Source organism: Priestia sp. JSM ZJ58 (assembly GCF_044383985.1).
In the GTDB taxonomy this organism is placed as follows: domain Bacteria; phylum Bacillota; class Bacilli; order Bacillales; family Bacillaceae_H; genus Priestia; species Priestia zanthoxyli.
The window spans coordinates 1,607,063-1,662,103 of sequence record NZ_JBISEM010000001.1 but is presented as its reverse complement, the minus strand read 5'-3'; the positions used below and the strand labels follow the sequence as shown (position 1 = coordinate 1,662,103).

Sequence of the window (55,041 nt, the reverse complement as noted above, 5' to 3'; positions counted from 1 at the left end):
TCTATCAAATAAATTATATTCATTTCGCGTACTTCACCTGTAATTATAGTAACCCAAATTCAATAAATCAAGAGAAAAATTATTCGTTTCGCGTACACTTTTCTCTACGGCAATGATATAATGAATAAAAATGTAAATTAGCTCACGGTTTGATTCCAAAGATCTGCGCGCGAGCTGAATGCCTCGGTTTTTTACATACTACACCTACAAAGGAGCGTCATGAATGTTAAGCAGATTAGCTCAACTCAGGAAAGAAAAAAAATGGTCTCTTCAATATACAGCTGACCAGCTTGAAATTGCTAAAAGCACCTACGCAGGATACGAATCTGGCTATCGTCGTCCTTCTCTTGAAGCACTCGTTACAATCGCAGAACTATTTGATACATCAACAGACTACTTGCTAGGTAAGGAAAAGGAACCTCATTCTCCTTCAGATGCACCCATCGAATTAACATCGCCTCAGACTCATAGAATTACGGTCGACGGTGCGGAACTATCTCAAGAAGAAATTCAGCAGCTGACGGCCTTTATTCGTGCTAAAAGACAAATTGAAAAAGAAACTGCACCTTCTTCAATTTAAAGAAGATTAGAAGCAGGTTGCTTCTAATCTTCTAGCTGCATGTCTAAATAGGCTACTACTTCTTTTGTTATTTCCTCTTCTGTTTCTTCCATCAGCTCTCCGGTTATCTTGCTACCTGGGAGCTTCTTCGAAGAACGAATGCCCAAAAATGTGCGTACACAGTGCCAGATAGGAATAAAAAGACCATCTAAAAACTCATCTTTTTCTAAAATACCCACTTGAATAGTGGCGTGATAACCAGGGTGAAAAGGATTTTCCCCTTCACGGATCACATCTACAGAGATCTCCATCCCCTTTTTTTCAAAAGCTTCTTTATATTGTTCATATATGGATTTAAGAAGTTCTTGCATAGACCTTTCAACCTTATGTATATGCTTTTCTAACTGCGGCGTAAATTGTTTTGCGGTGTATTCCATCTATTTCCCCCTTCTTTCGGTTCCCTATCTATTATTTTATTGTATCATAAGAAAAGCGTTCGTCTGTCTAGCAGAAAACCCCGCTTTTTTGTAGAAAAGCGGGGTTCATACATACCTTTATTAGCAATAGCCTACATTGCTTTATCTTGTTTAGAAGATGATTTTAATTTTTTATTTTTAGTTGGATCTGGCTCATTAGAAGACATGATGATGTTTCCTTCGCCGTTGCACACTTTGCACTTTATCAATCCAAATTTCTTACCGGCTCCTTGGCATTGTGGACAAACATATCGAATTGGCATAAACTGTACCTTCCTTTTTTCTAATTTATACCTGCGCCTTGAAAGCGCCTGTGGTTAGTTTTTAGTTTCATTATAAATTGTACAATCCACCCTATCAAGACGTGCCAAATTGCACATCTTTGATGGCAAGAAATTCTTCCTTTCTAAAATTCACCTAAAAAATGAGTCGATAGGCAGGAGAATTTCTATTGTTGTTAAAAGGCAATACGTCAGAGGAAGTTTCTTATTGGATATAATTAGCGAATCCTCGCGCTAAAAATTTTACTTTTTTTCGTGAATCTAAAGGCTAAACAACCGTTTTATCTCGAATTTCTTTTGAAATGGTTACGTCTTTCCAAAGCTGTTCGTATTTATAGCCCGTTAAACTTTCACAAACCGCTTTCGCTTCAGGAGTAACGGCGGTCGCCGGCCCCCCCTTTTTTCTTCTTTCAATTTCAGCTAATAAAATTTTGTGATTTTTCGGACTTATTTTAAACCATATGGTTGCTATAATTCCCATGAGAATTAAAATAGCAGGTACAATCATGAACAGCTTTTGTAAGCCGGCTAGCGTAGACGCTGACTGCTCGGCATTTGGTACATAGCCAATATTCTTTAAGGCAATACCAACAAGAAAAATCGCAAGCGCCTGAGACGATTTTCGAATAAATGACATCAGCCCTGCATACACGCCTTCTCGTCTTTTTGTCGTAATCATCTCATCTACATCTGATACAAATGGCAGTACATTCCATGGAATCATGATCGCTCCCGAATGACCGCTTCCTAAAAAAAATGCCGCTAAGTAAATAAGAACTAACGAGCTATCTGTTGTTAGGAAACTGAATAAAATAATGCCCGTTCCCCAAATGACCATGCTGAAGTTATAGGTTAATTTATTTCCTAACTTAATGGCTATGTACGTAACAAGAGGAATAAATAGCACTTGTGTAATTTGCACAAAGCTCAGGGTATCTGCATAGATCGCTTCGCGCAGCATGTAATAGGCAATAAAATAAAAGAAAAGAGCATTAAATACATCCATTGCAATGTAAGATGCTAAATACATGGCAAGGTACACGTTAAACGACTTGTTTTTAAATGCACTTCCAAAACTGATAAACAGCTGCTTAAATTCTAACCAAAATCCGTTTTTCTTTTTTCGTTCCACTACTTCTCCGCTATCCCATGTTCCCTTGTAAACAAAAATCCATGGAAGAGCAAAAAGAAGACCAAAGATAATGCCCATGATTAAATATCCTTGTCCACCTGGAAACGCATCAATGATTCGTTTCGGGAAAAAAGCACCTAAAAATGAAGCCCCTTGTGAAAAGACCATGCGTATTCCCGTCATTTTCGAACGAATACTATAATCTGTCGTCATTTCTGCTGCTAGCGTGTTGTAAGGAACCATCACCATACCAAACGCCGTGTTGAATAAAAGATAGGCTAAGATAAAATAGGAGTATTTAAACATATGTGAGCCTTCAATAGGAATCCACAGCATACTGAACGTGATGGCAACTGGAATGATTCCAAAAAGAAAAAAGACTCTTCTTCGTCCTTTTTTTGTCTGAAGATGATCAGATATGTACCCAATGGTTGGATCTAACAAAGCATCCCACACTTTTCCAAGAGCTACAATCGTTCCTGCTTCTACAGGAGAAAGCCCGACTACATCCGTTAAAAAAACCATAAATAATGTGCCGATAATAAAAAAGGATCCTCCGCCAAATAAATCCCCAAATCCATACGCTACCATATTACGAAAGCGCACTTGTTTTGTTTTCCCTTGCATATGCAGCCCTCCCCCTGAGTAAATAGACTAGCTTCTTTTGTTATTCACTTTTTTCTATTTTACTAAACTATCCCTTAAAAAATAAGGGATATGTCATCTGTTCTACTCACAAAAATAAGATACTTTCTACTTATATAAATAGAAAAGCAGCTGGATAAAACGTTCTTCTTTATACCCTATTATAAGTTGACTTTTTGTTCACAGCTGTTATAATTCAACCCATTGCTAGTTATTTAGCTATAAAATGCAAACTTGAACATTTGACATCTGAGCTGTGACGAATAAAATAATAAGTATGAAACCTATTGATATCTTTAAAGCATTATCTAATGAAACTCGATTAAATATATTAGAGTGGTTAAAAGAACCTGAAAAGCATTTTAAAGACAAACAAGCACATTTGCCTAAGGAGGTCAGCAGCAGAGGCGGTGTTTGCGTGGGAGATATTCAAGAAAAAGCTCAGCTGTCTCAGTCAACAGTATCCAGCTATCTTTCCATGATGCAAAAAGCAGGTTTGTTAGAGTCAATTCGGCACGGTCAATGGACATACTATCGCCGAAACGAAGAGACGCTTCAAGAGCTTTCTTCATTCTTACGAAAAAAACTTTAACGAGTTTTTTTCACTCATTATATCTATTTTTCTAGATATACAAATATAAAGAAATATTGGAGTGATAAACGTGAAGTTGTTGGTTTATTTAGTTGCGGTTTTAGGCGGCGCTGCTTTAAGTATGGAAGGCGCCATTGCCGGAGAACTCGGAAAAACAGTTGGAAAACTTGAAAGCAGTTATTATATTTTTATCATGGGAACGCTCATTTTAGGTCTGACCACTTTATTTGCTGGAAAGGGAGATTTACCTTACGTCTTAAAAGCGCCTAAGTGGAATTTAACCGGTGGATTATTAGGTACGGTTTATTTAACGATTCTAGTGATTAGTATCCCCTTTATCGGAATTGGCGTTTCAATGGTTGCGGTTATTGTGGGCCAAATGATTACAAGCATGATCATTGAGCATTTTGGTTGGCTTGGCAGCAGCAAAATTAAAATTAACAAAGAACGCGTAATGGCTATTGTATGTATGGGAATTGCGCTTGTACTTATTTTCTAGGAGGGTTTTACAATGAGTTTATTGATGGTGATACTTACCTTAATAGGAGGATTAACGCTAAGCGCTCAGTCTTCTATTAACGGTACTTTAAGTAAAAAAACAGGTACGTTTGAAACAGCTTTTTTAACCTTTGCAACAGGTGCCATGATTTTAACGATTGTCGTGGTCTTCTTTGGACAAGGAAACATTCTCTCTGTTTTTGATGTCCCTAAATGGCAGCTTACTTGCGCTTTATTCGGAGCATCTTATTTGTTTCTCACCGTTTTAGCCGTTCCTAAAATTGGCGTAACAGCAGCTAATATTTCAACTGTTATCGGTCAGTTATTTGCAAGTATGATTATCGACCATTTTGGCTGGTTTGGAAGCAAAGAAGTACCCTTTGATCTATCCCGCTGGATTGGTGTGGCATTTATGTTATTGGCTCTTTATTTTATTTTCAAAGGCAATAAGAAAACAGCAGCATAAGATGTTCATGAAAATAGCCAAGTGTCCTTATGTAAAGGCGCACTTGGCTATTTTTTGTCCATAAACGCGTTCGAATTTTCAATCAATTATTTAGAACATATTTTATTTAAACTAAATTGATTTTTAATAAGGTAAATTCCACAAAAAAATTGTGCATACCTTCCTGCTTTTGTTCAAAAGATAAAGAGGCAGATCTAGAAAATCAGCTACATAAACGAACAGGTAAGGTGGGTTTTTTCGTGGGAAAATTTTTATTTTTAGCAGCATTTGTCTTTTTTTGTTTTACGCTTTCCATTTCCGCAGAAGAAAATATACCAGAAGAAAATATAGAATCACACGTAAGTCAGCCTGTTGTAAAAGATTTTATTTATCAATCTCTTGAACCTTGGGTACATCAAGATATTACTTCTCATTATGAGAAGGTGTACGGTAAACAGCATAAAAAAGTAAAAGTTCGCCCGATTAAAAAAGATGATATCGGAATACAAATGGGTGAAATACAGCCAGGTAAAGGCGGTAAGTTCACTCATATTGTGCGGGTAAAAATCTTAAACTTGAAAGTAAAACCTGAGGGAGAAGATGAATTCTTTGCAACGGATACGCTTATTTACAAAGTGAATATCAACGACCTTTCTGCTGAAAATGATGTAGAAAACGTCGTAAAATTACTCGAGTATAAACATCAAGAAAGATAAAGGCTCAAAAAGCCAATTCTTACCCCTTTTGAAGGTATTTATTCCGCTATTCAAAAGGGGCTTTATTATGAAGTGTGTTTTCTCTTCACAATTTTAGGGAATATAACTACCACTTATCCCCTAATTTTTTCATATTGCTAGTGCATAAGATACGAACTTGATAACTTTTTGTCGGTTTTTATCTATTTCTGTAGGGTTTCTTGTAGGATGAAAAAGAAAGTAAAGCGCTTTAATTGCTATGACAGAAAGGTTGAGGATAGCTGTCCTGCATAACTGGAAATCAATAGGTATTAAGAACTGCATGTAACGACAAAAGTTGACAGCTAAAGATTTCAGAATAATAATAATAAAGCAACAACGTTTAAACGAAAGACTTATTTTACATGAAAGGTGTTAGTCAGATGAACAATTTACATCGAAGAATGGGAACATTCGCGTTAACCATGACGGGACTTGGATCAATTATTGGTTCCGGCTGGTTATTTGGAGCGTGGCGAGCAGCTCAAATTGCAGGGCCGGCTGCTATTTTATCATGGGTCATTGGAATGGTCGTTATTTTATTTATTGCACTTTCTTACAGTGAATTAGGATCCATGTTTCCCGAAGCCGGCGGGATGGTCAAGTATACGCAGTACTCACACGGTTCGTTTATTGGTTTTATTGCTGCTTGGGCAAACTGGATTGCGATTGTATCCGTTATTCCAGTCGAAGCAGTAGCTTCTGTACAGTATATGAGTTCGTGGCCTTGGAAGTGGGCACAGTGGACAAGCCACCTCGTAGAAAAAGGAACGTTAACTGGCGAAGGATTAGCTATCGCTACTGTGCTATTGATTATTTACTTTTTACTGAATTATTGGACAGTTGGACTATTTTCCAAAGCCAACTCGTTAATTACTATTTTTAAAATTGTTATACCGGGACTTACAATCGGAGCACTTTTATTTGTAGGCTTTCACGGCGAGAACTTCACTTCTGGAAGCAGCATCGCACCAAACGGCTGGGCTAGCGTGCTTACAGCAGTTGCTACGTCTGGGATTGTGTTTGCTTTTAACGGTTTTCAAAGCCCTATTAATATGGCGGGAGAAGCAAAAAATCCGGGCCGTTCTATTCCGATTGCGGTAGTAGGCTCAATTTTAGTTGCTACAGTCATTTATTTGCTTCTACAAATTGCATTTATCGGGGCTGTAAATCCTTCTGATATTGCGAAGGGATGGAGTCATTTAAACTTTAACTCTCCGTTTGCAGATTTAGCCATTGCCCTTAACATTAACTGGCTTGTCATTGTCCTGTATGCAGATGCGTTTGTTTCACCATCTGGAACAGGTATTACGTATACAGCTACTACTGCTCGAATGATTTATGGTATGGAACAAAATAAATATTTGCCAAGTGTCCTAGGACGCCTTCATCCGATTTATGGTGTTCCGCGTCAAGCCATGTTTTTTAACTTAGCTGTTGCTCTTGTCTTTTTGTTTTTATTTCGGGGCTGGGGCGTGCTTGCTGAAATTATTTCAGTCGCTACGCTTATCTCTTACATTACAGGTCCTGTTACGGTTATGACGCTAAGACGAACTGGCAGCGATTTATATCGTCCCCTTCGTTTAAAGGGATTAAGCATCATTGCGCCGCTTGGTTTTATTTTTGCTTCTTTAACGCTATATTGGGCGCGCTGGCCGCTAACTGGACAAGTTTTGTTTATTATTTTAATCGGCCTTCCTATTTATTTTTATTATCAAGCAAAGGCTAAATGGAAAGGCTTTCGACAGAACTTCAAAGGCGGCGTATGGATGGTTGTATACTTACTTTGTATGATGACTATTTCATGGCTTGGAAGCGAAAAGTTTGGCGGTCTTAATGTTATTAAATATGGATGGGATATGGGGATTATTGTTGTTGTTTCTCTTCTCTTCTACACATGGGCTTTAAAAAGCGGCTTCAAAACAGAGTATTTAGAGAATGGAAGAAAAGTAAATGATGACTTAAAAGCAGCAGTGAATGAAACAGCAGCTTCCAAAGAGTCATAACAAAAGCACCTTGCATAAGCAAGGTGCTTCTTAGTGAGCAGTTCTAACTTTTTTCAGCACGTCTTCGATCGTAATTTGATCTAGATGCCTGATTACGCTTTGCTCACTTTCTGTAAAAATGTCGTCCATCACTGTTTGAATGTTTGATTTCACAATACAGTCAGCGTCAGGGTCGCCGCTGCACCAGTGAGGCTTCAACGTTCCTGTCGATATAACTCGGTAAATCAGCCCAAGACTTATTTCAGCAGGGCTGCAGCCTAAAGTATAACCGCCGCCTAGCCCTTCTTTTGTCCGAACCAAGTTGTTTTTTCTGAGTGTACTCATTGTTTTCCGAACCCGTGCAGGATTGGTACAGATATTATAAGCAATCGATTCACTGCTTGCTCGGTGATCTGGTAAATTTGCTAGGAACACTAAGCTGTGCACGGCAATGGTAAATTCACTGTTCATCTTCCATAAACCACCTTTTTTCTTTCTCTACTGTAACGTTAAGTGAGACAGTTCGAAAAGTCAAGAGAGCAAGGAGGGAAAGAAGAACTGTAGCTTTATTTATTCACGGTCTTCTTTTTCTATACTTTCTACTTCGTTAGCTGAGTTGATTTCAAGGTATACCGTCTTTTCTTTTAAACTGCCTTTTTCTTCTTTTTCAAAATCTGTGCTTTTTTGATACGTTTTTTTGCCGTTTGGAACTTTTACCGTTATATGTTTGTTACTTTCTTCTATAAAAATACCCACAACTTTACGTTCGTTTCCATCTTGTTCGTACACGCCATCTTTATCTGCTTTTGCTTTTGGAGTTAATTCAATACTAATTGCTTCTTGTGTAGCTGCGTCAATCTCAGCTTCTACTTCTTTATTAAGCATATTTTTTAGCTGTGAGCCTTCCACTTCCATCCCAGAGCTCTTTGGTACTTTAACAAGTTGATCATCAATACTCAGCGTCATTTCTTTTTTAGCGTCTTTTTTTAACGTACCGATCAAGTCAAAATCTTCTTCTTTCCCCTTTTTAATGTCTGGGTCATTGGAATACTGCTGTAGCTTTATCAATTCTTGACGGTCTTCAATTGGTTTTTCCTCTGCTTTATGATTGTCTGATTTTGTCTTGTTAGCCGGTTCACCTGAACAGGCTGCCGCACTTCCAATCATACAGAGAGTGACTAAGGACAGGATTCCTTTTGTTAGCTGTTTTTGCATATGTATTCTCCTTTTTCTTTTTTATTTCCACCTTTATACATATGTAAAACAAAAAATGAAACATAACGACATCCAGGAAACCTACGTTCACCCTACCAATGAAAAAATCCGAACGGGTTGAATTCTTTATCAAGAATCAAACGCGTTCGGATTTTCTTTCAACTAAAACACTTTGGTCCTAGCTTCTTTTTAAAGCTGCTGTTGCTTCAATATATGATTCGCTTCTTCTAAGTAAGTCACATACGCCTGTACTTGTTTATCACCGTAATTATCTAGTTCAAACAGCGCTTCTTGTATAAAATTAAAATTATCAATAATATGCTGTGTTTTCATGCCTCGGCTTGTGAGTAAATTGTTTAACCATAAGGCATAGTCCGTAAAAATTTGCAGGTTGTCTAACTTATATGTTGTCTCGAGATACTTCATATGATAATGATTATCTTCATGGCATCTTTCTTTGCCGCGCTCTCCGAATTTTTCGAGCAAAGAAGGTTCTAACTCGTAGATTTTCTCCGTTACTCTTTCGACGATCTTATTAACGGGAAGTGAACTCATCGTGCCACCACTTTGTACTGAGAAACTTTTGGGATGACGGCTGCCAGTTCTTGATCAGGGTACTTTTTCTCTAAATCATGAATACGCTTGAAATCTTCGCTTCGTACCCAGCTTAAATAATTCTCTTTCGTATCAAATGTAAGCTGAACGGTGAGCTCCCCTGCTCGCTTATCGTTTTGAAGAAGTAGAAAGTCTACAAATCCTGGAGCCTCGTCGACTGATTTTGAACGATTTTTATAAATTCCAATCACTTCTTCAGCTTTTTCATCCGGTACATTAAATGTTGAAAATACGGTGTACATCTTGGTTCCTCCCTTTATGATACAAAACCTGGGTTCTTTTCTCTTTATTGTACATCATATAGGAGATGAAATGGTGTTACGTTTAGATTTCACTGGGGTTACAGCAGGTCTTTAACCTAAAAGCCCTTTGAAACGCTGTTTCAAAGGGCTTTTTTATCCGTTATTAGTTTTCGATTTTTGTTAATTGTTCTGTATGTGTTTTTACACGTGCTGGATCAATTGTAATACGGGCAACGCCTGAATCCATTGCTGCTTTTGCTACAGACTCCGCTACAGCTGGTGCTACGCGAGGATCAAATGGTCCAGGGATCACGTAATCTGCGTTTAGCTCTTCTTCTGTAATAAGGGCTGCAATTGCTTCAACAGCAGCTTTTTTCATTTCTTCGTTAATATGAGTAGCGCGAACGTCTAACGCACCGCGGAAAATTCCAGGGAATGCAAGAACGTTATTTACTTGGTTAGGGAAGTCTGAACGACCTGTTCCAATAACAGCCGCTCCTGCTTCTTTTGCAGCGTCTGGCTTGATTTCGGGATTAGGATTTGCCATCGCAAAGATAATTGCATCTTCATTCATTGATTTAACCATCTCTTGAGATAATGCATCTGCTGCAGATACGCCGATAAATACATCTGCGCCTTTAATTACATCGCTTAGCGTACCGCTTTCTTTGTTTACATTTGTATAAGAAGCCACTTCAGCTTTCACTTTGTTCATACCTTGAGGGCGGCCTTCATAAATAGCACCTCTTGTATCACACATGATCATGTCACGTACGCCGTAAGAATAAAGAAGTTTTGTAATAGCAATGCCGGCAGCTCCTGCTCCGTTTAAGACGATTTTTAAGTCTTCCATTGATTTGTTTACAATTTTTAATGCATTTACAAGTCCTGCTACCGTTACGATTGCTGTACCGTGCTGATCATCATGGAACACAGGAATATCTACTTCTTTTTTCAGGCGCTCTTCAATTTCAAAGCACTGTGGAGCTGCGATATCTTCTAAGTTAATGCCTCCGAATGTATGAGCCATTAATTTCACAGTTTCAACAATTTTATCTGTATCTGTTGTATCAAGTGCAATTGGGAATGCATCTACGCCTGCAAAGCTTTTAAATAAAATTGCTTTTCCTTCCATAACGGGAAGTGAAGCCGCAGGTCCGATGTTTCCAAGACCAAGAACAGCAGTACCATTTGTCACAACGCCGACCATGTTTCCTTTCATTGTGTAATCATACACCGTTTCTGGATGTTCATGAATTTCTTTACAAGGTTCTGCTACTCCCGGAGAGTAAGCTAAGCTTAAATCTTGAGCGTTTTGAACTTCAACTTTTGATTTAACTTCTAACTTACCTTGTTTTTCTTGATGCATATGTAGTGCTTGATCACGTAGTGACATAATTGTATTCTCTCCTTTTTTTCTATACATTTAAATTTTTTAATGAATTTATTTAACACTTGCTTTTTATCTCCATAATTGTAAGACAACCTGACTGAATAAATTCACAGACAAGTGCCATTATGAAACAAGAAACATAAAAAGTAAACTATCTTGCTTAAACCACTGCTGCGCTTTGTTAATATAAAGTCTAGACGTGTCGGCAACTCTTGTTTGTCTCACTTCAAGTTGTCTGATATACAGACAACTTAGAAAATATACAACCGTTCACTATAGCGCTTTCAAATACGTTTCAGCAAAATCGACGGCTTTAGGCATTGAAAAGAAGTATGCACGTGCTGAACCAATTTTTTCAGCTTTTATTCCTTTTGCTTCAATAAACGCTTCACCTATCTCTTCAAACAGCCCTTCTCGAAACTCTAATTCTTTATACGTCTTCCATACTCGCTTTCCTGAATCTATAACTGGAGATCCTTTTTGAATCACATTTCGATATGGAATCCGATATTCTGCTAGATGAAAAGAAGTATTATTCCCAAACCCGACACCTAATAATAAAACAAAGGCATGTTTTTTGTAAAGCCTTTCAAGAGGAGAATTTTCGCCTAAACTAAATTCAAGGGGATGATCTCTTAAGATGTCTTCGCTGTCCTTTCCCCAAGCGGCGAATGAATACATTGGATGGCTGCTTCTTCTTACGCCAGGATATGTTCGAAAAGTTTCCACGATTTGTCCCATCCCGCTTGTTGGCGTGTGGGCTGGATCATATGCAGGCATCGTTTCCCGAATATTTTCCCACCACTCTTTTGGCACAGCCGGATTGCCCCATTCTGATGGATCCGAAAGATCGACCGACTGTGACGGCATAACGATCGTTCCTTCCTCTGTCACTGTCTCCATTAAAGCTTGAACAACGGCTACTGAACCTCCGTTTACCCACCCTAATGAAGATAGTGAAGAATGAACCATGATAGTCATCCCTTGTGTGATGCCTAACCTGCATAAATCTTCTTTTAACGTCTCTTTCGTTCTAGGATGATCTGTTGCTTGGACAATGTGCTTCATCGTAAGCTCCTTACTTATAGTGCTGCTAGAATGTGTTGCTGAACTCTAGAAATATATGTAAAACTTATGTTTCCATAATAGTAAGAATAACACCAATTGTCAAATTATTTAAAGTAATAGAAAAACTTAGTTTTATTCATATCAGTTATCATACAACTGACTTGTTGGTAAGTTTTATTTCCTTCAACTATCTTACTATAATAACAGCTAATGAATCTTTTTCAGTAAAGTAAAAAGAAGAATATTCCTATAAATAAAAGAAATACTAAGGAAGCTATACATATTTACATATCACTATTTTCAGGAGGAATGTGTACAATGAGCACATCAAAACTTCCGCCGCTCACGTCCTCGGAGCTCGCTAACTTATGGATGACTTATCAGGAAAAAACGATGATTTTGAGGTTCTTAGAATATTTTCTGGAAGATAAACAGGATTACAAAGAACTTTTTGAGCTATATTACAGCCGATCTTTAAAAAGTGTAGCGCAAATAAAAGAAATATTTGAGAACGAAGGCGCTGTTATCCCAATTGGTTTTACGAAAGATGACGTGAATGTAGGAGTTCCTAAGCTATACGACCATATGTTTGAAGTTATGTATATACGCTTAATGTCTCAAATTGAAACAGGACTGTTTGCTTTGCATTCGACCATGTCTTACCGAGAAGATATCCGGAATTTCTTCGTAGAGGCAACAGCAGAAGCACAGAACATATACAATCAATCCACACAAGTATTGTTAGAAACGGGTGTCATCGCAAAACCCCCATACGTTTCTATGCCGAAGGAAGTCCATTTTGTCCATGCGCAAAATTATATAGGCGGATTGAGCTGGTTTAGCGAAAAAAGATCGTTGAATACCATTGAAGTGTCACTTATTCAACATGCTGTTGATACAAATCTTGTAGGAATGCAGCTGATGATTGGTTTTGCTCAAGTAGCCAACAACAAAGAGGCACAGCAGCATTTTGTCAGGGGTATGAAGCTTTCGAAGAAAATTGAAACAGAATTAGGTGATATTTTACGCCATAGCTACATAGAACCTCCGGCTACTCATGCTGGAAAAGCGACGAATTCAACCGTTCCTCCTTTTTCAGATAAGCTGATGATGTACAATACGAGTCTTTTGAGTACGTTCGGTCTGGGGAGTAACGCCTTAGGAGGAGCCTTTAGTTTAAGAAGTGATTTGCCATTAAAGATGCTCCAGCTTGCAAAAGACATTTACAGTTTGGCAAAAGAAGGCGGAAAAATTATGATTCAAAACGGATGGCTTGAAGAGCCTCCTCAAATTGAAGATCGCAATCAGTTAACCAAGAAATAGGTTCTTTGCTACAGGAAAGCTAGCTGCTCTACGTACAGCTAGCTCTTTTTGTTTTTTTAGTATACTGTTTTTAGTGCTAGCACGTAACAAATGTTTGCGTTATTTAGAAGCTGTTCCTATCTTTTTCCTAGTCATTTAGCTCATATCTCTACTTAATTTATAACAGAAAAATAAAATAAAAGGGATTTTTTCCAAGCTGCCGAAATCTTTCTATATAAAATAGAAAGGAGAAAAATATGTTTCCTATTCTTTCTACACCTCGCACTAAACTGCGTGAAATAACAGAAGCGGATGCAGATACTATTTTCGACTGCTTTTCTCAGGAAGAAGTTATCAAATATTACGGGCAAGAAAAATTCACAACTTTCCAAGAAGCTTTGGTGCTGATTGATATTTTTGCTGAAAACTACAGAAATCAAAAAGGTTTGCGCTGGGGAATCGAACGGCTCGATACGGGGGAACTAATCGGGACAGTTGGATTGAATCAGTGGAACCAAAAGCATAAGCGCGCGGAAATTGGCTATGAGCTACACCCTCAGCACTGGAGTCACGACTATGCTTCGGAAGCTGCTTCGGCTGTTATGGCTTATGGATTTGATACCCTTCAGCTAGTGCGGATTGGAGCTGTTGTGTTTCTTGAAAACAAGGCATCTCAGCACGTGCTTGAAAAGCTCGGGTTTCAACAAGAAGGAGTGTTAAAAAACTATATGTATCAAAACGGAAAAGCTTACGATACGCTTGTTTATAGCTCCCTGCCTCCTACATAATAAAAAAAGGATTCTTTTTAAGAAAAGAATCCTTTTTCGTTTTATTTAAACGCCGCATACCCATCATCAGCCATTATGACACTGCCGTTTACAGCTCCCGCTTCTTCTAAGGACAGCAAATAAACCATATCTGCAATTTGTTTTGGATTAGTGAGCTCTCTGCTCATTGTTTTCGCTTTCATTCCTTCAATCATACCGTTGTCTTTATAGCCTTGAATAATAGGCGTATCAACAAATCCTGGCGCAACGGCGACGACGCGAATACCGTATTTAGCGAGATCTAGCGCAGCTGATTTTGTCATCATCACAACAGCTCCTTTTGTTGCATGATAAGCATACGTTCCGGGTGAGGCTAAGAAGCTAAAAATAGAGGCCGTATTGATAATGACACCTTTAATACCTAACTCTCTCATTTTCCTGCCTGCTGCCATAATCCCATATGTAACGCCGTGCTGATTCACATTAATAATACGGTGATATTCTTCTAAGTCTTGATCTAAAATAGATGTAGGACGTCCTATCCCTGCATTGTTAAACATCACATCAATTCGTCCAAATGTATTCACCGTTTTCTCAATCAGTGCTTCCACTTCTTCAAACTTGGTGACGTCCGTTTGCACAAATAAAGCGTGGCCTCCCGCTTCTTCAATTTTTTGAAGAGTCTCTTTGCCTTTCCCTTCATCATAATCACCAATGACCACGGCGTCTCCTTTTTGCGCAAACTTTAAGGCAGTTTCTTTGCCAATTCCGCTTGCTCCCCCTGTAATAACCGCTACTCGTTTTTGCTGCATGTTTCTCCCTCCTTGATAAAAATTCCTTTCTTTTACATTATAGCATTCTTTTTTTCTACCAGCCGTTTCTATTCATCACCTCATTGCTATGAAATTGGTTAAGTTAGGCATAGCCAAACGCCTTTTTTACTAAAAATCAGCGTGTGTACAAGCAGTCTGTGATTTTTTGCATTTACTATAGGGTAAGGAGGTGATGGCTATGCATGAACACACGGGTAATGTATCTATTCCGCGTCCTCCGGATGTGGTGACAATTCTGTGGGAGCGAAATCCTTTGGATAGACAAGCTCCTCGTACCATCGTAGAAGCAACGGTAATTGGCCGCGCAAATCCTTGCGGAGGCTCATTAGCTCAAGGTCAGCGCTACCGCACTGCAGCTCATTGTTTACTTGACAACGGCTTTGAACAAATTACTGCTGAAAGATTAGGGGTATTTGGAGTAGCTGTATTTATTAGAGAATACTAAAATAGAAAAAGGGACTTTTCTGTAAGTTAGAAAAGTCCCGTCATACGTATTATGCGTGGAAATTCGTGCCGTCTGTTACAGCTTCAATTACTCCAGCGCGGATGACAAAGTCACCAAAGTGCTCGCCTTCTTCTCTTTCTTTTGCATAGCGAGGAAGTAAGACGCGCAGTTCATTTAAAATTTCTTCTTCACTGATATTTTCACGATACATTTTGCTTAAGCGGCTGCCATCAAATGCTGCTCCAAGATACATATTGTATTTACCCGGTGCTTTACCAATAAAAGCAATTTCACCTAAAGCAGGACGTGCACAGCCGTTAGGACAGCCCGTCATACGAATCGTGATTTCTTTATCACGAAGACCGTTTTCATCTACAATTGCTTCAATTTTCTCAAGAAGAACTGGAAGATAACGCTCAGCTTCTGCCATCGCAAGCCCGCAAGTCGGAAGCGATACGCAAGCTAATGAGCTGCGGCGAAGAGCCGAATAATGCTTGCCGTCTGTTAATCCATACTGTTCAATCAAGTCACTAATTTGCTTTTTCTTTTGAGTGGATACGTTCGCGATAATTAAATTTTGATTGGCCGTTAAACGGAAATCACCGCTATGAACTTTTGCAATTTCACGAAGACCCGTCATAAGCTTATAGTCTTCAAAGTCAGCAATACGTCCACCTTGAACAAAAAGAGTAAAGTGCCATTTTCCTTTCACACCTTTTTCCCAGCCGTAGCGGTCTCCGTTATGATCAAAGTGATAAGATTTTGCTTCGTCTAAGCTCCAGCCCAGACGGTTTTCAAGCTCTTCTTTTACCGTTTCTAATCCAAGACGATCAACCGTGTATTTAAAACGCGCGTTTTTACGCACAGAGCGGTTTCCGTAATCACGTTGAATCGTAATGATTTTTTCCGCTACTTCTAGAATTTGGTCAGGTCGGCAGAAGCCAATCACTTTTGCAAGCTGAGGGTAAGTTGCTTTATCCCCGTGCGTCATACCCATACCGCCGCCGATTGCTACGTTAAATCCAACAAGTTTTTCGTCTTCTAAAATGGCAATAAAGCCAAGGTCTTGTGAATACACGTCAATATCGTTAGAAGGTGGCACAGCTACGCCAATTTTGAACTTTCTTGGCAAATAGAGCGGACCATACATTGGTTCCACTTCTTCTTCCACTTCCGGTGTGCTAATTACTTTCTCTTCATCTAGCCAAAGTTCGTGGTACGCTCTTGTACGAGGCAATAAATAATCACTTAATTTTTTTGACCATTCGAATACTTCAGCGTGCACTTCTGACTGATATGGATTCGGATTGCACATTACGTTACGGTTTACATCTCCGCAAGCTGCAATTGTGTCTAATAAAGAAGCATGAATTTCTTGAATCGTTTTCTTCATGTTCCACTTTAAAATTCCGTGCATTTGGAACGCCTGACGAGTTGTCAGCTTTAACGTTCCATTTCCGTATTTTTGTGCTAAATCATCCATCACTAGCCACTGTTCTGGTGTTGAAACACCGCCTGGCGTACGAACGCGAAGCATGAATTGGTAAGCTGGCTCTAGCTTTTGTTTTTGACGTTCATTACGAAGATCTCGATCATCTTGTAAGTAGCTTCCGTGGAACTTCATCAAACGATTATCGTCTTCAGAAATACCTGAGCTGATGCGGTCTAGCATTGTTTCTCCTAATGTACCGCGTAAATAATTACTTTCATCTTTTATGCGCTCAACGTCACTTGGAGGACCTTCGGGCGCTTTTAAAATTTTGTTTACCATGTTGAAAATCTCCTTTCAATCCTCAGTATACATCACGCTGATAACGTTTTTGTTTCTTCATTTCAGCAAGGTAAGCTTCCGCCTCTTCGCGGCTCATCTTGCCTTCTGTTTCAACAATTTCAACTAGCGTGTTGTGCACGTCGCGTGCCATATTTGTTTTATCTCCGCACACATAAAAAAATGCGCCTTCTTCTAACCACTGGAATAATTCTTTACTATGTTCAAGCATACGGTTTTGTACGTATACTTTTTCTTCAGTATCGCGTGAAAACGCCACGTCCATTTTCGTTAGCACGCCGTCTTTTAACCACTTTTGCCACTCTGTTTGGTAAAGGAAGTCTGTTACAAAGTGCTGATCTCCAAAGAACATCCATGACTTACCTTTTGCTCCTGTTTCTTCACGCTCTTGCATAAATGAGCGGAACGGAGCCACACCTGTACCAGGTCCCACCATAATAATCGGCGTTTCTTGGTTTTGAGGAAGCTTAAAGTTTTTATTGCTTTGAAGGTATACAGGAATCGTATCACCTGGCTGCAAACGTTCTGAACATAGGACTGAACAAACACCTTTACGCTCGCGTCCATGCGCTTCGTAACGTACTGCTCCAATTGTTAGATGAACTTCGTCAGGATTTGCTGACAAGCTGCTTGCAATTGAATAAAGGCGCGCTGGCATTTTGCGTAAAATAGCTACAAACTCTTGTGCTGATACGTTCCATGGGCCGAAGTCACGAACTAAGTCAATTACATCACGGCCTTGTGTGTATGCTTTTAATTCCTCGCGATTTTCTACAAGCGCTTTTAATTTATCATTTCCAGTAAGCTCAGCTGCTTGCTTTAAAAGCGGTTTTGTTAACACGGTAATTTCAAAATTAGAGGTTAGCGCTTCTCTAAGAGGACGCGTTTCTCCTTCTTTATTAACCGTTACACTTTCACTTGCATCCCACTTGAATTCGTTAAGAAGAAGATCAACAAGCTCAGGATCATTTTCAGGATAAATACCTAAACTGTCTCCTGGTTCATACGTCAAACCTGAACCTTCTAGAGATAGTTCTAAGTGTCGCGTTTCTTTATTTGATCCGCGGCCGTTCAAGTTTAAGTTCTCAAGCACTTCTGCTTTAAAAGGATTTGTTCTTGAGTACGGCGAAGTTCCTGCAGGAGCTTCCGCCGGAACAGCTGCCGAAGCGCTGTGTCCTTTCGCTTCGCTTAATCCGTCAATAACACCTTTAAGCCATTTATTTGCGGGCTCTTCAAAATCTAAATCACAGTCAACGCGCGGATACAGTCTTTCACCGCCAAGTTCTGCTAAGCGCACATCAAATTCTTTCCCTGTTTGACAGAAAAATTCGTATGAGCTGTCTCCAAGCGACAAGACAGAAAAACGGAAATTTTCAAGCTTTGGCGCTCGACGGCCGTGAAGAAATTCGTGGAAAGATAGCGCGTTATCAGGCGGCTCTCCTTCTCCATGTGTACTTACAACAATTAATAAATTTTCAAGTTTCTTTAAAGTATTTGGTTTGAAATCATTCATAGAAGATACAGTTACATTAAAACCTTTTGCTTCAAGCGTTTTGCCTGTATTTTCAGCAAGACCTTGAGCATTTCCTGTCTGTGATCCGTAAAGAATCGTTACGTCTTTTGAAATCGTCTGCTCCGCTTGAGCAGGCGCTGCTGTAGAAACGTCTGGCGTTCCTTCGGCAGACGTAGATTGAGATGCTGTTAAATAACCACTCAACCACATTTTTTGTGCTTCTGTTAATGTCGGCAGAAGGCGATTAAGCAAATCTGCTTGTTCTTGATTAAAAGGGCTGTTTACTACCTTAAGTTGCAACACTGTCCACCTCACAAAAATATATAATTTAAATATGTATGCTTTTACGAATCATCTTCAACAACATGTAATACCTGTGTCTAATTAATCAATGATGTTTCCCTTCATACATTATTATTCCTATAGATTATATCAAATTTAATTATATAAATCATTAGAAAATTCTTATCAAATTCGTCTACCTGCATTTTATCGGAGAAGAATAAATTAGTAAAATACATATAATTGATAGATAGTATTAAGATCATTAATAATTGAAGCTGTCGTTACGTCTTTTTGTAAATGCAGTTACTTCCATATCTGCTCATTCTACATCCTTCACACGAATATGAATATTTTGTAATTTTTAGAGAAGTTTTGTAGAAAAGGTTTTCTTTCTCATCAGAATGTTACATAATAAATGTAACATTAATCCTTTTAAAAAACACTATACGTAAAAGACAGTATATTCTGAAATTTAGGACAGTTTATAGGTGAGCTAGCAACCTTTTATTCGATCTATTCATACACATTGAAGAATATAAAGGGAAGCCTGCAGTACATACCGTTCCCTTTTGCTCATCTCAAATGAAAGGACTGGCTTTTAATCAGGTAATCTTTTTTAAGGAGGCTTCTTGAATGTTTTTACGAGAATTAACGAAAAGTGGGACGATAACTGTTTCTTACTATAAAGATGGAACGTTGCAAACGTGCAAAGGCCGCGTGCACAATTTAAATCTCCATCAGCAAATTCTATCCGTAAAAGACGAAAATGAAGCCGTTGTTTCCCTTTTGCTTTCTGATATTAAATCCATTCATTAGTATGTAAAATTAAGGAGGAATTACTATGTGGAAAGATAATAAGCAAGCGCTTACAGATTTTGTGACGGAAGATCGGTTTGAACTGAACTTATATTTATCGTATTTGCTTGATCAAATTTCGTATGACACGTCTAAACAATCCCCTTTTCTTCGCAAGCCTAATGAAACAACTAGTTAATATAGAAAAAAAGCGCACAAATTTGTGCGCTTTTTTTAATGTGATGGCTCTACTTCAGCAATGCCTTCTTCTGGTTTTTCTTCGGCTTTTTTATTTGAAAGCTTGATCTGTCTTAAGAACAATGTGCATACCGCTCCTAAAATAATAAAAGCTAAGCCCATGAAAAAGACGCTGTGCAATGCGCTCATTAGCGAGGTCTTCAAAATAGGCACAATGCTGTCTGAAAGCGCAGCTGGAATACTCTTTAGCGCCTCAGGACTAAACAGCATCTGCAGCACACTTTCAGGATTCGTATCAATCGCTTTTTTGAACCCGTCGGCAAAAGCGCTTGCTTGAGCAGGCAATGAGTTTAAATATGGAACGAGTTTGTCAGTAAGAAGCGTACCTGATTTGGCGTTCATTATCGCTCCTAAAATGGTAATACCGAACGTTCCTCCAATTGAACGGAAAAATTGACTTGATGATGTAACAACACCGAGCTCTTCTTTTGAAAAGCTTTCTTGAAGAGCAAGCGTTAAAATTGGCATCACAAGCCCCATTCCTAAACCGATTATGGCCATATAAGAAGTGGCAACAAGCTTGCTAGTATGAAGGTCTAATGTTGTTAACAAGAAGAACCCTCCTGCCATAATGAGCATACCCGTAACGATTTGAGGTTTGATTCCAACTTTATAAACAAGCTGTCCTCCAATAATACTTGTTACAATCATTGAAATCATCATCGGTGTCATAATGGTACCTGATTCTGAGGCGCTTACTCCAACGATTCCTTGCATAAAGAACGGAACAAATGTAATAGCTCCGAACATGCCAATGCTCATAAAAAAGCCTATGATGTTTAAAAGCGTAAACGTTCGGTTCTTAAATAAATACATCGGAAGAATTGGTTCTTTAGCTTTCGTTTCCACAATAATAAAGCTTATAATCCCAGCAATAGCAAGTGCAAACAAACTAATAATCTGCCAAGAGTTCCAGTCGTAGTCTTTTCCTCCAAAACTCAGGGCAAGAAGCAAGCTTACTACTCCGATAACCATTGTGAACATACCAGCTACATCGAATTTAACAGGTCCTGTATGTTTTTTTCCTTGAAGTCCGAGCGCAATAAAAACGGTAGCGAGTATCCCTACCGGCAAGTTAATGTAAAACACCCATTTCCAGTTCAGTGAATCAACAATCCATCCGCCAATTTGCGGACCGATGACAGAAGCAAGACCGTAAATTCCTCCGAATACTCCTTGAAACTTTGCTCGTGCTTTTCCTGTAAATAAATCGCCGATTACAATCATTGCCATCGGCATCATAACGCCGCCGCCAATTCCTTGTAATGCACGGAATAAAATAAGCTCTGTCATGTTATTTGCCATCCCGCATAAAGCAGAAGCCACCATAAAAATAATAAGTCCTGTAACATAAATTACTCTGCGTCCTACTAAATCAGCGAGCTTTCCTGCAATCGGAACAACCGTTGTTGACGTTAATAAATAGGCTGTTGTCAGCCATGTCATCATGCTTAAACCACCAAGATCTCCTACGATTCTTGGCATAGCTGTTCCGACAATGGTTCCATCAAGTGCAGAAAAGAACATCGCAATAATTAACCCAATTAATAAAAGCGTGCGCTTTGAATTTTTTTGATTTTCCATCGTGTGTCTCTCCTCTTTTTTGTTACTGCTGCTTATCTTTATAAGAAGCAGCTGATGTTGCAAGCTTTTTCGTAATAGAAGCCATCATGGAAAGCTCTTCTTCTGTTAGATGCAAAAGGTAGCGGTCCATAATGGCTTTTCGACCATTTAGCACGTCTTCAAGTTTGCGATGCCCAAACTCCGTTAAGGTAATGTCAACAACTCTTCTGTCTTCTTTATTGTGTTCTCTTACAACAAAATTGTGCTGTTCAAGACGATCCACTAAAAGAGTCACGGCGCTCGGTTTTACATCCATTAGCTCTGCAATTTGAGAAACCTTACTGCTCCCTACTTTCTTTAAATAAGAAAGAACAAATAATTGCGTAGGAGTCATCTCATGCTCATTAAGGCTCTCCATCATTTCGGGCTGCATTTTTTCAAATAGCACTTGAAGCGATGAACGAATCTCCCCAAGATACTGATTGCTTTTTGTCACATCTATTCCTCCAGGCTTGCTTATTTATTTCATGTTATAAATAGTTAATGCTAATTAACTATAAATGCATATAAACTAAAAGTCAATTATTTCTTTTTTAGTGTTGACCCTTACGCTGCGTTATATTTTATAGTAGATTTCAGAAGGGAGATGAAAGAATGAACAGAAAAGTAAAAGAAGTGGCTGACTTAGTAGGAATCAGCGTCCGCACGCTGCATCACTATGATGAAATCGGGCTATTAAAACCTGATGCTGTCAGTGAATCCGGCTACCGGCTTTATTCACCGGCTAATCTTGATATGCTTCAGCAAATATTATTTTTTAAAGAACTTGGCTTCCCTTTAAAACAAATTCAGGAGATTATAACAGACCCAACATTTAATCGCACAGAAGCGTTGATACTGCAAAAAAACATGCTGATTGAAAAACGCAGTCGGCTCGATCAAATGATTGCAACCATTAATAAAACGATTCAATATGAAAAAGGAGCGATTGAAATGAACGAAAAAGAGCGGTTTAAAGGGCTGGATTTTTCGCATAACCCATACGAAGAAGAAGCCCGGAAGCGCTGGGGAAATCAGCGCGTAGATGAAGCGAATGAAAAAGTACAAAGCTTTTCACATGAAGAACAGCAGCGCATGTCAAACGAATGGGAAAGTATCTACACTCACTTAGCTTCTCTGCGTGATCTGTCACCATCCTCTACAGAAGCTCAAAAAGCCATTGACCAATGGTATCAATTTTTAAATAAGAACTTTGGAACGTATTCGTTAGAAGCCTTTAAAGGTCTTGGAGAGATGTATGTACAAGATGAGCGGTTTACAGCCAACATCGATCGCTACGGAAAAGGATTAGCGAAATTCATGAACGAGGCGATGAGTACATTTGCTGATGCTAAAAAACAATAAATCAAAAGAGATTGAGATATAACTACATCCATTATATGAAGCCTACGTTCATCACCACAATGGAAAAATCCGAACGATTCATCGTTCGGATTTGCATTCACTTAACATACTTTTGTCTCAGCCTCTTTTTATAAGTGAAGACCCATAAGCATTGTATTATAGTAGACGCCATTTATATAGGTGTCTTTTTCTTTTAATCCTTCTGTTTGAAACCCTAGCTGTTTGTATAAAGAAATAGCTCTTTGATTATCTTCTCGCGTTACAAGTTCGATTTTTTTTGTTTGTTTATTCATACGTGCCCATTCAATCAGCTCAATCATTAGCTGTCTTCCTAGCCCTAGCCCGCTATAAGCATTCTCTACCACGATACCAAGGGTACCCACATGCTTATTACGCGGGTTTTGAGACGAGGTGATGGATGCAATACTAATGATTTCTTCTTCTTTTTCAGTCACGACTATAAGAGAGTTTTGCTCTTGTTTTACAGAAGCTAAAAACACTTCATACTCTGAAACTGGTCTAAGAAACTCCCCTTCTCCAAATGAAAGAAAATCACTTTCTCCTCCCACTCGATTGTAAAAAGCAATCATTTTCTCTGCGTCTTTTGATTCTGCTTCTCGAATGGTGACGCCTATACCATTCTTTAATGTACGTAAACTCATATATCTATCTTCCTTTTAGTTATTCTTGTTTGCCTATATGGGTTTTAGCGCTGTTTTTCTCTCCACTGACCTAACCACATGCGATTCCCTAAAGCCGTAAAATCATTTTCGTCGGCGTAGCGTTCAATGACGGAAAGCGCGTTGTCCTCAAGCATTGGTGAATAGCTCATAATTTCTAAAATATGATGTGCAGCCCATAGGTCAATTCGATAAGTAGGATTCGTCAGCAGTGTTGAAAATTCAAAGAGCATGCCTGGATAGTATAAATGAATGAGCTGCGCAATTTTTTTCATATCTTCTGCAGCTCGGTTTCCTTTTTTTACAGATTGTTTATCTCGATAATCGATTTCATAATGAATTTTTGCGCTTTTTTGATAAAGATCAACTAGCGTTTCGTACGTACGATGTTTCTGCATTTCTCATCTTCCTTTGCTTCTAGATTTCCTCGTTTGAAGATGCTATAGTTCATTTTTAGGTTTCATATATTCAACTAAATGCAGCAAAAATATGATGCTTCCGCCAATGCACATCACAAAACTTAACGTAGCAGGATACTGAATAAAGAAACCGACAACACCAAAAATCAGCATAGCAAGCGCTCCTATCATCATAAACAGATGATAAGCCGGTGTATTTTCTTCATTATTCATACATAACTCCTTTTCACTATTTTTTAAGTTATTAAAAAGATATGACACTTCTTTTGGACTATGATCTTTTATTTTGCTGCCGCTTTATTTCTTTAGCTTAGCACGAAGTAACGTGAGAAGGCCTCCTCCAAACATCACGCCACCCACAATTTGATACAGGTGTATGTAGCTTTTTACCGTTTCAACATACAGATCTGTGTCTACATTCCCTTTACTTTCTAGCCATTTTTGGCCCATTGCCTGACCCGTTGCAACGCTTTTTAACAAAACGACCAGGCCTCCGAGCATGACAACGGCGGCGATCATAAGCTGTACCTTTTCTTTGTCATCTAGCATTTTTTTGAATTCGTCTGCCATCTATCTCTCTCCCACCCTTACCTTGTTATGTATCTACTTGTTTGTAATCATGCTGTTTTTTCTCTATTATAACGCTCAACTTGGTCATTATAACACGGTTTTGCACTGCCTTTAGTCTTACTTTTCATAAATGAAGCCATTTTGGGTGATACTATTTTTGAAACACAGGCGTCTTTAACATCCCTTCATTATTTTTGAAGGGTTACTAATTGAGGTTGATACATGCTTATATTTTTAGGGATTTTTTTACTTTGTGCAGCTGTTTGTTTAGTAGAAATACCTTATTTAAAAAAAGTGAACAGTCAAAGAGAAAAGCGAATTTTTTGGAGTTTGTTCACAGTAAGTATTTTAATTGTTAGTTTAAAATATGGCGGTGTGGAAATCCCTAACCCTGGAGACGGCATTGCTTTTTTATTAAAACCTTTTAGTGATTTTTTGTTCAGTCTGTTGAAGTAAAAGGAAGTGAACAACGTGCATAGTCAGATAAAATTATCCGCAGCACAGTTTCGAATACTCGTGATTTTTTATAGTTTAGGCGACACTATTTTAGTCGTACCTGGAAGCTTAACGGCTGATTCTAAACAAGAGGCATGGATTCCAGCCATTTTAGGCGTAGGTGTAGGCGTTTTTCTTGTATGGATGTATATCAAACTTTCTAGCCTTTATCCGAATAAAACCCTTGTAGAACTAAACGAAGCCATTTTAGGCAAGTGGCTAGGAAAGTTTGTCTCTCTTTTATTTGTCGCTTCTACTCTTCTTTTTTGCAGTCAAGTTTTGTTTTACGTGGGCTCATTTCTAACAACTCGCATTATTATTCAAACGCCTATGCTTGCTGTTCATATTTTGTTTATGGGAATTGTGATTGTCGGCGTTCGTCTTGGCATTGAAACGATTGCCCGCTGTGCTGAAATTCTCTTTCCTTGGTTTGTTATTCCGTTTTTAATCTTAGTTTTTTCGATCTTCCCTCAAATTCATTATGAGAATTTACAGCCTTTGTTAGAGGTAGGCGTTAAGCCTATTATTAGATCTATTCTGGTCTTTACAAGTATTACGTCTCTCACTTTTATTGTATTGCTGACCGTTTTCCCTGCTCACGTAGGGGAACCTGATCAGCGGAACCGCGCTTTTTTTACAGGAAGCTTAATCGGCGGAGGCATTATGATTATTATTTTATTACTTGGCATTCTTGTACTTGGAAATACGTATACACGTATCGCTTTATATCCAAGCTATGAGCTTGCAAGGCGTATCGAAGTTGCCGATTTTCTGAAAAATATTGAAGTAATCATGGCCATTATGTGGTTTTTATCTCTTTATTTCAAAACGTCTCTCTACTATTATGCGACCGTTTCCGGACTCGCTCAAATTCTTGAATTAAAAAACTACCGAATTTTAACTCTTCCGCTAGGCATTATTGCCGTTACATTTTCACTTATCGTGTATCCAAGCATTCCCTATGAACAAACGTGGGACAGAGATACGTGGATTCCATACAGTCTGTTATTTGGACTATTTTACCCTCTTGGATTATTAATAGTTGGGAAAATTCGCGTAAAGCATTCGGCGTCTTTATCGAAATAAAAAGAAATTGAGACATAACGAAATCCATCCAATCAACAGCTAGAAGGAAGCTACATGCATGAAACTTAGATTCATCCTATCAATAAAAAAATCCGAACGATGAATTGTTCGGATTTTCCCTCAACGAAACTACTTTGTTTTACCCTCTTTTAAAAGAACACGGTTATACTCACTAATCCATTCCACAGCATATGTAAAATCATAGATGGGAAAATAGATTTTGTTCGATAATAAATAATGGCGAAAACAAGTCCCATGACGGTAGCTGTAATCGGAAAGCCAATATGTAAAAGACCGAATACAAGAGCGGAAACGAAAATGCCCACAAGCACGTGATGGCGTTTGGTTAAGAAACCACATAAAACACCTCTATAAAGCAGCTCTTCTTTAATAGGCGTGATAACTGCTACACTTATAAAAAATATCCAGCTTGAAAGCAGCGTTTGATTAAAACTGCCTTGATTTAAATCTTTTTGCTGCTGATCTGCGCTTTCTACGTTTAAAAATGAAAGCATCACGTACTGCACCGCGGCTACAATTAAAAAGCCTACCACAATATATACATACGTTTTCCCTTCTTTTAATACCGAGACGTTCCACATAGGTTTTAAAAATCTGCGCACAGGTCTATAAAGCACCGCAACCCCTAGAAAAAATGCCGCGTCTACAAGCAGAGCATATGGGCCTTCTAATAAAATTCCTGTCATATTTGAACCCATAACTTCATCGTAAATAGCTACTCCAATTCCGGCTATGATTTGCAGTCCAAAGCCCAACACGATAAATAGAAGCAATGTGAAGTAAGTAAACTCTTTTTTCTTTTTAGGCTTTAAAACCGGTTCTGAATTTGTTGATAACGTACTCAAAATAGCAACCTCCAAAAATGATTCTTTCTCTCTAGTGCTCTCAAAATTCTATCATAAACTCAGTTTAATTATGTTATTTTTTAGGAAAAAAGTTATATTTTTTCACATTTTATACACAAAGACAGGGCTTCAAAAAATAAATGCGCTAACCAAATTAGTTGTCAACTTTCTTATATTTGATTACGCTTGAAGAAATCTTACCGAAAGTGAAGTGAAAAAATGGCAAACATTTTAATGATCAACTTTCCCGCTGAAGGTCACGTAAACCCAACGCTTGGAATGGTAAAAGCTTTTTCAGACCGAGGTGATACAGTTCATTACATTACGGCCGAGCGTTTTAAAGAGCGCCTTGAAAACGCCGGGGCTATCGTACACATTCACCCAGACTTATTAAGCGGTGTATCCATCAAGCCTGAAACTCCTCAAGGAATCAACGCTTTTTTAAACATCCACATCCAAACGTCTTTAGATACGCTGAAGCTTGTTCATATATTATCAAAAAAAATTGAATTTGATTTTGTGTTTTACGACAAGTTTGGAGCAGGCGAATTAGTGCGTGATTATTTGCGGATTCCTGGCATTGTATCATCTGCTTCTTTTTTAATGCCGAAAGACCGCTTAGCAATGATGCCTCTTCATCCTGATTCAGACGTTCCATTTCAGCCGGATGAACAAGCTCAGTACGGGCTCAGCCTGCTTAAAAATCAGTTTGGCATAGAGCCTAAAAATCTGCTTCAATTTATGAACAATGAAGGCGAATTAACGGTCGTGTACACAAGCCGCTTTTTCCAGCCGCTTCATGAACATTTTGATGACTCGTGTTTATTTATTGGGCCAAGCTTTCCAAAGCGTCACCGCTCTCATGATTTTCCGTTAGAAAAGCTGAAAGACGAAAAAGTTCTTTATATTTCAATGGGAACGGTACTTCATGACGTAGAAGGCTTTTTCAACCTTTGCATCGACGCATTTAGCGATTTTGATGGAAAAGTTGTGATTGCAGCAGGAGATCGGGCCGATTTTAAAAGAATTAGAAAAGCGCCAGAGCATTTTATTATTTTGCCCTATGTTCCTCAGCTTGACGTGTTAAAAGAAGCGGACGTTTTTATCACGCACGGAGGCATGAACAGCGTAAACGAAGCTATTCATTTTAACGTACCGTTAGTCGTTTTACCTCATGGCAAAGATCAGCCGATCGTTGCTCAAAGGCTCGTGGAACTAAACGCTGGTTATCGCTTAGCAAAAGAAACGGTAAATGCCTCTCTTTTAAGAAGTGCCGTTGACGAAGTTGTCCGCGACGATTCCTATAAAAAAGGAATTAAAGAAATCAACGCAAGTTTCCAGCAGGCATCTGGCCCTGCCGCTGCAGCCGAACAAATTGTCAATTACGTAGTGAAGCAACATTCATAAAGAAAAGGTGCACTGATGTGCACCTTTTCTTTATAAAAACAGCCATGTACAAACTGTATATATGCCGATGATTAGTAAACTGACGACTGTAAGGAAAATCAATGCACATCCAGCTACAATAAGTTTATCAGCTCATTTGGATACGTAACGAGCAAAGCGTGCAGGTTGTCTCTCACTTCCCCAAGTTCTCTTCTTTGATATCTCGTTGAGTATTTTGCCTTGTTTTTTTGATACTACATAGCTCATAAGCCTCTCCTTTTTAGGTGTTTATGCTCATTTTAACAAGGGTACAATGAACTATAATTGATTTTCGAAGGGGCTCGTTTATGAACAATGATCTTTTACTCATTCAAGAGATAAAAAACCGAAAGAAAGAAGCACTTCATCAGCTTTACAATCGATATGAAACGCTTTTGTATCGTCTTGTCTATTCAGCAGTAAAAGATCCACATGCTTGCGAAAGCATCTTAACAGAGCTATTCAAAGAAATTTGGCATTCCCCTGATCTTTTGGTCAAAGAACGTACTCTTTCTCTTTCCTTGTGCAAGCAGTGTGTAAAAAATATAAAAAAGCACAGCCAGAACTCAGAGAAGATTTCGTCGTAAATCATTTTTTTGCTGTACATACTATGAATACAAATCCATATGACTGAAATAATCGAAAATATGATGTAAATCTGTAATCTTTATGCTATGAGTGCTGTAAGCAACGATTATTTCAGCCAGCATAAGAACAAATAAAATGGCCAATAGCACCTTAACAAGCGGAAATTGTCGGAACTGAGGAGAAAAAAGCAGCTTACTGACTGTATACAAAAACAGCAGGATAAAGTAAATCATCATGGCATTGGTCGCCTGAAGGGGCACATTCCAGACAAATATGTACACGCTGAATGTCAAAATTAAAATAAACGACATTTCTTTCCCGCTAAAAAAATCACTCATTGCGTAACACCTTTTCTTGTTCATGAATGAATAAGAAATTATAAACTCACGAAACATTAACGTTATTTTTACAACAGTATACACGATTTTCCTGTTAATTTCTATATACCGGTGTATATATGGAGCTGCTTTTAGCGGATTGGCGTCATGTTTTTGAATGCAATGGGTTATAGTAACAGGGAAAGCTCATAAAGGAGGTATGGATAATGGAAAACACAAATCAATTTGTTCAAAAGCTGAACGACAATCAAGAAAAGCAGCGTAAAAATAAGCAGGGTCAAGCTACTGGCCACCCAGAGAAAAAACTTCCTAACAAACAGCATTAATATTGTAAAAGCTGGCTGTCAAAACAGCCGGCTTTTTTTGTGATCATTTTTCGGAAGTCGAAATGTTTGAAGATAAAACAAATCCCCTGTTACAATAAACTGAACCCGCTGCAAAAACGTTCGCAGCTATACTTTCCTCTTAAGGAGCTGAATATAAAATGAGTAAATTTGAAAAATTATTCCAACCAACAAACATTGAAGCATTTGATCTACACACTCGTACAGCAATGGCACCGATGACAAGATGCTTTGCTGATCCAGAGACAGGCGTAGTCGGTCAGGACGTTGTAGACTACTACCGTCGCCGCGCAAAGGATGGTATTGGCTTAATTATTAGTGAAGGAATTGTTATCAGCGAACGCGCAAAAGGAAATCCTGGCGTTCCGGGTATCTATACACAGGAACAAATTGATTCATGGAAGCCTGTAACAGAAGCTGTTCATGAAGAAGGCGGCACGATTATTGCTCAAATTTGGCACGTTGGCCGCTTGAGTCATCCTGAGTTAATCAATGGACATAAACCTCAGGCACCTTCTGCTATTGCAGCACAAGGTCAAGTGCCTCGTTTCCGCAAGCCCTACGAAGAGCCTGAAGAAATGTCAAAAGAAGATATTAAAGAAGTTGTAGGACAGTACGCTCAAACAGCTAAAAATGCCATTGAAGCAGGTTTTGACGGCGTTGAAATTCACGGTGCTCACGGATATTTAATCGATCAGTTTAATTCAGACTGGTCTAACAAACGCACGGATGAATACGGAGGCGACCTTGCACAGCGATTAACGTTTATGAAAGAAGTGATTTCTGCTGTTATTGACGCCATTGGAAAAGAGCGCGTTGTGATTCGCTTCTCTCCTCATAAGCTTGATAAACCAGACTACCGCTGGGATGATACTGAAAAAGCCATTCAAACGTATACAGAAGCATTTAAAGAAACAGGAATTGAGATTATTCACCCGTCTATGCTTGATTTTTACGAAGATGTCCAAAATGGCCAAAACCTTTATGAAATTACGCGTAAGTACTGGGACGGACCGATTATCGGTGTAGGTGATTTAACGCCTGAATCAGCTGAAAAAGCGCTTCAAGCCGGCTGGATTGACGTAGCTGCTATTGGCCGCCCGCTTATTTCAAATCCTGATTATTTACAGCGTATTAAAAACGATGATGCTCTTGTCGAATACGATGCTAAAAAACATTTACCAGAGCTTATCTAAAAAAAGCTGAAACAAAAATATTTTAGCTCAAATGAAAAACGAACCACTGATCAGCATGTTTAATCAGTGGTTCGTTTTTTTGTTATGGTGAATGTAGTTTCATCTGTTTCGTTACGCTACGTCTCAACCTCTTTTTTATTCATTAACGTATGACTGAACTTCTTGTTTCCAAACAGCATAGCCTTGGCCTTTTAAATGAAGACCATCCACCGTGAAACTACTTTTTAACTGATTGTTTTTGGATACTTTCGAATACAGGTCAATGTAATAATCATTATGTTTCTTAGCGAGACGCTCTACATAGTTGTTTAATGCGATAACATCTTTATTGTCCACTGCGTCGCCGCATTTTTTATTGTTCACAGGCAGTACACTTTGAATATAGACTTTTGTATCCGGTGATTCTTTATGAATACGCTCAAGAATTTCAGCGTAATTGGCTTTGGTTTTTTTTACAGATTTTTGCTCATTTAAATCGTTAATGCCAATCATTAAGAAAATCTTTTTTGGTTTAGCATCTGTAATGCTTTTTAAACGATGCAATACCCCTTCAGTTGTATCATCGGCTACGCCTCGATTGACAATCTGCTTATTATGAAAAAGTTCGCTCCACTCAGAGCGCTGGGTAATGCTATCACCGAGAAATACGATGGACTCTTTAGGAATACTTAATTGCTTGAACAAAGTAGTCCGTTCAATGTAATAAGGATTGTCTCTATAGCTTTGCTTAGACAAACCCTTAGATGACAGCGGATTTTTCATCGCGCTGCTGCTTGTTGCATAAAAAACAAAAACACCTATGAAAAGGACATTTAAAATAATGGAACTGATAAATACAACTTTCTTTGTTGAACTCACGAAAACGACACTCCTGTACTTTGTATGGTTTTTAGATAACTCTACGATGATATAGTAAAGCTTCCTGTTAACACTCTTTCCCTCCATACAAGACATTTAATCATTTTTTGTAAATAATGATTTTACATAAAAAAGAAGCGGCGCTCGAAAGCGCCGCTTCTTTTTCTATAATATAAGGGGTTAAAACGTACTTTTATTATAACATATAGTCTATGGTCATATTTTCCTCTATTAGAAAATAGTTCTTATGTCGTTTCTTTTTCCAGCTGTTTTTCTCTTTTTACTTGTCTTGCGAAGAAGAGTTCGTATACAACTGGAATAATAATTAAAGTAAGAAGAGTAGATGACGTAAGTCCTCCAATTACCGTGATGGCTAAGCCTTTTGAAATCAGCGTTCCGCTTGACGTAGTAAGCGCCAGCGGGATTAAAGCAGCAATGGTAGCAAACGCCGTCATTAAAATTGGACGCAATCGCGTTTTCCCAGCTTCAATAAGGGCTTCGCGGATTGTCATGCCTTTTTGTTCACGATTTTGGGTAATTCGATCTACAAGCACAATCGCGTTTGTTGTAACGATTCCAATCAGCATTAAGAATCCAATCATGACGCTGACAGACAGCGGTTCTTTTGCAATGACAAGACCAACTAACGAACCGATTGGCACAAAAATGAGTGACGATAAAATGATAAATGGAATACGCGCTTTTCCAAACGTAACGAGCATTGTTAAATACACAAGGCCGATTGCTGTTAAAATGGCTAGACCTAGAGATTGGAAGACTTCTACTGTCTCGTCGCTTCCGCCTCCTCCGTCCAAGCTCACATCTTTCGGCAAGTCTAGCTTTTTCACTCCATCTACAACATCTTTGGTCACAGCTTGAACATCATCGCCTTTGATGTCTGCTTCTACTCGCGCAAATACTTTACCGTCGAGCTTTTGAATAGAAGTGAACGTATCAATTGTACGAACGTCAGCGATATCTTTTACTAACACAGGCCCTCTCTCTGTAAACACTTGCAGGTCTTTAATTTCTTTTACTGAGGCAAGGTCTTTATCGTACGAAAGCTGAACCGCTCGTTTTGTATTATCCAATTTTAAGTCTCCAACCGATACCGGTTTGGTTTGATCAGAGATTGTACCGAGCAGCTGAAATCCAGATACCCCGTACTCTGCGGCTTTATCAGGATCTACTTCTACTACAAGCTGCTTTTGCTTATCTGAGAAGTTATTTGTTACATATTTAAGACGTTTGTCTTTGTTTAAGTGGTTTTCCACTTGCTTAGCTGCCTTTTGCAAGTCATCTAAATTAGAAGAATATAAATCAACCGTCACGTTATTATTTGTAGGCGGCCCTCCTGTTGATGCTTCTTGCACATTAACTGTTGCTTTCGGTGATTCTTCTTTCGTGATGCTTTCCATTTTCTTTTGAACTTTATCAATAAACGTATCGACATTCACGCCTTCTTTTACATTCAAGAAATAGCCAACTTGGTTCGGACGTTTTACACCTGTTGAAAAGTCACGTGATCCAACTTCCGTTGTCACGTCTGAAATTTCGTTTTGGTCCGCAAACATCTTTTCAATTTTTAAGGATACATCGTTTGTTTTTTCAAGGGACGTAGATGCCGGTAATTGAACGTTGGCTTGAAGCATTTTTTGTTCTTCATTTGGAATAAACGTAAAGCCAAGTGAAGGAACAAGCGCAAATGATCCAAACAGTAAAATAAAGGATAAAATCAAAATTTTGATTTTATGATTAAGCGACCATGCAATCGCTTTTGCATACCCGCGCTGCAGCTTTCCTTCTTTTTCTTCAGGCGGTACTTTTTTAAATGCAAACTTTGCGAGAATCGGCACGATTGTAATCGCCACAAGAAGAGATGCTAACAGTGAAAAAACAACTGTTAAGGCAAACGGCAAGAAGAACTCTCCTGTAATTCCTCCTACAAAGCCGATTGGCAAGAATACGACAACCGTTGTAATCGTAGACGAGGTAATCGCTTTTAAAATCTCTTTTGTGGACGATTCGACAAGCTCGTTGCTCATGCCTTCTTCTGAACGGCGAACGCGTCTGAAAATGTTCTCAATCACAACAATACTGTCATCTACTACGCGCCCAACGGCTACAGCCATTCCACCTAGTGTCATAATATTAAGCGAAATATCAAGCTGGTTTAAGAAAATAGCTGATACTAACAGCGATAATGGAATCGATATAATCGCAATGATTGTCGCACGGAAGTTACGCAAGAAAATCAGCACGGCGAGTGACGCAAATAATGCCCCGAGCAATCCTTCGCGTACTAATGTTTCAACAGACTTTTCAATGCCGTCAGCTGAGTCAAAGCCAATTGCGTAGTCTAACTGATCGTCATATTTTTTCAAAATCTTCATCGTTTCGTTGGCCACTTCAACCGTATTAGCGTCTTGCTTTTTTGTGATGGCCATCGACAGCGCATCTTTGCCGTCATAGCGTGTATATTCGCCTTGTTCTGTTACGGCTTCGACTTTGGCAATATCGCCAAGTTTCACAGGCTGTGCTTCAGGGTTCATCGTGGATTTCAGCTGGATTTTCTTTAATGCATCGATCGTGGCAACTTTTTCTTCTACTCGCACTGGAATTTGAAGCTCTTTTCCGTTTAATGTTCCTGCTGGGAAGGAAACGGCTTTTTGATTAATTTGTTCTTTCATCCCATCAAGCGTTAAACCAGCTTGAGCTGCTTTTTCTTTATCGACCGTAATTTGTAAAAGGTCCTCTTTCACACCGCCAACTGAGACGGAGTTAATACCTTGAATTTTATTCAATTCAGGAATCACTTCATCGTTTAATACTTTTTCAAGATTTGCATCATCTTTTGCAAACAGTGAAATGTTGAAAATAGGGAAGGAACCAAATGAAAAACGGTTTACGTCTACATTTGATGACTCTGGCAAATCTAATTCTTTTATCGACGAGTTAATTTGTTGTTCAACTTTATCTAAATCCGTATTAAACGGGAATTCTAAATTAATAATACCGACGTTTTCATATGATACGCTTTGTACGCTTTTAACGCCTTCAATTCCTTTTACTTGGTCTTCGATTTTCGACGTGACACTTTCATTTACGTCATCAGGAGAAGCCCCAGGATACGTTGCTTCAATGGACAGCTGCGGAAATTCGATATTCGGCAGTAAATCAATTTTTAGTTTTGAAAATGAATATAGCCCCGCTAAAATAAGTAAAAATGAAACGATAAACACAGCTACCGCATTTTTTAAACTAAATCTCGTCAAAAAATTCATCTTTTTCCTCCGTTACGTAACTAAGTTATTTGAGAAGCCTTCATCCTTTAATAGCTGCAGACCCGTTTTATTTTTTTAAACAATTTTAGAGTACCCATGGGTCAGTTTTTCGTAAAAAAAACTCACCTCCTTTCATGTGCTGATGAACTGTCTATACAAACTGAAATTTGATGGTCGCACGCTCCCCCTGGAAGCGAGATAAAGGAAAAGCCGTCTTGACCATATAAATCCCAGCCTTCAAAAAACGAGCTGTCATGAAACATATCTAGCGCATACCCGTTAGAAAACGCAATTCGAAGTATACCGATATCTTCATACCACTGTATAGAGAGAATGCGCTGGCCAAGCAGCAGCGCTTCGACTTGCTGACGCTGCTCAGCGGAATGTAGCGATTTCCAGTCTGCTTGACCAAGCAAGATGCTGCGTTTGTTTTTTAGTCTCCATGGACATTCTGCCACAAGTCCGCCTTTACTAAATCCAAGAGAAAACGGCAGGGTGTTGTCTGTGTTTACCTTGGTAACGGTTTGTTCTTGAAAATATGAAAAATTAATTACTGTGCTGCTGTTATTCATCATATCCCTCCATTATCAACCAGTACCGACGAGTCATTTTTGGGTCTCAAAATAGCAACCTTCAATGTATAAGTTCACAATGAACTCCGCATAGTTCATGATATCTTCTTCTGTTATATCATCATCGGAAACGATATCCATCCTATACCCATTTAACATGCTGCAAAACGCTTTTGAGTGTAAAAAAGCGTTTTTTATTTTTTGCTCTTCAATCAATTTAGCAACAAGCCCGTGATAATCCTCAAAAAATTGATGAAGACGACCCATCATTTCTGGCATTTGGTGAGGGGCTTGCCAAAAAGAGTCCGGATATTTTTTAGTTTCGTAAAAAAAGAGCAGGTGATGTTTCGCAACTGAATAGAGCTTTTCGTGAAACGTTTGGCATTTATCTGTTCTTCGCTTTGCATGATACAAAAACTCATCAAACGAACGATTATTAACAGCGATATAAAGCGACTCTTTAGACGAAAAGTACAAGTAAAGCGTTCCTTTAGATACACCCGCTAGTTTAGCAATATCAATCATTTTTGCTTCATAGTAACCTTTGGATCCGAACACTTCAAAAGCAGCATCTAAAATTTTCTCCCGCTGCTGTTTTCGGTTTGTCATGATAAAAATCCTCTCATACGTTTTCGATACTATACATATAAAATAATTAAAATAACTTGTCAACACGTAGTGTGCTTCTTTATACATTGCATCACAAGAGTATGTCAGTTTTTTAAACACAACACTTCTATAGCGCAAATTAAAGCGTTTTCGACTTTTTTGTGACAGATACAAATGATGCTTGTATATGAAGAGCTTGCTATGGTACATTTTTGTCATCGATACAGAAATTTATTCCGTCGTTACGGGAGGAGAAAACATGGTTCTTACATCACCAATCGGTCGCCTGCGCTTAGTAGGAATTTTAGAAGGAATTTCATTTTTACTGCTGCTTGGCATTGCTATGCCGCTAAAATATGCAGCAGGCATACCCGAAGCTGTATCAGTTGTAGGCGCAGCACACGGTGCACTTTTTGTGCTGTATGCCCTTGCAGTCGTTCATGTAAAATTCGCTCATAAATGGTCAATCGGCCGATCTTTATTTGCATTTCTTATGTCGGTTATTCCGTTTGGTCCTTTCATTTTAGAGCGCCAGCTGAAAAAAGAACAGTAAAAGAAAAGAACGTCACGGACATCATGTTTCCATGACGTTCTTTTTTCTTACTGTTCCGCACTATTTTCGCTAAAGTGGTCAATCGTTTTCCACCACTTCAGTGAGTGAGGTTTTAATAGCATTCCAATTTCTTCTGGACTAATTTGCTGATCTATAATCATTTCATGCATTGCTTGAAAGAGTCCCGTTGTAACAGCTTCTTTCACATCAGATTCACCTTCTATATACAGCTGTTCAATCGCTTCAAACACATCCGGTTCACGTTCGAGCTGGCCGTTATATTCAAGAGAGATCAAATGACCCGCTACTCGGCTTAATTCATGCTGCAGCTCTTCTTTATCGTTGAAGTTGATTTCTTCGCTTGGCTCAAAAGATGGGCAAGCTTCTTTTAGTAATGGAATAACCTTTTGTTTTGTAATCATATCTAAATTCCCTGCCTTTGCATGTGTGACAAATTCTCTATTCTTTACCCTTTTCTCTTTTTCTATAAACTTGTTTTACAAAACTTTACCGTTTTCTACAACTACTTCTCCTTTTTTCACTACGCTATCAATATGATTCAAACCATACTGATATTGAAGGGTTCGATAACTAGAGACATTAAAAATCGCTAAGTCAGCTTGTTTTCCGGCTTCAATACTCCCAATCTTATCTCCTTGGTTAATAGCATGAGCTGCGTTAATAGTTGTGGCTACAAGCACTTCTTCAGGACTCATGTTCATATTCATACATGCCAGGTTCATCACAAATTGCTGTGAAGTCGTTGGAGATGAACCTGGATTGCAGTCTGTAGAAAGAGTAACCGGAACGCCTAAATCGATCATTTTTCTAGCATCTGGCCATTTCATTCCAACAAATAAGGAGTTTCCCGGTAAAAGTGTGGCTACGATCCGTTTTTCAGCCAGTTTCTTTAATCCTTCATCAGAAGCATACAAAAGATAATCTGCTGATATCGCTCCTACCTCTGCTGCGAGCTCTGCTCCTCTGCAGTATTCAAAGGGGTCGGCATGTATTTTAGGAAGCATGCCATGGCTTTTCCCGGCTTCGAGTATTTCTTGACATTGTTGGAATGAAAAAGCATTTGGAAGACATACAGCATCATTAAATGCTGCGAGCTTATAAGAAGAAATTTGAGGAATCATTTCGTGAATAAGTAAATTGACGTATTTCTGCGTATCTCTTTTATATGCTAAAGGTACGACGTGTGCTCCTAAGAAGGTGCTTATGACATCAACTGTGTGTGTATCATTCAGCATTTTAGCGATTTGCAGCTGCTTTAGTTCTGTTTTTAGTTCTAAGCCATATCCGCTTTTCACTTCTACAGTTGTGACTCCGTGAGCTAGAAAAGACGTAAGACGCTCATAGCTCTGCTGATAAATCCGGTACGCATATTCTTCCTGTGTTTGAACGACAGTGGAGTGAATACCTCCACCTTCTTCTAATAAATCCAAGTAAGAAGTTGGTCTTTCAAATCGCCTATAAAATTCTTCTTCACGCGATCCAGCGTACACAGCGTGTGTATGGGGATCAATCAGACCCGGAGTTACAATTTTGTGAGAAGCATCAATAATCGTTGCGTCATTCCTGTCTCTTTCATATTTTTGTTCTAGCTCTTGTGTTGTACCTACGGTCACAATTTGATCTCCTTCTATCCAGACTGAGCCATTTTCAATCACCGTCAAGTTTCTCATTTCTTTTCCAGCTAAAGGACCTTTATTTTCTTTGGCCGTTACAACTTGCGAAGCATTTTTAATCCATAGCGCTTTTTTGGACATCGTTGAATTTCCCCCTTTTCTAGCGTGTACCACGTTTTGGGGCTCCATGTTTACCGTAAACTCATTTAGATTCACCTACACATTTCGCACCTCTGCCTTCTTTCTTGTAGGTAGAAATTCGAAAAAGCATGTCCATGGTCTGAAAAGCGTGTTTTTAAGTCTTTAAAGCTAGATAACTTATATTTTTTTCAATTATATACGCTTTTAGACCCTTTTTTTCTCCGTTTTCTTACTTATTGACTCTTGTTTTATACAGATATATCCTTATATACTAAATCTTTTATCACATGTATTTTATAAACATCACGGCGAGGTCCCCTCAATAGGATAAATAATAGATTTCTAGGAAGAGAACGTTTATAATATTCTTTGAAGTTTTACTTTTAGAAAGATTCACTAATGGAGGAAGAAATATGATTGTCAACTATAAAAACCAAGCAACCGGCCATCGCATGAATAACGGCTGGAATCTTTTCTATGCGTCAAACTTAACGATGTGGCGCAAAGATGAAAAGTATTTGCTTTTAGATGAAAACCAAGATGTAGTGATGATCTTTGGCTTTAAAAAAGACGAAATCATTCTAGATAAATTGCAAACGTGGGGCTATACATTTGGTGTCCATCCAGAGAAAAAACAAATTTCCTGCTTGCAGCGTCAAGAAGAAATTGGTGAATAAAAAGAGGGCTGAAAAAATTCAGCCCTCTTTTTTATTAATGGGTTTGTTGAAACATAGCGCTCAGCTGCTTTTTTTCAGATGGTTTTACAACATAATACCATGTACCATCTACCATTTGTCCTTCTCCTTTTACCGTTACCGTTTCGAAATCAGGCCGTCCATTCTTAATGACGTTATACATCGTAAATGCATCGCTGACATCAATATTCGTTTGGATATGCTTTTTTGCGAGCGTGAGAAGACTTGGGATATTTTTCACCGTTGACATGTTCATTCCTTTATCTAATAGAGCTTCCACCACTTGACGCTGGCGATTGTTTCTTCCTAAATCACCTTTTGGGTCTTCATGTCTCATCCGTACATAGGCAAGAGCTTTTTCACCGTTCAACGCATTTTCTCCTTCAGGAAAGATAAATGAATCAAAGACAAAAGGAAACGGGTTATTCACGTTCACGCCGCCAAGTTCATCGACTACATCTTTGAACCCCTCCATATTTACTTTCACATAGTAGTCAACGTCAATATTTAAAAAATTCTCAACCGTGCGCACGGTTAAAGGAATGCCTCCGTATCGATAAGCATGGTTAATTTTCTCATCCGTCCCTTTTCCATCAATGTGCACGCGCGTATCTCTAGGGATCGGCATAACCTTTGCTTTATTATGGCTTTTATCTAAATTGACCACCATTAATACATCTGAGCGGCCCGTATCGCCTGGCCTTTCATCTACGCCCATAACGAGTACATTAAACGAATGAGGCTGCTCTTTAGCAGATGTTTGATGCTGATAGACAATTCCAAACCCAGCGGTTCCTAAAAGCAACATACATGCCGCTAAGACGCCTACTTTGTATTTTTTCATTCATACGGCCTCCTTTACACATCACTTACTCTCTATATGCCTTAATGAATGAAAATTTATACCTTTTTGAGGAAATTTAAGCACACGTCAAAAAAGCCCGCTTGTTGGGAAGCTGGCTTTTCACTAGTAGATGTTAGCTTGATTTTTGATGCACATCACGCTGTGCCCATTCACTTTCTAGCATACTCATTTCAATTAAGCTCCAGTACTGTCCATCTACAAGCCGGACATCTCGAAGAAGGCCTTCGCGTGTAAAGCCAATTCGTTCATAAGACTGAATCGCCCGCTCGTTAAAATCAAAGACGCCGAGCGAAATTCGGTGAAGGCCCAGTTCTTCAAAACCGAAAGCTAACACTTTTTCAAACATGTGCGCGCAAAACCCTTTTCCTCTATACTTTTCACCAAGCAGCACTCGGCCAATTCTTCCTGTTTTATGATAATAATCAATATGAGCCAGGGAAATATGCCCAATAAGCTGTTCATTGTCATCTATTACAGAAAAAGCATAGGTAGAGGCACCATCTTCATTTGCATATCGAATGTAGTGTTTTAACTGTCTAGGAGTAAGCGGAAAAGAAAAGCTAGAGCCGCTCCATTGCACCATAAATGACTCGGAGGGAATCCAATCCATTAGCTGTTTAAAGTCTTTTTTGGAGAACGGTCGTAGAGCTATCACATAATTCTCCCCCTTATTATTTCTGACTTTTCTAAATATATTACATTTATCATAATAAACTGTCAACTGTCTATGTAAAAAAAAGCCATCATTTCGATGACTTATAGCTGTAATGCTTTTCTGAGAAGAGTTAAATCATGAGTAAATTCAAAAAAATAGGTTCTATTTTCATTGTCAAATACCATCATGATCGGTTTTTGGTTCGGTTCAAGAACAAAAATAACTTCACTTGCCAGCGTGTTGACCGCACTATTTTCAATTTTCACGGCTGGATCAAGAGGTACTTTAACAAGATAGCCTTTTTTAGGAAGCGGACTTGCCTTTTTATATAAACCAGTAATGGACGCAATACTTTTTTCGGCTTCTTTTTGAACATTTGGAGGTTTGGGCGTTGAACGAACGACTCTGCCCGTTTCAATTTGAAACACCTCTACTTTTGGCTGTTCAGCACTTACTGCTTGTGGAAAAATAAAAGCAGCGAATACGACGCATACAGCAACCCATTTTCGTATCATTTTAAGCACCTCTTTCCATAGTGGATGAGATGGAGATAAGAATGGTCGTCTCTTCTTATACTATGACCTATTTTTACGTATTTATTTCACTAAATGAATGCCTATACTTCCATGTTTTTGTCATGTTCTCAGAACTTCCTCTATACACTACTAATAAGGACACGCTGTATGAGGTGATAAGATGTCGTGGTTTGAAGCATTTATTTTGGGAATCATTCAGGGGCTTACAGAGTTTTTACCGATAAGCAGCACGGGGCATTTGTATTTAGGGCGCCACTTATTTGGCTTAGACGATGCAGGATTGTATTTAGATACGATGCTGCACATGGGCACTCTGCTTGCTGTGTTTGTCTTTTATAAGCGTGAGCTATGGCATATTATTCGGCATCCGTTTAGCAAGCTTACAGGGCTTTTAGTGATAGGAACGATCCCTGCAGTTGCGATTGGTCTTTTGTTTAAAGACTATTTTGACAGCATTTCTAAATCAGGCTTAACGATCGGCTGGGAATTTCTTGCGACGGGACTGCTGTTATGGTTTGGTGATTCCGTAAAAAATGGCTATAAAAAAATGGATCATATTTCATACGGAGATGCTTTTTTTATCGGCTCGTTTCAAGCAGCTGCGATATTCCCTGCTGTATCCAGGTCTGGCTTAACGATGGTAGCTGCGTTAATGCGAAAATTAGACCGTGAAACAGCCGCTTATTTTTCCTTTTTATTGTCGACTCCGGCCATTTGCGGAGCAGTGTTACTTCAGTTAAAAGATGTAGTCACAGGTGAAGTCGAGCAGCTCTCCGTTTTCTTTTTATTCGTCGCTACCCTTTCATCTGCTTTATTCGGTTATGTAGCGGTAAAATGGATGATCAATTATTTAAAGCATCATTCGTTAAAAACGTTTGCGATTTACGTTTGGATATTAGGTGCAGTCGTGCTTGTTTGTCAGTTTACGGGGGTGTTTTAAGATGAAGATAAAAGTCCGGACGCTTTTTTTAGTATTGTTTTTTGCCGGCATTTTAGTCGTGACAAGCTATGTTGATAACAATTCCCAGCAGTCGTTTGACAGCTTATCTCACCTTTCACTTGATGGAGGAGCTGTTGAAACTTCTGCTGATGAAGACGCTGCGGAACAATTAAATATGTCGGTCAAAGAAGTTCATGTTAAAACAGAAAAAAGAGGCGGATACCGAATTGAAGTATACGAACAAGTAAATGTTTATAGAGATGATAAAGGAAAAGTAGTAAAAAAAGTGGCTACGGGAGAATATCAAACGTTGAAATATAAACTGAATGAAAAAAAATAAACCACTTACCGAAGTAAGTGGTTTTATTTTTAATGGTTAAAGTGAGCTGCAAGAATCCACAGTGTACCAACAACGATACAAAGTGCAATAAAGAAACTGTAAAGAATATTTGCAACCTGTACTTTACCATTTTCACTTTCAGTCATGTGCATGAACATTACTAGCTGCATTGCTGCTTGTAATAACGCTAGGATCATGATAAGAGTCATCGTAATGCTTCTTGATAGATCAGCTAGCACTACTAAACCAAGCGCTGCGAATGTTAAGGCTAGTGAAAGGATAAGCCCAAATACATGACTAAGCGGAAAACCTGCTTTTTGGCCTTGTTTATTTTCCATGTCTTATCCCACCAATCCGTTCAAGTATACAAGCGTGAAGATGAAGATCCATACAACATCAAGGAAATGCCAGTATAAACCGATAATAAATACTTTACGAGCAGTAACTGGTGTTAATCCTCGTCTTACTAATTGAATAATAATACTGATTGCCCAGAATACACCGACTGTTACGTGAAGACCGTGCGTTCCAAGTAGTGTAAAGAACCCTGATAAGAAGGCACTTGTTTGCATTGTTGCACCTTCGTGAACTGCGTACATGTAAAACTCACGAATTTCGTAGAAAAGGAATCCTCCACCAAGAACAAGTGTAATAACAAACCAAACTAAAAGTCCTTTTAAATCATTATTACGCATTTTAAAGATGGCAATTCCCATCGTGAAACTACTGAATAGTAGTAACAGCGTTTCGATCATAAAATCTTTAACAACGAACAGTTCTTCTGCAGTAGGGCCACCCGCTGTACGTGTATGGTACGTTAAGTACGTTACGAACAGCGTAGAGAACAACGCGATCTCGGCACCTAAGAAAATCCAGAATCCAAGGATATTCAGGCGACTTTGTTCTTCTTGGTATTCTAACGGCAATGATTTATCTAAATGTCCTGCCATTATTTGTCACCCCCTGTAATTCCTTCAACCTTCTTGATTTCATCTACTTTTACATAGAAGCCCGGATCATAATCAAATGAACGAGCAAGCATACAAGCAAAAATACCTGCTAATCCAACGATTGCCATTGGAATCCATTCAAATACTAAGCCAAATCCACCGATAAACCAGAAAATACCTGAGATAAACGGCACACCAGAGTTGCTTGGTAAGTGAATTGGTTTTAAGTCTTCTGCTTTAATTTCTGTTTCATTACGTTTTTTCATGTGCCAGAATGCATCCATTTCTTTCACATGAGGAATTACTGCAAAGTTGTAAGCTTGAACTGGTGATTTAGTCCACCACTCAAGTGTACGACCATCCCAAGGATCGTTTGCAGTGTCGCGTTTGTTTTTCCATGCACTGTATAATAAGTTAACTACTAATACGAAGAAGCCAAGACCCATTAAGAATGCACCGATTGTTGAAACTAAGTTTAATCCGTTCCAGCCAAGGTTGTCTGCATAAGTTTGCATACGACGAGTCATACCGTCTAAACCTAGGAAGAATTGTGGGAAGAAACATACGTTAAATCCAACAACAAAAATCCAGAATGAAATTTTTCCTAATTTTTCGTTCAACGTGTGACCGAAAATTTTCGGATACCAGAAGTATAAACCTGCGAAACAGCCAAACACTGTACCAGAGATTAATACATAGTGGAAGTGAGCGATTAGGAAGTAACTGTTATGATATTGATAATCGGCTGATGCCATCGCAAGCATAACCCCTGTTACCCCACCGATTACGAAGTTTGGAATAAACGCTAATGACCAAAGCATCGCAGTCGTAAATTTGATACGCCCTTTATACATTGTAAAGAGCCAGTTAAAGATTTTAACTCCGGTTGGTACTGCAATTAACATCGTTGTGATTGAGAAGAACGAGTTAACTGACGGTGAGTTACCCATTGTAAAGAAGTGATGCACCCATACAAGGTAACTTAAGAATGCGATACCGACCATTGATACTACCATTGCTTTATAACCGAATAAGTTCTTACGAGAATGTGTACTGATAACTTCTGAGAAGACACCGAATACCGGTAAAATAACGATATATACTTCAGGGTGACCCCAAATCCAGAATAAGTTAGCCCACATCATTGGAAGACCGCCGTTAGCCATTGTAAAGAAGGCTGTTCCGAATACACGGTCAAGTGTCATAAGTGCAAGCGCTACTGTTAATACAGGGAACGCGAAAATGATAATAATTGATGTGATGAAGATTGACCAAGTAAACATTGGCATTTTCATCATTGTCATGCCAGGGGCACGCATTTTTAAAATTGTTACAAAGAAGTTGATACCAGTCATTAATGTACCAGCACCAGCAATCTGTAGTGAAACGGCATAGAAGTTATTTCCGATACCCTCACTGAATTCTTTACCTGCAAGCGGGAAGTAACTTGTCCAACCTGCATCAGGAGCTCCTCCGATTACGAAAGAAAGGTTAAATAGCATTGCTCCCATAAAGAATGTCCAGAAACTGATTGCGTTTAAGAACGGATATGCTACGTCACGCGCACCAATTTGTAATGGAACGATTACGTTCATTAGTCCGATAATAAATGGCATTGCCATGAATAAGATCATGATAACACCGTGAGCCGTGAAGACTCCGTTGTAGTGATGTTCATCTAAAATGTTCATACCCGGGAATGCAAGCTGCATACGCATCATGATTCCATCAATTCCGCCGCGGAAAAGCATTAATACAGCTGAAAGGATGTACATGACACCGAGTCTTTTATGGTCAACTGTTGTTAACCATTCTGTCCATAACCATTTCCATTTCTTGAAATATGTTAAGACAAAAACGATACCGATGACCGTCATAGCGATTGCTGCGTCAGCAGCGTAAATCATAGGTTCGCCAGTGACGAAAAATTCATCTAGCTTCATTATGTCTTCCCCCAATCATTACGTTATTTAGTGTAATAAATGAATGTTATTCATGATTTGAGTGATCCATGTTTTCCATTTCTTCATTACTCGTTTTTTCGTCTTCTTTCATCTTGCTGTGATCATGTCCTGTACCACGTTCTAGCTCTTTGCCAGGAATGTATACATCTTTTGCATGGTCAATCCATTTTAAATGTGTACCGTTGTAAGTTTGACGACCAACAACGCCTGGGCTTAGGATTTGATCATATTTCTTTTCAGTCAATTTACCAGCTGTACCTTTTACGTCACTAACCCACTCTTTGAAGTCTTTGTCCGTTTGAGCTTGAACTTCGAACTGCATTTGAGTGAAATGTTCACCCGAGAAGTTAGCACTACGTCCCATATAAGAACCAGGCTTATCAGCTTCTAAGTATAATGGCATTGACATATTGTTCATCGAATATTTTTGTCCGCCAAGTTCTGGTACCCAGAATGAGTTCATAGGTCCTTGAGCCGTTAACTCAAATTTCACTGGCGTATCTGCTGGAATGTTTACGTAGTTAACCGTCTCGATATTTTGTTCCGGATAACTGAAAATCCATTTCCAGTTTGCAGATGTAACGTGAATCACGATTGGATCTTTATCCTTTGATTCTGCCGGTACTTCTTCTGCAGAGTAGATCGCTTTAACAGTTGGCACTGCTAATAGAATTAAGATGATGATTGGGAATGCTGTCCAAATAACCTCCATCTTTAAGTTACCTTCTTGCTCAGGTGGCTCATAGTCCATGTTTTCAGGTTTTTCACGATATTTGACAAGAACAAATATAAAAATAGCAAATACGACAACAACCACGATCAACATCATCCACATAGACCAAATGATTAAATCAGATTGCGTTTTTGCAACAGGACCTTGCGGGTTCAATACAGCAAGTTTTGAACAACCGCTCAAAAATACTAGTGAAAGCGCAGATAGTAAACCTACTAGCTTCCAAAATCCTTTTTTTGGTTTCACTTAAAACTCTCCTTTCTAACAACACATGATGCGAAGCCTATATTGATGAACATTCAAAATGCGCTATCTTTCGCTAGATAACGACATTTTTATACAGACTCTCTTCCCCCTTATTTGTAGGCCACTACTATTGTAATACAAAATGACATTTTTTTCGTCCCTTTTGCTTTATTTTTTTATATTAAAAATATTCTAATATAGTGACTGTACCAATGGGGTTAGAGTGCTTCAACCTTGCGATATTCTATCACATAATTTGGTATGAATAAATGTAAATAAAAGGATTCAGCTCCCATTTCTTAACTATTTCTTTAGGAATAACTGCAAAATTAGCTTTGCATGTTTGCTTCAACATTGATATATCAATACACATCGACATAATTGAATATTTTGTGACAAATTTTCAAAGAAAATGTGACGCCCTGTATGAAACTTATTTTGCCCGTTAATTCCCCTTTGTTTTGTAGCAAATATTTGATTTTTTTGCTTAAAATTCTTTCTTTCGAAAATATGAACAAAACGTGAATTTTTTTAAAAAGCTTTTTATTATAGAAAAAAGCCACGTGTTATTCACGCAGCTCTTGGTCCATAAATTCTTTAACCGTGATATCATCCCCTGCTTTATCTAGCAGCGTTGTCGTTGCTGGAAACGGATGTTTAATATGACTCGGTATTTTTTCATACAGCACAAAATAATCACTTTTTGGAACCGCGGCATCAATTGTATATGTATCGTGCACCAAAGCCGCCTTTACGCGCTCAATTTGTTTACTTCTATTTGTTCCTGTAAACAGCGCATATGTACCTTTATTTGTATGGATATCATCATAATCCACTAAATTGCTCATTTTGGTACTGACTTCAATACGCAGGCGTTTGTTCCATCCTTGCTTCAATACGGCCATTCCTTCTTTATCACCAGGTATGGAGAATAAGGCTATGTATGTATTAGAGTGATCAACCCGTTTAAAATCTTGCAGCGTAATCCTTGCAGAACCATCAATACTTTCTTTATGCTCCCAATTTCGCAAATGCTGCTGCACACTTGCAGCATTGTTTTCAATCGGATATCGAATCATCTCATACGCAACAATTACAACCGCTATACAAATGAACAGAAATAGCAACCGCTTTATCTTTCGCACATCTATTCACCTTCCTTAGCTTACTCCCCTTTTATGTAATTGCCTAAATTATAACTTCCTATTAAACCTCTGTCTATGCACTAGTAGAACTACGTTTTTTTTTACCACAAAAGGAATTTTTCAAACCTTTTGTCATAAAAATACGCTAAAAGACTCAGTAGCTGTTGAACCAAAAGAAACCGATCTCCACTCCCCTTCTTAATCCTTAAAGCAAAAAAAGATACCCATTTTGAAATGAGTATCGCTTAGCTTATCTATTATATCCTTCTATATCAAAGTCGTTTAAGGCTTATTTGCCGTTTTTTTATTATACACATCTTTCCGCACACATGTATCCTTTGACCTGATATCCATGTTTTTTTAGCTGCCGAATGCTTAAATTTCGGGAAATGCTGTCAGGAACAATTACGACCACTTCTTTATATGGAATTTCCTCATGCTGTCTCTCTAAATAAGGAAGCGGAATATGGATTGCTTTTTGACAGGGGTTTTGTTTCATTTCATGAAAATGACGAACATCTACATACGAAATCGTTGTAGAAGCACAGTCGGCGGTCGTCACTTTCTTTATTCCTTGCACCGGCACATAGCGTTTATAAAAACTGTAACAAATTAATAAAAGTAAAATACCTATGCTCATATATAATATCGCCATGTTTTCCTCCCAATTAATTTCTATACCCCTGTATGTATACTATATTCAAAAGAAAGAATCAACACAGAAGTACTCTATCTCATTTCTCTCTGAAAGAAAAATGGTCTTTTTACACTTTATTATGAAACCACAATAAAGTGACGAAATCAATCATTATTTATTTTGATTTTTCGAAAGATTTAAATACTAGTAAACAGATCGTTTTTTCTTATTATAATGAAGAAACGCAGAATTTTTATCTTCATTTCCCCTTTTCTTTCCCGTTAAGGCTGAGGTTCGCTTATGAGTAATATAGTAGACCCAGTGTTGCAAGAACGTCAGAAAAATGATTCTAAAAACGAAGGATGCGAGATAGGATAGTATGAACACGTGAAGCGAAAGACTATATTGTGATTGGCTCAGGAAAATACGAGTTAACTTAGAAATGCGATATACACAAAAAAAGGAAAGCTTCGGAGACGAAAGCTTTCCTTTTCTAGATTAATCTCCGTCAAGGTTTGCACGACAATTATTATGAGACAAAGAGGTACTTTGTGCTTCATGCTGTTTTTTCTCACCCTGCATTGTCATATTTTCTCCGTCCTTGCTCCCTTTAGCAATATGTTTAGTTTTCTTTCCTTGGTTTAATGTCATGTTCATTCCCCTTTCTGGTGGATATAGTGTATGAAAATAACTCACACGCCATAAGAGGAAATGATATGAAAAAGCCCCTCTTAAATTGAGTGAGCTTTCTGCCTAAAACTGCTTTTCCTTTTATTGCTGAATCCGCATGAAAAGATATTCTCTATTTTAAACGTTCGTTTCTCGTTCCTTAGTAAGCACCAAGCTTTTACGCTCTGAGGATCAATTTTATACACAATGATAAATCGCTGTGTCAAACATCCTTTATCATCCATATAAATAATTTCAACAGGTCGTTTCGAAGAGTAGCTTTCTTGAAGTAGCCGTTCCATAGAATTCGCTCCTTTAATTTTTAATTTACGAACACACGTTCCTTTTTCAAGTGTTGTAAACTGAATAATTCGGTAGCTTTTACAGCTTAAAATGGAGAAAAGAGTGGGAAAAATGATAAAAATCATACAAATATTAGGTAATTGTGATATGGTAAAAGAGATTACTTAAGTTGGGAGAGGTGCATGATGGAAAGTAACATACTTAAATGGATCCCCGTTCCTTACTTTCAATTAAATCAAGAAGGTAAAATCCTGCATTTTTCTAGTCAAGCACATTCTTATTTTTCTTCAGTCTCCAGTCTGTGGAGCATTATTCATAAAGACGACCGGAAACAAGCAATGTGGATGCTGTCACAGCACTCTTCATCTAACCCCATCATCAGGCATTTGCGTTTGAGAACGAGCGATGATACATTTGTGAATTTTAAATGCACGATTCATTGGAAAAATAATGTAGGTCATTTAGTATGCACCGAAAAGAAAAATGTCAAGGATCCATTAGATGTTGTATTATCTGCTCAATCCTATTTAGAAAACTCAGACAAGCGATTAAAAGAATCGGACAAGGTGTTAAATAATGCAGCAGATTTATTATTTAATCGATTAAAACGATAACCAAATGAACATAATTTGCGCTGTATTCGGTTATTTCTCTCATTTTTAAAAGTCATTGAAAGGCTACCTATAGGGGTGGCTTTTTGTTTTGTTCTACACGTAAAGTCATTCTCTTTTTGTCCGCACCATTTAGTCCACAGTACATACACTAATAGGCATACTTTTCATATTTATTCTTTCTATATTTATGTTTTGCTCAGAAAAAAAATCCGAATAATCAATAAATGTTTGAACATTTTTTAAAATTGACATATATTATAAACAAACAATCATTTGAATGTTTGAATGAAGGAGGAAATCATGCCAAAAGACCGCTGTGATATTTATTGTTTTAACGAAGAAAAGGTGAATCGTATTAAGCCTTCTATCGATGTTGAAGCTGTTCAGGATATTTCTACGATGTTCAAAGCGTTGGGAGATGAAACGCGGCTGAAAATCGTATTAGCCCTTTATAAAGGTGAGGAATTATGTGTATGTGACGTAGCCAACATTGTAGGCTCTACGGTTGCTACTGCTTCTCATCACTTAAGACTGCTGCGAAATATAGGAATTGCCAATTATCGCAAAGAAGGAAAGTTAGCTTTTTATTCTTTAAGGGATGCACATATTAAACAAGTAATTGATATTATGTTTGCTAAAAAAGAAGATGTAACCATTTAAGTTTTTCTTACCGTATAGGGAGTGGGACACAATGAAACACGAAGATAAAAAACATCATCACCATACCGGAAGCTGCTGCAGCGGCCCTTCTTCATCAGAAATTGAGAACAGCCCCTGCTGCTCCTCTTCTTCAGAAGCCGCACCTACTGAAGAACCTTCTTCCTGTAGTACAAAGAGTCACGCACACAGTCACAGCTGCTGTTCAGATACAAGTGCGTTAACGACCGATAAAAGCCAGCATTCTTGCTGCAGTGATCACGATATAGCAACAGGCAGTGACATAGAAGAAACGGCTGAATACCGCGTGTATGGAATGGATTGTCCTTCTTGTGCTGCTACGATTGAAAAAAGTTTAAAAACGTTAAACGATATTCAACACGTAGCAATCAACTACAATACAGGAAAGCTTCAAGTGGCGGCGGCAAGTGAATCAGCTCTGTCACTCATTCCAAACTCAGTGGAAAGACTGGGCTTTAGTATTGAGCCTATTCAATCAAATAAGAAAATGAAAACGTATTTGATTGAAGGAATGGACTGTGCAGCTTGTGCAAACACGATTGTGAATCATTTAAAAACAGTTCCTGCTGTCAAAGACGTACGCGTTAACTTTTCAACGGGAAAAGCACAAATTGAACATGATAATGAAGCTGATGACATTATTAAAGAAGTATCTAAAGCTGGGTATACCGCTACTTTAGTGACCAGCAGCAGGCAGCCCGCTGAATCTCGGCACCATAAAGGCAAAAATGGTCCGATTATTTTTTCAGGTATTCTCATCGCACTAGGTTTTATCGGTTCTCATACAGGAATTGCTTCTTATATGACAACTGTACTGTACGCTATTGCTATGATTGTTAGTGGATATAAGCCGGCTAAAAGTGCTTATTACGGAATCAAAAGCCGTTCTTTAGACATGAATGTTTTAATGACCGTTGCAGCACTTGGAGCAGCTGTTATTGGTGAATGGCTTGAAGGCGCTACGGTCGTTTGGCTGTTTGCTTTAGGTGTAGCTCTGCAAACAAGATCAATTGAACAAACAAGAAACTCGATACGAGGTTTGATGGATTTAGCTCCTTCTGAAGCATGGGTAAAGGAAAACGGGCAGCTGATTAAAAAAGCTGCGGAAGATATTTCAATTGGCAGCACGATTGTCGTAAAGCCAGGAGACCGAATTCCGCTCGATGGTGAAATTATAAACGGGGAATCCAGTATCAACCAAGCTCCTATTACAGGTGAATCTATTCCCGTTGATAAAGTAATGGGCGATGCTGTCTATGCCGGCACGATTAACGAAAGCGGATCTTTAGAAATTAAAGTAACAAAGCTAGTCGAAGATACGACCATTTCTAAAATCATTCATTTAGTGGAAGAAGCACAGGAGAAAAAAGCGCCGACTCAAGCATTTGTTGATAAATTTGCAACCATTTACACACCTATTGTCTTTATTTTAGCTTTATTCATTATGGTCATCCCTCCCCTGTTTGATGGTGCATGGAGCGAGTGGTTTTACAAAGGGCTTGAATTATTAGTTGTCGCTTGTCCATGCGCGCTAGTCATTTCGACTCCCGTCGCCATTGTATCTGCGATTGGAAACGCGGCGAAAAATGGCGTGCTCATTAAAGGCGGGACGTTTTTAGAAAAAGCCGGTGCAATCAATGCGATTGCTTTTGATAAAACAGGAACGCTAACAGAAGGCAAACCAGCCGTTTCAGAAGTTGTTTCCCTTGCTGCTGAAGAAAATCAGCTTTTAGCGATAACCAAAACGCTTGAAGATTATTCAAATCACCCTATTGCCCGCGCTATCGTGGATTATACAGCGGAGAAAAAAGTTGTTTCTTTACAAGGATCAAATTTTAAAATCCTTACAGGAAAAGGCGTGCAAGCAACAATTCAAGACACGGTTTATTACGCAGGTAACGCAAAATTATTCTCAGATTTAGGAACACCTCTAACACACTGCTGGTCTCAGATTGAAAAGCTTCAAAACGAAGGTAAAACGATTATTATTGTCGGAACAGCTAAAAGTGTTCTAGGCATTATTAGCGTAGCTGATACCATCAGACATACAACCGTATCTGCTTTAGAAAGCCTTAAGCAAAACGGAATGCAGCAAATTGTGATGTTAACCGGTGATAACGAAGGAACAGCTAAAATGATTGCTTCTCAGTCTCGGGTAGACCGCTATTTCGCTGATTTGCTGCCTGAAGACAAAGTAAAGGCCATACAGCAGCTTCAACATGAAGGGTATCAAACGGCTATGGTTGGAGATGGAATTAACGATGCCCCTGCCCTTGCTACTGCTGATCTTGGCATTGCAATGGGCGGTGCTGGTACTGATACAGCCATGGAAACAGCTGATATTGTCCTGATGGCAGACAATTTAGAAAAGCTTCCTCATACAATGAAGCTAAGTCGCAAAGCGTTAGCTGTTATCAAACAAAACATTTGGTTTTCTATTATTGTTAAAGTCATTGCCTTAGCCTTTATCTTCCCAGGGTGGCTTACTCTGTGGATTGCCGTCTTAAGCGATACAGGAGCAGCGCTACTTGTTATTTTAAACAGCCTTCGCTTACTCAAAATGAAAAAATAAATGGAATCTATAAGCTTTCCAGCATGCGTTGGAAAGCTTATTTTTTAGGAGGGTTTACGTGAATAACCGCTGGAACCAATTTATTTATAAGTGCTGGGCCCCTTTTTATGATGTCTTTTTTAATAACGGGATGTTTTATCGAGCCAGAAAAAAAGTCTTTCAAGATGTCCCCTTTTCGTCTGAGCAGCGCATTTTATTTGTAGGTGTTGGAACGGGTGCCGATTTAGCTTTTATTCCTCATCAAGTAAATGTAACAGCCATCGACTATTCCAGTGAAATGCTTCAAAAAGCAAAAGATAAATACAAAAACCCGTCTATAACTTTCCACCAAATGGACGCTCAGCAGCTAACATTCGACTCTTTTTCGTTTGATGTTGTTGTAGCAAGCTTGATTCTTAGCGTAGTGCCTGATGCAAAGCAAGCTTTAAAAGAAATGACAAGAGTAGTAAAGCCTAAGGGAACGATCCTGATTTTTGATAAATTTGAAACCAAAAAGAAATCCGCGGCTTTTCCTAAAAAAATATTCCGCCTCTTCGTAAAATTACTAGGAACAGATATTGGCCTCTCTTTTGAACATATGCTTGAAGCAAGCCGGGATCAGCTTATCTTGAAGGAAAATTCAAGCGTCATGTTGAAAGGTATGTATCGGAAAATTATTTTGCAAAAAGTTGATGAATGACTTCAAAGACGAATGATGTCTTTTTAACGTGATGGATGTACATATCATTGTCTAGCTTTAATTGAAGAAAGGATGAACATTTTGATGATGAAATCAAAGGTCATACCAGTTGTCCTTGCAGCAGGCATGGTGTCCGGCTGTGGAAACGAAAGTAAAGAAAGTTCAGCTAACAAACAGACAGAAACAACACAACATGAAGAACATCAGCCGCACACATTAGGGGATAAACGAGAAGAAACAAAAAATAGTGAAACTCTCCCTTCCTTTCTGAGTGACAAGCCCGAAGATATGCAGCTTATTTATGCAGCCGCTGCTAAGCATCAAACCTTACTAGAAAACATTCCTTGCTACTGCGGATGTGGAGAAGAAGCTAATCATCAAAACAACTACGACTGTTTTATCTTTGAAAACAAAGAAAACGGCGCAGTAACGTGGGATGATCACGGAACAAAATGCGGTGTCTGCTTAGAAATAGCGGCTCAAGCTGTAGTAGACTACAGCAAAGGCAAAAGCATCGAAGACATTCGTCAAGAAATTGATCATAAATATAAGGAAGGCTATGCCAAGCCTACTCCTACGCCCGAGGTATGATGCTTCAGCATAAAAATTAGTAAAAGACTTTGGTCTCTTCATCCAAAGTCTTTTTGTCATTTTATTATTTGTTGGTAAAATCTCGTTTGACCTCACCTTTTCAAGTCCTTGTAAAACGCCATAATGTAAAAATAACACATTTGGACGTTTATTTACTGAATGCTCGGGGAATATGCTTTCTAACACCCAAATATAACCATGAGAGGAGAAAAAAACTATGAGTAATTCTGTAGAAACAAATCATTCAGCAAAAGTTGAAGGAGCCATTAATTCTATGAGCGAGGAGAAAAAAGAGGATATTCTCTCTAGCTTCGAAGGATTTAAAAGTTATCTAGGGGACAAGGTCTCAAAAGGTGAAAAGTTAGGGATGAATGAGGAACAGCTTGCTAAAACAGCTCAGAAAGTAGCTGATTATCTCGCTAAGCATGAAGAGCCGCGCAACCGAGAGGAAAACCTGCTTCACGAACTGTGGAAGGTTGGAAACGAAGAGCAACAGCATCACCTTGCCCATATGCTTGTAAGATTAGTTCAATAATAAAAAAGATGACACGGAAGCGTGTCATCTTTTTTATTTACAGATATTAAACAGCGGGAATGATGATTTGCTGCCCAATTTGCAGTTTGGTAGGATCTACGCTGGGATTTGCATCCTGCAGCTGCTGAACAGTCATATTATACTTCTTTGCAATGCTATAGAACGTATCTCCTGCTTGTACAGTATACGTAGTGACAGGAAG

General features: G+C 38.6%; 65 protein-coding genes and 1 pseudogene (1 of these 66 running past the window's edge). 28 read left to right on the top strand and 38 right to left on the bottom strand.

The features are described from left to right. Positions 1-223 precede the first annotated feature (223 nt). The gene (locus ACH6EI_RS08895) at positions 224-580 is read left to right on the top strand and encodes a helix-turn-helix domain-containing protein (RefSeq protein WP_028414387.1); all 357 of its coding nucleotides are present in this window, start codon (positions 224-226) and stop codon (positions 578-580) included. 23 nt (positions 581-603) lie between these two features. Here ACH6EI_RS08895 and ACH6EI_RS08890 read toward each other — a convergent pair whose 3' ends face one another. The 3 genes from ACH6EI_RS08890 to ACH6EI_RS08880 all read right to left on the bottom strand — a co-directional run bounded on the left by ACH6EI_RS08890 (position 604) and on the right by ACH6EI_RS08880 (position 3,075). Next, positions 604-996 carry a hypothetical protein gene (locus tag ACH6EI_RS08890; RefSeq protein WP_028414388.1) on the bottom strand — a complete coding sequence of 131 codons (393 nt, stop codon included), beginning with the start codon at positions 994-996 and terminating at the stop codon, positions 604-606. Between the two features lie 131 nt (positions 997-1,127). Further along, on the bottom strand, positions 1,128-1,298 hold the full coding sequence (locus ACH6EI_RS08885; RefSeq protein WP_013083852.1) for a hypothetical protein: 171 nt from the start codon (positions 1,296-1,298) through the stop codon (positions 1,128-1,130). 286 nt (positions 1,299-1,584) lie between these two features. After that, entirely contained in the window at positions 1,585-3,075 is a 1,491-nt protein-coding gene (locus ACH6EI_RS08880; RefSeq protein ID WP_028414389.1) for an MFS transporter, read from the bottom strand. Between the two features lie 295 nt (positions 3,076-3,370). Here ACH6EI_RS08880 and ACH6EI_RS08875 point away from each other — a divergent pair, with 295 nt between their 5' ends. From ACH6EI_RS08875 to ACH6EI_RS08855, 5 genes are all read left to right on the top strand, one after another. Then, on the top strand, positions 3,371-3,685 hold the full coding sequence (locus ACH6EI_RS08875; RefSeq protein ID WP_013083854.1) for an ArsR/SmtB family transcription factor: 315 nt from the start codon (positions 3,371-3,373) through the stop codon (positions 3,683-3,685). 70 nt (positions 3,686-3,755) lie between these two features. Continuing rightward, entirely contained in the window at positions 3,756-4,184 is a 429-nt protein-coding gene (locus ACH6EI_RS08870; protein ID WP_028409192.1) for a DMT family transporter, read from the top strand. Between the two features lie 12 nt (positions 4,185-4,196). Beyond that, positions 4,197-4,649: a DMT family transporter gene (locus ACH6EI_RS08865; protein WP_013057779.1), complete on the top strand. Its 453-nt coding sequence runs from the start codon at positions 4,197-4,199 to the stop codon at positions 4,647-4,649. A 239-nt stretch (positions 4,650-4,888) separates the two neighbouring features. Next, positions 4,889-5,344, top strand: coding sequence for a hypothetical protein (locus ACH6EI_RS08860; RefSeq protein WP_028414391.1), 456 nt, complete (start codon positions 4,889-4,891; stop codon positions 5,342-5,344). Positions 5,345-5,745: 401 nt separating this feature from the next. Beyond that, positions 5,746-7,368 carry a glutamate/serine transporter AimA gene (locus ACH6EI_RS08855; RefSeq protein ID WP_028414392.1) on the top strand — a complete coding sequence of 541 codons (1,623 nt, stop codon included), beginning with the start codon at positions 5,746-5,748 and terminating at the stop codon, positions 7,366-7,368. A 30-nt stretch (positions 7,369-7,398) separates the two neighbouring features. Here ACH6EI_RS08855 and ACH6EI_RS08850 read toward each other — a convergent pair whose 3' ends face one another. The 6 genes from ACH6EI_RS08850 to ACH6EI_RS08825 all read right to left on the bottom strand — a co-directional run bounded on the left by ACH6EI_RS08850 (position 7,399) and on the right by ACH6EI_RS08825 (position 11,880). Next, a complete protein-coding gene (locus tag ACH6EI_RS08850) occupies positions 7,399-7,818 on the bottom strand; it encodes an Rrf2 family transcriptional regulator (RefSeq protein WP_028414393.1) in 420 nt (139 codons plus the stop codon). 99 nt (positions 7,819-7,917) lie between these two features. Next, positions 7,918-8,562, bottom strand: coding sequence for a hypothetical protein (locus ACH6EI_RS08845; RefSeq protein ID WP_028414394.1), 645 nt, complete (start codon positions 8,560-8,562; stop codon positions 7,918-7,920). Between the two features lie 189 nt (positions 8,563-8,751). Next, positions 8,752-9,117 carry a hypothetical protein gene (locus ACH6EI_RS08840; RefSeq protein ID WP_025751140.1) on the bottom strand — a complete coding sequence of 122 codons (366 nt, stop codon included), beginning with the start codon at positions 9,115-9,117 and terminating at the stop codon, positions 8,752-8,754. After that, on the bottom strand, positions 9,114-9,419 hold the full coding sequence (locus ACH6EI_RS08835) for an antibiotic biosynthesis monooxygenase family protein (RefSeq protein ID WP_013057785.1): 306 nt from the start codon (positions 9,417-9,419) through the stop codon (positions 9,114-9,116). The genes ACH6EI_RS08840 and ACH6EI_RS08835 overlap by 4 nt, the downstream gene beginning before the upstream one ends. Before the next feature lie 163 nt (positions 9,420-9,582). Further along, on the bottom strand, positions 9,583-10,815 hold the full coding sequence (gene ystJ, locus ACH6EI_RS08830) for an NADP-dependent malic enzyme (RefSeq protein ID WP_014459372.1): 1,233 nt from the start codon (positions 10,813-10,815) through the stop codon (positions 9,583-9,585). Between the two features lie 270 nt (positions 10,816-11,085). Next, complete coding sequence (locus ACH6EI_RS08825; RefSeq protein WP_028414395.1) at positions 11,086-11,880, bottom strand: AAC(3) family N-acetyltransferase; 795 nt, start codon at positions 11,878-11,880, stop codon at positions 11,086-11,088. Between the two features lie 318 nt (positions 11,881-12,198). Here ACH6EI_RS08825 and ACH6EI_RS08820 point away from each other — a divergent pair, with 318 nt between their 5' ends. Then, positions 12,199-13,203 (top strand): DUF3231 family protein, encoded by a 1,005-nt coding sequence (locus tag ACH6EI_RS08820; RefSeq protein WP_028414396.1) that lies wholly within the window; start codon positions 12,199-12,201, stop codon positions 13,201-13,203. Positions 13,204-13,439: 236 nt separating this feature from the next. After that, positions 13,440-13,970, top strand: a complete 531-nt coding sequence (locus ACH6EI_RS08815) for a GNAT family N-acetyltransferase (protein ID WP_108674787.1) — start codon at positions 13,440-13,442, stop codon at positions 13,968-13,970. 41 nt (positions 13,971-14,011) lie between these two features. Here the strand turns inward: ACH6EI_RS08815 and ACH6EI_RS08810 are convergent, their stop codons facing one another. Beyond that, positions 14,012-14,761 carry an SDR family NAD(P)-dependent oxidoreductase gene (locus ACH6EI_RS08810; RefSeq protein WP_028414398.1) on the bottom strand — a complete coding sequence of 250 codons (750 nt, stop codon included), beginning with the start codon at positions 14,759-14,761 and terminating at the stop codon, positions 14,012-14,014. Positions 14,762-14,960: 199 nt separating this feature from the next. Here ACH6EI_RS08810 and ACH6EI_RS08805 point away from each other — a divergent pair, with 199 nt between their 5' ends. Next, positions 14,961-15,227, top strand: a complete 267-nt coding sequence (locus tag ACH6EI_RS08805; RefSeq protein ID WP_028414399.1) for a hypothetical protein — start codon at positions 14,961-14,963, stop codon at positions 15,225-15,227. Positions 15,228-15,276: 49 nt separating this feature from the next. Here the strand turns inward: ACH6EI_RS08805 and cysI are convergent, their stop codons facing one another. Together cysI and ACH6EI_RS08795 are read right to left on the bottom strand one after the other, a co-directional pair. Further along, a complete protein-coding gene (cysI, locus tag ACH6EI_RS08800) occupies positions 15,277-16,998 on the bottom strand; it encodes an assimilatory sulfite reductase (NADPH) hemoprotein subunit (protein ID WP_099000333.1) in 1,722 nt (573 codons plus the stop codon). A 22-nt stretch (positions 16,999-17,020) separates the two neighbouring features. Further along, positions 17,021-18,829, bottom strand: coding sequence for an assimilatory sulfite reductase (NADPH) flavoprotein subunit (locus ACH6EI_RS08795; RefSeq protein ID WP_099331124.1), 1,809 nt, complete (start codon positions 18,827-18,829; stop codon positions 17,021-17,023). 618 nt (positions 18,830-19,447) lie between these two features. Here ACH6EI_RS08795 and ACH6EI_RS08790 point away from each other — a divergent pair. Both ACH6EI_RS08790 and ACH6EI_RS08785 read left to right on the top strand, forming a co-directional pair. Continuing rightward, positions 19,448-19,630: a YolD-like family protein gene (locus ACH6EI_RS08790; RefSeq protein WP_013083869.1), complete on the top strand. Its 183-nt coding sequence runs from the start codon at positions 19,448-19,450 to the stop codon at positions 19,628-19,630. Positions 19,631-19,655: 25 nt separating this feature from the next. Further along, on the top strand, positions 19,656-19,808 hold the full coding sequence (locus tag ACH6EI_RS08785) for a hypothetical protein (protein ID WP_165573525.1): 153 nt from the start codon (positions 19,656-19,658) through the stop codon (positions 19,806-19,808). A gap of 35 nt (positions 19,809-19,843) precedes the next feature. Here ACH6EI_RS08785 and ACH6EI_RS08780 read toward each other — a convergent pair whose 3' ends face one another. Both ACH6EI_RS08780 and ACH6EI_RS08775 read right to left on the bottom strand, forming a co-directional pair. Further along, the gene (locus tag ACH6EI_RS08780) at positions 19,844-21,451 is read right to left on the bottom strand and encodes an MDR family MFS transporter (RefSeq protein WP_028414403.1); all 1,608 of its coding nucleotides are present in this window, start codon (positions 21,449-21,451) and stop codon (positions 19,844-19,846) included. A 22-nt stretch (positions 21,452-21,473) separates the two neighbouring features. Further along, positions 21,474-21,926 (bottom strand): MarR family winged helix-turn-helix transcriptional regulator, encoded by a 453-nt coding sequence (locus ACH6EI_RS08775; protein WP_013057798.1) that lies wholly within the window; start codon positions 21,924-21,926, stop codon positions 21,474-21,476. 158 nt (positions 21,927-22,084) lie between these two features. Between ACH6EI_RS08775 and ACH6EI_RS08770 the strand changes: the two genes are divergently transcribed. Continuing rightward, on the top strand, positions 22,085-22,834 hold the full coding sequence (locus ACH6EI_RS08770) for a MerR family transcriptional regulator (RefSeq protein ID WP_028414404.1): 750 nt from the start codon (positions 22,085-22,087) through the stop codon (positions 22,832-22,834). A gap of 128 nt (positions 22,835-22,962) precedes the next feature. On the opposite strand, the gene ACH6EI_RS08765 is transcribed toward ACH6EI_RS08770, so the two are convergent. From ACH6EI_RS08765 to ACH6EI_RS08750, 4 genes are all read right to left on the bottom strand, one after another. Further along, a complete protein-coding gene (locus ACH6EI_RS08765) occupies positions 22,963-23,496 on the bottom strand; it encodes a GNAT family N-acetyltransferase (RefSeq protein WP_033580571.1) in 534 nt (177 codons plus the stop codon). A gap of 44 nt (positions 23,497-23,540) precedes the next feature. Next, complete coding sequence (locus ACH6EI_RS08760) at positions 23,541-23,912, bottom strand: hypothetical protein (RefSeq protein WP_028414406.1); 372 nt, start codon at positions 23,910-23,912, stop codon at positions 23,541-23,543. Positions 23,913-23,954: 42 nt separating this feature from the next. Further along, on the bottom strand, positions 23,955-24,146 hold the full coding sequence (locus ACH6EI_RS08755) for a hypothetical protein (RefSeq protein ID WP_099000336.1): 192 nt from the start codon (positions 24,144-24,146) through the stop codon (positions 23,955-23,957). An 84-nt stretch (positions 24,147-24,230) separates the two neighbouring features. After that, positions 24,231-24,503 (bottom strand): hypothetical protein, encoded by a 273-nt coding sequence (locus ACH6EI_RS08750; RefSeq protein ID WP_028414407.1) that lies wholly within the window; start codon positions 24,501-24,503, stop codon positions 24,231-24,233. A gap of 222 nt (positions 24,504-24,725) precedes the next feature. Between ACH6EI_RS08750 and ACH6EI_RS08745 the strand changes: the two genes are divergently transcribed. Beyond that, positions 24,726-24,959, top strand: coding sequence for a hypothetical protein (locus tag ACH6EI_RS08745; RefSeq protein ID WP_028414408.1), 234 nt, complete (start codon positions 24,726-24,728; stop codon positions 24,957-24,959). Between the two features lie 15 nt (positions 24,960-24,974). Next, a complete protein-coding gene (locus ACH6EI_RS08740; protein WP_028414409.1) occupies positions 24,975-26,084 on the top strand; it encodes a GerAB/ArcD/ProY family transporter in 1,110 nt (369 codons plus the stop codon). 149 nt (positions 26,085-26,233) lie between these two features. Here the strand turns inward: ACH6EI_RS08740 and ACH6EI_RS08735 are convergent, their stop codons facing one another. Beyond that, complete coding sequence (locus ACH6EI_RS08735; protein ID WP_047750514.1) at positions 26,234-26,950, bottom strand: CPBP family intramembrane glutamic endopeptidase; 717 nt, start codon at positions 26,948-26,950, stop codon at positions 26,234-26,236. 219 nt (positions 26,951-27,169) lie between these two features. Here ACH6EI_RS08735 and ACH6EI_RS08730 point away from each other — a divergent pair, with 219 nt between their 5' ends. After that, complete coding sequence (locus tag ACH6EI_RS08730) at positions 27,170-28,357, top strand: macrolide family glycosyltransferase (protein WP_099000337.1); 1,188 nt, start codon at positions 27,170-27,172, stop codon at positions 28,355-28,357. Positions 28,358-28,683: 326 nt separating this feature from the next. Next, positions 28,684-28,962, top strand: a complete 279-nt coding sequence (locus tag ACH6EI_RS08725; protein ID WP_028414412.1) for an RNA polymerase sigma factor — start codon at positions 28,684-28,686, stop codon at positions 28,960-28,962. 21 nt (positions 28,963-28,983) lie between these two features. Here the strand turns inward: ACH6EI_RS08725 and ACH6EI_RS08720 are convergent, their stop codons facing one another. Next, on the bottom strand, positions 28,984-29,301 hold the full coding sequence (locus ACH6EI_RS08720; protein WP_028414413.1) for a hypothetical protein: 318 nt from the start codon (positions 29,299-29,301) through the stop codon (positions 28,984-28,986). A 206-nt stretch (positions 29,302-29,507) separates the two neighbouring features. Between ACH6EI_RS08720 and ACH6EI_RS08715 the strand changes: the two genes are divergently transcribed. Next, positions 29,508-29,627 carry a DUF4023 domain-containing protein gene (locus ACH6EI_RS08715; RefSeq protein WP_080754499.1) on the top strand — a complete coding sequence of 40 codons (120 nt, stop codon included), beginning with the start codon at positions 29,508-29,510 and terminating at the stop codon, positions 29,625-29,627. A gap of 173 nt (positions 29,628-29,800) precedes the next feature. Next, positions 29,801-30,841: pseudogene (locus tag ACH6EI_RS08710) on the top strand (alkene reductase); the annotation flags it as partial. Between the two features lie 135 nt (positions 30,842-30,976). Here ACH6EI_RS08710 and ACH6EI_RS08705 read toward each other — a convergent pair. The 4 genes from ACH6EI_RS08705 to ACH6EI_RS08690 all read right to left on the bottom strand — a co-directional run bounded on the left by ACH6EI_RS08705 (position 30,977) and on the right by ACH6EI_RS08690 (position 36,164). After that, positions 30,977-31,699, bottom strand: coding sequence for a GDSL-type esterase/lipase family protein (locus tag ACH6EI_RS08705; protein ID WP_099331126.1), 723 nt, complete (start codon positions 31,697-31,699; stop codon positions 30,977-30,979). Positions 31,700-31,944: 245 nt separating this feature from the next. Then, positions 31,945-34,983 (bottom strand): efflux RND transporter permease subunit, encoded by a 3,039-nt coding sequence (locus ACH6EI_RS08700; protein WP_028414416.1) that lies wholly within the window; start codon positions 34,981-34,983, stop codon positions 31,945-31,947. Between the two features lie 122 nt (positions 34,984-35,105). Further along, entirely contained in the window at positions 35,106-35,555 is a 450-nt protein-coding gene (locus ACH6EI_RS08695; protein WP_028414417.1) for a DUF6188 family protein, read from the bottom strand. A 33-nt stretch (positions 35,556-35,588) separates the two neighbouring features. Continuing rightward, complete coding sequence (locus ACH6EI_RS08690; RefSeq protein ID WP_028414418.1) at positions 35,589-36,164, bottom strand: TetR/AcrR family transcriptional regulator; 576 nt, start codon at positions 36,162-36,164, stop codon at positions 35,589-35,591. Between the two features lie 259 nt (positions 36,165-36,423). Between ACH6EI_RS08690 and ACH6EI_RS08685 the strand changes: the two genes are divergently transcribed. After that, positions 36,424-36,717 (top strand): DUF3817 domain-containing protein, encoded by a 294-nt coding sequence (locus ACH6EI_RS08685; RefSeq protein ID WP_013083888.1) that lies wholly within the window; start codon positions 36,424-36,426, stop codon positions 36,715-36,717. Positions 36,718-36,764: 47 nt separating this feature from the next. On the opposite strand, the gene ACH6EI_RS08680 is transcribed toward ACH6EI_RS08685, so the two are convergent. Together ACH6EI_RS08680 and hutI are read right to left on the bottom strand one after the other, a co-directional pair. Beyond that, the gene (locus tag ACH6EI_RS08680) at positions 36,765-37,139 is read right to left on the bottom strand and encodes a DUF7674 family protein (RefSeq protein WP_099331127.1); all 375 of its coding nucleotides are present in this window, start codon (positions 37,137-37,139) and stop codon (positions 36,765-36,767) included. Positions 37,140-37,214: 75 nt separating this feature from the next. Further along, positions 37,215-38,492 carry an imidazolonepropionase gene (hutI, locus tag ACH6EI_RS08675; protein WP_099331128.1) on the bottom strand — a complete coding sequence of 426 codons (1,278 nt, stop codon included), beginning with the start codon at positions 38,490-38,492 and terminating at the stop codon, positions 37,215-37,217. 413 nt (positions 38,493-38,905) lie between these two features. Between hutI and ACH6EI_RS08670 the strand changes: the two genes are divergently transcribed. Next, positions 38,906-39,169: a hypothetical protein gene (locus ACH6EI_RS08670; RefSeq protein ID WP_013057818.1), complete on the top strand. Its 264-nt coding sequence runs from the start codon at positions 38,906-38,908 to the stop codon at positions 39,167-39,169. Positions 39,170-39,203: 34 nt separating this feature from the next. On the opposite strand, the gene ACH6EI_RS08665 is transcribed toward ACH6EI_RS08670, so the two are convergent. The 3 genes from ACH6EI_RS08665 to ACH6EI_RS08655 all read right to left on the bottom strand — a co-directional run bounded on the left by ACH6EI_RS08665 (position 39,204) and on the right by ACH6EI_RS08655 (position 41,222). After that, complete coding sequence (locus tag ACH6EI_RS08665) at positions 39,204-40,031, bottom strand: LCP family protein (protein ID WP_028414421.1); 828 nt, start codon at positions 40,029-40,031, stop codon at positions 39,204-39,206. Between the two features lie 133 nt (positions 40,032-40,164). Further along, positions 40,165-40,707 carry a GNAT family N-acetyltransferase gene (locus ACH6EI_RS08660; RefSeq protein ID WP_028414422.1) on the bottom strand — a complete coding sequence of 181 codons (543 nt, stop codon included), beginning with the start codon at positions 40,705-40,707 and terminating at the stop codon, positions 40,165-40,167. 101 nt (positions 40,708-40,808) lie between these two features. Further along, positions 40,809-41,222 carry a hypothetical protein gene (locus ACH6EI_RS08655; RefSeq protein WP_033580565.1) on the bottom strand — a complete coding sequence of 138 codons (414 nt, stop codon included), beginning with the start codon at positions 41,220-41,222 and terminating at the stop codon, positions 40,809-40,811. A gap of 181 nt (positions 41,223-41,403) precedes the next feature. On the opposite strand from ACH6EI_RS08655, the gene ACH6EI_RS08650 reads away from it, so the two are divergent. Then, entirely contained in the window at positions 41,404-42,183 is a 780-nt protein-coding gene (locus tag ACH6EI_RS08650) for an undecaprenyl-diphosphate phosphatase (RefSeq protein WP_025751115.1), read from the top strand. 1 nt (position 42,184) lies between these two features. After that, entirely contained in the window at positions 42,185-42,523 is a 339-nt protein-coding gene (locus tag ACH6EI_RS08645) for a hypothetical protein (protein WP_028414424.1), read from the top strand. 29 nt (positions 42,524-42,552) lie between these two features. Here the strand turns inward: ACH6EI_RS08645 and qoxD are convergent, their stop codons facing one another. The 8 genes from qoxD to ACH6EI_RS08605 form a co-directional block, all read right to left on the bottom strand. After that, the gene (gene qoxD, locus ACH6EI_RS08640; protein ID WP_013057824.1) at positions 42,553-42,861 is read right to left on the bottom strand and encodes a cytochrome aa3 quinol oxidase subunit IV; all 309 of its coding nucleotides are present in this window, start codon (positions 42,859-42,861) and stop codon (positions 42,553-42,555) included. Between the two features lie 3 nt (positions 42,862-42,864). Next, the gene (qoxC, locus tag ACH6EI_RS08635) at positions 42,865-43,473 is read right to left on the bottom strand and encodes a cytochrome aa3 quinol oxidase subunit III (protein ID WP_013057825.1); all 609 of its coding nucleotides are present in this window, start codon (positions 43,471-43,473) and stop codon (positions 42,865-42,867) included. Next, positions 43,473-45,416: a cytochrome aa3 quinol oxidase subunit I gene (gene qoxB / locus ACH6EI_RS08630; protein ID WP_013083896.1), complete on the bottom strand. Its 1,944-nt coding sequence runs from the start codon at positions 45,414-45,416 to the stop codon at positions 43,473-43,475. The genes qoxC and qoxB overlap by 1 nt, the downstream gene beginning before the upstream one ends. Before the next feature lie 46 nt (positions 45,417-45,462). After that, positions 45,463-46,416 carry a cytochrome aa3 quinol oxidase subunit II gene (gene qoxA, locus ACH6EI_RS08625; RefSeq protein WP_013057827.1) on the bottom strand — a complete coding sequence of 318 codons (954 nt, stop codon included), beginning with the start codon at positions 46,414-46,416 and terminating at the stop codon, positions 45,463-45,465. A 566-nt stretch (positions 46,417-46,982) separates the two neighbouring features. Then, on the bottom strand, positions 46,983-47,561 hold the full coding sequence (locus tag ACH6EI_RS08620) for a hypothetical protein (RefSeq protein ID WP_013057828.1): 579 nt from the start codon (positions 47,559-47,561) through the stop codon (positions 46,983-46,985). A 307-nt stretch (positions 47,562-47,868) separates the two neighbouring features. After that, positions 47,869-48,216: a rhodanese-like domain-containing protein gene (locus tag ACH6EI_RS08615; RefSeq protein WP_028409228.1), complete on the bottom strand. Its 348-nt coding sequence runs from the start codon at positions 48,214-48,216 to the stop codon at positions 47,869-47,871. A 480-nt stretch (positions 48,217-48,696) separates the two neighbouring features. Then, complete coding sequence (locus tag ACH6EI_RS08610) at positions 48,697-48,849, bottom strand: hypothetical protein (protein WP_165573530.1); 153 nt, start codon at positions 48,847-48,849, stop codon at positions 48,697-48,699. 80 nt (positions 48,850-48,929) lie between these two features. Next, positions 48,930-49,169 carry a hypothetical protein gene (locus ACH6EI_RS08605; protein WP_098113277.1) on the bottom strand — a complete coding sequence of 80 codons (240 nt, stop codon included), beginning with the start codon at positions 49,167-49,169 and terminating at the stop codon, positions 48,930-48,932. Between the two features lie 186 nt (positions 49,170-49,355). Here ACH6EI_RS08605 and ACH6EI_RS08600 point away from each other — a divergent pair, with 186 nt between their 5' ends. The 6 genes from ACH6EI_RS08600 to ACH6EI_RS08575 all read left to right on the top strand — a co-directional run bounded on the left by ACH6EI_RS08600 (position 49,356) and on the right by ACH6EI_RS08575 (position 54,839). Then, a complete protein-coding gene (locus ACH6EI_RS08600; protein WP_223546161.1) occupies positions 49,356-49,784 on the top strand; it encodes a PAS domain-containing protein in 429 nt (142 codons plus the stop codon). 300 nt (positions 49,785-50,084) lie between these two features. Then, entirely contained in the window at positions 50,085-50,444 is a 360-nt protein-coding gene (locus ACH6EI_RS08595; protein WP_028414427.1) for an ArsR/SmtB family transcription factor, read from the top strand. Between the two features lie 31 nt (positions 50,445-50,475). Beyond that, positions 50,476-53,034: a heavy metal translocating P-type ATPase gene (locus tag ACH6EI_RS08590; protein WP_098113276.1), complete on the top strand. Its 2,559-nt coding sequence runs from the start codon at positions 50,476-50,478 to the stop codon at positions 53,032-53,034. 58 nt (positions 53,035-53,092) lie between these two features. Then, positions 53,093-53,713: a class I SAM-dependent methyltransferase gene (locus ACH6EI_RS08585; RefSeq protein ID WP_028414429.1), complete on the top strand. Its 621-nt coding sequence runs from the start codon at positions 53,093-53,095 to the stop codon at positions 53,711-53,713. 84 nt (positions 53,714-53,797) lie between these two features. Then, complete coding sequence (locus ACH6EI_RS08580) at positions 53,798-54,304, top strand: PCYCGC motif-containing (lipo)protein (protein ID WP_028414430.1); 507 nt, start codon at positions 53,798-53,800, stop codon at positions 54,302-54,304. Between the two features lie 217 nt (positions 54,305-54,521). Then, positions 54,522-54,839: a DUF3243 domain-containing protein gene (locus tag ACH6EI_RS08575; protein WP_014459329.1), complete on the top strand. Its 318-nt coding sequence runs from the start codon at positions 54,522-54,524 to the stop codon at positions 54,837-54,839. Positions 54,840-54,885: 46 nt separating this feature from the next. Here ACH6EI_RS08575 and ACH6EI_RS08570 read toward each other — a convergent pair whose 3' ends face one another. Continuing rightward, positions 54,886-55,041 carry the end of an N-acetylmuramoyl-L-alanine amidase gene (locus ACH6EI_RS08570; protein WP_099331129.1) on the bottom strand. 690 nt of this gene lie beyond the right edge of the window, so 156 of the gene's 846 nt are visible here — the last part of the coding sequence; its start codon lies beyond the right edge, outside the window — the gene reads right to left on this strand; its stop codon occupies positions 54,886-54,888.

What these genes read in the sequence shown, in the direction of transcription:
- ACH6EI_RS08895 (WP_028414387.1), top strand. Translation starts at nt 224, where the DNA reads ATGTTAAGCAGATTAGCTCAACTCAGGAAAGAAAAAAAATGGTCTCTT.
- ACH6EI_RS08890 (WP_028414388.1), bottom strand. Translation starts at nt 996, where the DNA reads ATGGAATACACCGCAAAACAATTTACGCCGCAGTTAGAAAAGCATATA.
- ACH6EI_RS08885 (WP_013083852.1), bottom strand. Translation starts at nt 1,298, where the DNA reads ATGCCAATTCGATATGTTTGTCCACAATGCCAAGGAGCCGGTAAGAAA.
- ACH6EI_RS08880 (WP_028414389.1), bottom strand. Translation starts at nt 3,075, where the DNA reads ATGCAAGGGAAAACAAAACAAGTGCGCTTTCGTAATATGGTAGCGTAT.
- ACH6EI_RS08875 (WP_013083854.1), top strand. Translation starts at nt 3,371, where the DNA reads ATGAAACCTATTGATATCTTTAAAGCATTATCTAATGAAACTCGATTA.
- ACH6EI_RS08865 (WP_013057779.1), top strand. Translation starts at nt 4,197, where the DNA reads ATGAGTTTATTGATGGTGATACTTACCTTAATAGGAGGATTAACGCTA.
- ACH6EI_RS08855 (WP_028414392.1), top strand. Translation starts at nt 5,746, where the DNA reads ATGAACAATTTACATCGAAGAATGGGAACATTCGCGTTAACCATGACG.
- ACH6EI_RS08850 (WP_028414393.1), bottom strand. Translation starts at nt 7,818, where the DNA reads ATGAACAGTGAATTTACCATTGCCGTGCACAGCTTAGTGTTCCTAGCA.
- ACH6EI_RS08845 (WP_028414394.1), bottom strand. Translation starts at nt 8,562, where the DNA reads ATGCAAAAACAGCTAACAAAAGGAATCCTGTCCTTAGTCACTCTCTGT.
- ACH6EI_RS08840 (WP_025751140.1), bottom strand. Translation starts at nt 9,117, where the DNA reads ATGAGTTCACTTCCCGTTAATAAGATCGTCGAAAGAGTAACGGAGAAA.
- ACH6EI_RS08835 (WP_013057785.1), bottom strand. Translation starts at nt 9,419, where the DNA reads ATGTACACCGTATTTTCAACATTTAATGTACCGGATGAAAAAGCTGAA.
- ystJ (WP_014459372.1), bottom strand. Translation starts at nt 10,815, where the DNA reads ATGTCACTACGTGATCAAGCACTACATATGCATCAAGAAAAACAAGGT.
- ACH6EI_RS08825 (WP_028414395.1), bottom strand. Translation starts at nt 11,880, where the DNA reads ATGAAGCACATTGTCCAAGCAACAGATCATCCTAGAACGAAAGAGACG.
- ACH6EI_RS08820 (WP_028414396.1), top strand. Translation starts at nt 12,199, where the DNA reads ATGAGCACATCAAAACTTCCGCCGCTCACGTCCTCGGAGCTCGCTAAC.
- ACH6EI_RS08815 (WP_108674787.1), top strand. Translation starts at nt 13,440, where the DNA reads ATGTTTCCTATTCTTTCTACACCTCGCACTAAACTGCGTGAAATAACA.
- ACH6EI_RS08810 (WP_028414398.1), bottom strand. Translation starts at nt 14,761, where the DNA reads ATGCAGCAAAAACGAGTAGCGGTTATTACAGGGGGAGCAAGCGGAATT.
- ACH6EI_RS08805 (WP_028414399.1), top strand. Translation starts at nt 14,961, where the DNA reads ATGCATGAACACACGGGTAATGTATCTATTCCGCGTCCTCCGGATGTG.
- cysI (WP_099000333.1), bottom strand. Translation starts at nt 16,998, where the DNA reads ATGGTAAACAAAATTTTAAAAGCGCCCGAAGGTCCTCCAAGTGACGTT.
- ACH6EI_RS08790 (WP_013083869.1), top strand. Translation starts at nt 19,448, where the DNA reads ATGTTTTTACGAGAATTAACGAAAAGTGGGACGATAACTGTTTCTTAC.
- ACH6EI_RS08785 (WP_165573525.1), top strand. Translation starts at nt 19,656, where the DNA reads ATGTGGAAAGATAATAAGCAAGCGCTTACAGATTTTGTGACGGAAGAT.
- ACH6EI_RS08780 (WP_028414403.1), bottom strand. Translation starts at nt 21,451, where the DNA reads ATGGAAAATCAAAAAAATTCAAAGCGCACGCTTTTATTAATTGGGTTA.
- ACH6EI_RS08770 (WP_028414404.1), top strand. Translation starts at nt 22,085, where the DNA reads ATGAACAGAAAAGTAAAAGAAGTGGCTGACTTAGTAGGAATCAGCGTC.
- ACH6EI_RS08765 (WP_033580571.1), bottom strand. Translation starts at nt 23,496, where the DNA reads ATGAGTTTACGTACATTAAAGAATGGTATAGGCGTCACCATTCGAGAA.
- ACH6EI_RS08760 (WP_028414406.1), bottom strand. Translation starts at nt 23,912, where the DNA reads ATGCAGAAACATCGTACGTACGAAACGCTAGTTGATCTTTATCAAAAA.
- ACH6EI_RS08755 (WP_099000336.1), bottom strand. Translation starts at nt 24,146, where the DNA reads ATGAATAATGAAGAAAATACACCGGCTTATCATCTGTTTATGATGATA.
- ACH6EI_RS08750 (WP_028414407.1), bottom strand. Translation starts at nt 24,503, where the DNA reads ATGGCAGACGAATTCAAAAAAATGCTAGATGACAAAGAAAAGGTACAG.
- ACH6EI_RS08745 (WP_028414408.1), top strand. Translation starts at nt 24,726, where the DNA reads ATGCTTATATTTTTAGGGATTTTTTTACTTTGTGCAGCTGTTTGTTTA.
- ACH6EI_RS08730 (WP_099000337.1), top strand. Translation starts at nt 27,170, where the DNA reads ATGGCAAACATTTTAATGATCAACTTTCCCGCTGAAGGTCACGTAAAC.
- ACH6EI_RS08725 (WP_028414412.1), top strand. Translation starts at nt 28,684, where the DNA reads ATGAACAATGATCTTTTACTCATTCAAGAGATAAAAAACCGAAAGAAA.
- ACH6EI_RS08720 (WP_028414413.1), bottom strand. Translation starts at nt 29,301, where the DNA reads ATGAGTGATTTTTTTAGCGGGAAAGAAATGTCGTTTATTTTAATTTTG.
- ACH6EI_RS08715 (WP_080754499.1), top strand. Translation starts at nt 29,508, where the DNA reads ATGGAAAACACAAATCAATTTGTTCAAAAGCTGAACGACAATCAAGAA.
- ACH6EI_RS08700 (WP_028414416.1), bottom strand. Translation starts at nt 34,983, where the DNA reads ATGAATTTTTTGACGAGATTTAGTTTAAAAAATGCGGTAGCTGTGTTT.
- ACH6EI_RS08695 (WP_028414417.1), bottom strand. Translation starts at nt 35,555, where the DNA reads ATGAATAACAGCAGCACAGTAATTAATTTTTCATATTTTCAAGAACAA.
- ACH6EI_RS08690 (WP_028414418.1), bottom strand. Translation starts at nt 36,164, where the DNA reads ATGACAAACCGAAAACAGCAGCGGGAGAAAATTTTAGATGCTGCTTTT.
- ACH6EI_RS08685 (WP_013083888.1), top strand. Translation starts at nt 36,424, where the DNA reads ATGGTTCTTACATCACCAATCGGTCGCCTGCGCTTAGTAGGAATTTTA.
- ACH6EI_RS08680 (WP_099331127.1), bottom strand. Translation starts at nt 37,139, where the DNA reads ATGATTACAAAACAAAAGGTTATTCCATTACTAAAAGAAGCTTGCCCA.
- hutI (WP_099331128.1), bottom strand. Translation starts at nt 38,492, where the DNA reads ATGTCCAAAAAAGCGCTATGGATTAAAAATGCTTCGCAAGTTGTAACG.
- ACH6EI_RS08670 (WP_013057818.1), top strand. Translation starts at nt 38,906, where the DNA reads ATGATTGTCAACTATAAAAACCAAGCAACCGGCCATCGCATGAATAAC.
- ACH6EI_RS08665 (WP_028414421.1), bottom strand. Translation starts at nt 40,031, where the DNA reads ATGAAAAAATACAAAGTAGGCGTCTTAGCGGCATGTATGTTGCTTTTA.
- ACH6EI_RS08655 (WP_033580565.1), bottom strand. Translation starts at nt 41,222, where the DNA reads ATGATACGAAAATGGGTTGCTGTATGCGTCGTATTCGCTGCTTTTATT.
- ACH6EI_RS08650 (WP_025751115.1), top strand. Translation starts at nt 41,404, where the DNA reads ATGTCGTGGTTTGAAGCATTTATTTTGGGAATCATTCAGGGGCTTACA.
- ACH6EI_RS08645 (WP_028414424.1), top strand. Translation starts at nt 42,185, where the DNA reads ATGAAGATAAAAGTCCGGACGCTTTTTTTAGTATTGTTTTTTGCCGGC.
- qoxD (WP_013057824.1), bottom strand. Translation starts at nt 42,861, where the DNA reads ATGGAAAATAAACAAGGCCAAAAAGCAGGTTTTCCGCTTAGTCATGTA.
- qoxC (WP_013057825.1), bottom strand. Translation starts at nt 43,473, where the DNA reads ATGGCAGGACATTTAGATAAATCATTGCCGTTAGAATACCAAGAAGAA.
- qoxB (WP_013083896.1), bottom strand. Translation starts at nt 45,416, where the DNA reads ATGAAGCTAGATGAATTTTTCGTCACTGGCGAACCTATGATTTACGCT.
- ACH6EI_RS08615 (WP_028409228.1), bottom strand. Translation starts at nt 48,216, where the DNA reads ATGGCGATATTATATATGAGCATAGGTATTTTACTTTTATTAATTTGT.
- ACH6EI_RS08610 (WP_165573530.1), bottom strand. Translation starts at nt 48,849, where the DNA reads ATGACATTAAACCAAGGAAAGAAAACTAAACATATTGCTAAAGGGAGC.
- ACH6EI_RS08605 (WP_098113277.1), bottom strand. Translation starts at nt 49,169, where the DNA reads ATGGAACGGCTACTTCAAGAAAGCTACTCTTCGAAACGACCTGTTGAA.
- ACH6EI_RS08600 (WP_223546161.1), top strand. Translation starts at nt 49,356, where the DNA reads ATGGAAAGTAACATACTTAAATGGATCCCCGTTCCTTACTTTCAATTA.
- ACH6EI_RS08595 (WP_028414427.1), top strand. Translation starts at nt 50,085, where the DNA reads ATGCCAAAAGACCGCTGTGATATTTATTGTTTTAACGAAGAAAAGGTG.
- ACH6EI_RS08590 (WP_098113276.1), top strand. Translation starts at nt 50,476, where the DNA reads ATGAAACACGAAGATAAAAAACATCATCACCATACCGGAAGCTGCTGC.
- ACH6EI_RS08580 (WP_028414430.1), top strand. Translation starts at nt 53,798, where the DNA reads ATGATGAAATCAAAGGTCATACCAGTTGTCCTTGCAGCAGGCATGGTG.
- ACH6EI_RS08575 (WP_014459329.1), top strand. Translation starts at nt 54,522, where the DNA reads ATGAGTAATTCTGTAGAAACAAATCATTCAGCAAAAGTTGAAGGAGCC.